The sequence below is a fragment of the Microbulbifer sp. ABF4_143 genome, from assembly GCF_056160225.1.
This window is the reverse complement of record NZ_JBSWWT010000005.1, coordinates 52,392-110,062: the sequence shown is the minus strand read 5'-3', so window position 1 is coordinate 110,062 and position 57,671 is coordinate 52,392. Positions and strand designations below refer to the sequence as shown.

The following is a 57,671-nucleotide window of genomic DNA, read 5'->3' as shown; positions in this document are numbered from 1 at the left end:
TCCAGCACCGGCACTTTGGCGTTGATGTCTTTGCTGCGGTACTCCGCGCTCAGATTTTCACCTTTGGCGATATCCACCGGAACATACTCAACGTCGATACCTTTCTCGGCCAGATACATGCGTACCCGGCGGCAGTTGGGCGCGTTGGCGTATTCGTAGATTTTCATCGGATTTCCTCTCGGCTCTTCCCTTGGGATTTGGGGGGCGCTTGGGGTAGATTGTGCGCTTGATAAAAACCAATCGACTCTACGTTGGACTTTCGGGGTGGGACAATGACAACAAATACCAATCGGGGCAACCTGCGCAACCGCGCCGTCGGCGCACTGCTGGCGCTGTGCAGCGCTCTATTCTGCGCCCAGGCGCTCGCCGAGGCCACGGCCATCTACGCCGGCAGGCTGTTCGACAGCGAGAGCGGCAGGATGCTGGAAAACCGCACCATCCATGTGGTGGACGGCCGCATAGAATCGGTGCAGAAGGGCTTTGCCAAGCGCGACCGGGAAAAGCTGGTGGACCTGCGTGACTATACGGTACTGCCGGGCCTGATGGATATGCACACCCACTTGGCCTACGAGTTCGGCCCCCGCACCTATATGGAAACCTTCACCTGGAATCCGGCGGACTACACATTGCGCGGTGTCGACACGGCGCGGCGCACGCTGCAGGCCGGGTTCACCACCGTGCGCGACCTGGGCGACAGCGGCAATGTCACCATCAGCCTGCGCAAGGCGATAGAGGCCGGCACCATCGAGGGGCCGCGTATCTTCACCGCCGGCAAGTCCATCGCGACGACCGGCGGCCACGCGGACCCCACAAACGGCTACCGCCACGACCTGATGGGCAGCCCGGGCGCGGCCGAGGGCGTGGTCAACGGCCCCGCCAGCGCGCGCGAGGCGGTGCGCCAGCGCTACAAGGACGGCGCCGACCTGATCAAGATCACCGCCACCGGCGGCGTGCTGAGCGTGGCCAAGAGCGGCCAGAACCCGCAGTTCATGGTGGATGAAATAGAGGCGATTGTCGCCACCGCCAAGGACTACGGCTTCACGGTGGCGGTGCACGCCCACGGCAAGGAGGGGATGGACCGCGCCATCCGTGCCGGCGTGGACTCCATCGAACACGGCACTTATATGGATGGGGAAACCATGGAGCTGATGAAGCGCAACAACACCTGGTATGTCCCCACCCTGATGGCCGGCGAATGGGTCACGCAGAAATCCGCCGTGGAGGGTTTCTTCCCGGAGATGGTGCGGACCAAGGCGGCGAGCATTGGCCCGCTGATCCAGCAGACCTTTGCCAAAGCCTACAAGCGCGGCGTGAATATCGCCTTTGGCACCGACAGCGGCGTCAGCCGCCACGGCGACAACGCGCGCGAGTTTGTACTGATGGTGCAGAGCGGCATGACACCCGCGGACGCCATCCGCAGTGCCACCTGGAATGCGGCCAGACTGCTCAGAATGCAGGACGAGCTGGGCAGTATCAGCGAGGGCAAGAAGGCGGATATCATCGCGGTGGCCGGTGATCCGCTGGAGGATATTACCGAACTGCAGAGGGTTCAGTTTGTGATGAAAGGCGGCAAGATATTCAAACAGCCGAAATAATGTAAAAGGGCCCGCACGCGGGCCCTCAGAATGTTGATAAACCCCGCCCTTCGCTGCGGGCGAGGGCAGTGGCGGCAAAGCACTAGGACCGACATTTCGAAAACGCATAAATACGTCCCTGTAGCTCCGTCGGGTACGTCCCTGTACCCGACGGTTTCGAAATGTCGCTCCTAGCACTTTGCCTTCAATTCCGGCTGCTTGACTTTGTCAGCAACCTGAGGGCCCGCTCGCGGGCCCTTTTCGTCGAACTTGAAAAGGAAAAGCGGTGTATCAGTCCTCGAGTTCGAATACCAGATCCAGGTTCACCGTCACTGTGGTCTCTCCCGGTGCCACCGGCGTGGCCGCTCCGTCTTTGGCCGCCGCCATCTCTGCGCGCATCATCGGGCGCGGAATGCCGACACTGCCGTTTTCGGAAACGCTGACGATGCGGCGCACCTTCATACCGAGGGATTTCGCGTAGGTCTCGGCGCGCGCCCGAGCTTTTTTCAGCGCCTTCTCGCGCGCCTCGGCCATGACCGGTTCCGGTTCACCGATTTCCAGGCTGGGGCCGTGAATCTGGTTGGCGCCCGCGGCTGCCAGGTCGTCCAGCAGTTCTCCCAGCTTTTCCATCTCGCGCACCTTGATGCGCACCGTGTTGCGGGCGACATAGCCGGTAATCTGCGGCTTGCGATTCTGTTGGTACTGGTAGCGCGGCGACAGGCTGATACCGCTGGTCTGCACATCCTTGCCGTCGATACCGGCCTTTTTGATCGCTTTGATCAACCTGTCCATCTGCTCGGCGTTGTCGCGCATCGCCTGTTCGCTGTCCTCGGCCTCGGTCACCACGCCGGCGGAGATATTGGCCACGTCCGGCACCTTGCTGGCTTCGCCGCTGGCGGAGATGGAGACCAGGGTGCCGCGCTCGGCGGCGTGGTCGCCGCCACAGGCGGTGACGAGCAGGGCGAGCAGGGCGATGGTCGATAGTTTTACCACTTTCATGACTTATTCCTTGTGTGTTGCGAAATAGAATGTGCGCGATGGTAGACGCCGCTATCTGAACGCCACCTGAGCGACAGGTTCCCTGGGAACCTCTGATTAAGTCCGTAATGTCTCTGCGGGGCCTGAAGGCTGCAGCTGTTAGGCGCAGCTCGCCGCGAATGGCCCAGCCCTTTGCAAGAGCTGCAACGCCGCAGATGCGGCCTTCAGGTCCCGCCCTTCGGGGCTTTCAGAGCGATTCACACTCTGCGTTGCGACTTCTTGAAAGGTCTAGAAGCTGTTTCGTAACGTAGCGAGCGGGTGGCTGGTGGTGGCCGCCGGAGCGGAGGCACCGCAGTGTACAAGTAGTACATGAGGATGCCGAGCACCGCCGGACGCCGCCAGGCGCCCGCGCAGTAGTTATGAAACAGCTTCTAGTAGACATTCCTGCGAAGCCGCGCCTTGATTGTGAACCGCTCTGAAAGCCAGAGACATCACGGACTTATTCAGAGATTCCCTAGCCGAATACCTGCCGGTAAGTTTCATTTTCGTCGTGATAGATCGCAAAGCCCAGGCGCAGCAGCCGCTGGCGCCGGTCGCTCAGGACGGCGCGGGCTCTCAGTTCCCGCTGCAGTTGCTCGGACTTCTCCGCGGTGCCGCAGTCGAAGGTGAAGAAGTGCCCGTGGCCGTTTTCCAGGTCGTAATGAATCAGGTTGTCCCGGTTCAGCAGCGGGTGGGCGGCGGTGTCCATGGTGGCGAGGAACCTGCGCTGGGCGGCCAGCACATAGTCGTGGATTCCATCCACGGTGACGCCGTCTCGCTCGAACAGCTCGAAAATGGCCAGGCCCTTGTACAGCGTGGAGTAGTCCATCGTAGCGCCGGCGAAGCGCAGCCAGTTGTCGGCAAAGCCCACCCGGTCGGCGCGGTTCTCGAGCTCCGTCAGTTCCGCGAACCAGCCTGTGCACAGCGGGCGCAGCTGGCAGTTGGCGGGAATGCTCATAAAGCAGAGCCCCTCGCCGGCGCCCAGGTACTTGTAGGAGCCGGCGGTGAAAAACACCTTGTCGGCCACACTGCTCAGGTCGACGGGGCGGGCGAAGAAGGCGTGGTAGCCGTCGATCACGAATTCCGTGCGCGCCGGTTTGCGCCCGGCGATCTGCAGCAGCTCGGGAAACACCACACCGGAATCGAAAAACACCAGGCTGGCGTAGGCCAGCTGGTAGTCTCCCCGGTGCAGCTCCTGCTCGAAGCGCTCCGCCAGGGTGGCGTAGGGCTCCTTGGGGATGCGGGTGACCTCGACACTGGGCAGTTCCTCCAGCCGCTGCAACTGACGGGCGAAGCTGTAGAATTCACCGTCGGTGGTCAGGATGCGCAAGGGCTTGGTCAGATCGAAGGCGCTCAGCAGCCGGTAGACCAGCTCGTGAGTATTGGGCGCTATGGCGATACGTTCCGGATCCGGCAGCTTTAGCGTGCGCGCCACGGCGCTCTGCCAGGCGGGGATCTTTTCCCCGAAGATGGGCCCCCACTTGTCGTCGGCGAGCTGCGCCGAGTCGTGCCAGTATTCCCGCACCGCATCGAGGGTCACGTCCGGCCAATAGTGGTGGGAATGGCACGCCATATGCAGCATCGCGGAAGTGCCGCCACTGGGGCTCTGCAAAAATTGTCGATAGTATTTTTGATACATTTGGCTCTGTCGTTTCCAATGCGGGTGGATTACTTTGCTGCCGGCATTGTAGATGCTGAAAAAAAGAAGGAGTAGTAGCGTGGAATATCTGCATACAATGGTGCGCGTGTCGGACCTGGAAGAATCATTGAAATTTTATTGCGAGAAGCTGGGTCTACAGGAAATCAGCCGCAAGGATTACGACAAAGGCCGCTTCACCTTGGTGTTTCTCGCCGCCCCCGGCGACGCGGACAGCGCGCGCGAGAACAAGGCCCCGTGTCTGGAACTGACCTATAACTGGGATCCCGAGACCTACAGCGGTGGGCGCAATTTTGGCCATCTGGCCTACCGTGTGGATAATATCTACGCAACCTGCCAGCGCCTGATGGACATGGGGGTCACCATCAACCGCCCGCCCCGCGACGGCTATATGGCCTTCGTGCGCTCGCCGGACGGCATCTCCATCGAGCTGCTGCAGAAGGGCGAGCCGCTGGCGCCGCAGGAACCCTGGGCCTCGATGCCGAACACCGGCGAATGGTAAAGCACAGTAGGGGCCGAAGGCGCCGTGAATCCATGGAGCGGCTGGAACGAACCTTGTGTTCGCCCGATTTGATGTAGGAACAGCAGTGAAAAGAAGCAGTTGCGTATTACTGGCCGGCGCCACCGCCGCGAAACGCCTTCGCGAGGAGGGCCTGCGCCCGGAGCAGTTCTCCACCCTGGTGGGCGCCTCCGGCGGCCCCAAGTGGCTGGTGATCAGCCAGTTGGACCGGGTGCTGATGGGCGAATTCTTTCGCGGGCGCCGGCAGCCGATCGCCACCCTCGGCTCCTCCATCGGCAGCTTTCGCAACATGTGTTACGCGATGGAAGACGCCCTGGGGGCCCTGAAGCGTCTCGAACACGGCTATATCAACCAGGTCTACGACTCGGACAGACCCAGCCCGGCGGAGATCACCGCCGCCGGTGAGAGAATCCTGCTGGATGTGCTGGGCGGCGAGGGCGCGCGCCAGGTGGCGCACAACCCGGTGTGGCACAGCCACTTCGTCACCGTGCGCGGCCGCGGCCCGCTGGCCAGCGAGCGGCGCGCGCTGCTGGCGCCGGCGCTGCTGGCCTCGGCGCTGGCCAACGCCGTGTCCCGCCGCAGCCTGAGCGCCTTCTGGGACCGGGTGGTCTTCCACTCCGGCGAAAGCGCCGGGGTGCATTTCGGAAAGCTGCGCACCGTCAACACGCGCCTGTCCGCAGGCAATGTCTGCGCCGCGGTGCTCGCCAGCGGCTCGATTCCGCTGGTGATGGCCGGCGTGTCGACACCCCTGGGGGCGCCGGCCGGCAACTACCGCGATGGCGGTATCACCGATTACCACTTCGACCTGCGCTTCGAGCACCCAGAGGGGCTGGTGCTCTATCCGCATTTCTTCCCCTATATGGTGCCCGGCTGGTTCGACAAGAGCCTGTCCTGGCGCCGGGTCCGGGGCGGCGCCATGGCGAATACGCTGCTGGTGGCGCCGTCGCCGGCGTTTGTCGCCAGCCTGCCCTACGGTAAGATTCCCGACCGCAATGACTTCTACAGGCTCAGTACCGAAGAGCGCCTGAAATACTGGAACAGGGTGGTGGATATGAGCCGGCGGGTGGCGGACGACTTTTACGAGATCTGGCAGGGCGGTGTCGTGGCCGAGCGGCTGATCGAAGTCGGCGCCGACGATATGCCCCACAAGCTGCCGCGGGTGATTGCCGCATGAGCAGCGCGCCGGAGTTCAATGCGCCGCAGGAGGAGTACCGCACCACCCAGGAGCGGGTCTACTACCAGGTGCGCGATGCGATACTGCGCGGCAAATTCCTGCCGGGGCACCCGATCACCATCCGCGGCCTGGCCGCGGACCTGGGCTGCAGCCCCATGCCGGTGCGCGAGGCCCTGCGCCGGCTGACGTCCGAGCGCGCACTGGAGCTGTCGGATACACGGCGGGTCACGGTGCCCACCATGACGCCGGAAAAGCTCGCCGAGATCTGCGCGGCGCGGGTAGCGCTGGAGTGTCAGGCCGCGGCGCAGGCGCTGCCGTTTGTCGGCCCGCAGGAGCTGGAACAACTGAGGGCGCTGGACGAGCGGGTCACCGCGGCCCTGGCGGAAAAGGACATAGAGGAATATGTCACCGCCAATCTGGAATTCCATTTCACGCTTTACCGCCTCGGCCGGCCGCATATCATCCTGTCCCTGATCGAGAGCCTGTGGCTGCAGACGGCACCGCTGCAGCACCTGGTATTTCAGCGCTTCGGCGTACAGGAACTGCCGGACCGCCATCAGGACCTGCTAGAAGCCATCGCCAGCGGCGATGCCGAGTGCGTGCGCACCGCCATCCGCCAGGATATCGAAGAGGGCCTCGGCTCCATCTCCGCAGAAGAACTTCTCTAACTATGTTCAGTTACATTCATATTGCCCTGCACTTTCTGGTGCCGGTCGCCGTCGCCTGGTTTTTCTTTCGCGCCGACTGGAAGAGGGCGGCGCTGATTATGCTCGCCGCCAACCTGGTGGACCTGGATCACCTGTTCGCAAATCCCGTCTACGATCCGGGGCGCTGCAGCATCAACTTCCACCCGCTGCACAAGATGCTGCCCATCTCCCTGTACGGCGCCATGATGTTCCTGCCGTGGAAGCCGGTGCGCTACCTGGGTATCGGCCTGATCACCCACATGCTGCTGGACGCGCTGGACTGCGGCATCTGACCCGCAGCCAGCGCGCAATTCCGCGCAACTGTGCAATTGTTGCCGCTGACTTGACGCTTTTCTCCCGCAGGCGGGCCGGCTTGCCTCGCGCCGGTGGGAATCCGGTTAGGCTTTGCCGACATAAAAATAACTGTCCGGCCGCAGCCGGGCCATGCCATCGAGGAACGCGTCATGTTGACCAGAACCCTATTGCTGTTGCTGTGCTCACTGGCGAGTCAGGCCGGTCTCGCCTGTATCTCCCAGGAGTCGGAATCCAACGATGCGGAGTCAGACGCGGACGGCCCCGTCTGTTCGGCGCAACCGGTTGATGGCAGCATCGGCGGTCGTCGCGATCAGGACTGGTACCACTTCAATATCGATGAGGCGGCCAGCCTGAATATCACTCTCGACCACGCCGGCAACGACGATTTCGACTGGCACCTCTACGACACGGATCGGCGTCTGTACAGTGCCGAGACCAGTGGTGTGCCCGAGAGTGCGCAGGTGAGTGTGGATGGAACCGGGCTCTACACGCTGAAAGTGACCCGCTACCGCGGCCAGGGCTGGTACACGCTGGACGTGGCGGGCATTCCCGATGGCGGCGGCCCCGGCGGCGACTGCGGCCTCGGCAGCCGCCCGGCCAAACCCGGCGGCCTCACCAGTTACCTGAGCGGAAATGCGGCCGACGTCTGTGTCTCCCAGGGCGACGGCGGTCTGCTGGTGATGGGGGGCGGCAGCGATGTGGACGACGCCTTCACGCGCCGCGTCAAACCGCTGATCGGCGGCGGCGACGTGGTGGTGCTGCGCACCTCCGGCAGTGACGGCTATAACGATTACCTGCGGGATCTGCTCGGCGCGGATTCGGTGGAGACGCTGCTGGTGGATCGCCGCCAGCTTGCCGACGACGAATATGTGCTCTGGGCGGTGCGCTCGGCCGAGTTCGTCTGGATCGCCGGCGGCGACCAGTCCGACTATCTGAACCAGTGGGCGGGCACGGCGCTGGAAGCGGCGCTGGACGAGGTGCTGGAACGCGGTGCTGTGCTGGGCGGCACCTCCGCCGGTGCGGCGGTGCAGTCGGAGCATATTTACGATCCCGACGGCGTGCTCGGTATCTATTCCTCCGAGGCGGTCACCGACCCGTGCCACGAGTACATCAACATCTCCAGCGGTTTCCTTTCCAGCCCGGTCATGGGGAATGTGATCGTGGATACGCATTTCGCCGAGCGCGACCGCATGGGGCGCCTGATGGTATTTATGACGGGCCTGCCCGGCGGCATTCGCGCTATCGGTGTGGATGAGGCTACCTCGATCTTCTTTGGCGCGGACGGCAGTGGAATAGTGGACGGCAGCGGCAACGTCTATGTGCTGGCGGAAGACGGGCAGACATCGCGCACCCAGACCAGTTGCGGATCGCCGGTAATCTACGAAGACGTACTGCGCTACAAGCTGTCCGAGTTCGATACCTTCAATACACTGAGCGGCGCGTCCTCCGTGCCGGCCAAGCGCATCGGCGTCGACGGCAGCGGGCAGAATTTCTATATCAACCAGCCCTATCAGTAGACGGCGCCCGGCGTTGGGCCCGAAATCAAACTTCGGGCTCAGTGCAGGGATTGGGAAAAATTTTTCCGATCATCGCGGAAACAAAGCTTCTGTTCCGGCTTCTGCGCGGGCAATAATTCCGCCGACAAAAGTCTTTACAGCGTTTTTTCTCCGTGATAAAAAACGCGTGCAGTTTGCCAAAAAACAACTTTAATCAGTCAACTGAGAGCGCTATGAACTCAAGCAAGATTGTTACAATCGCTGCTATCGAGCGCTGCTCCGCCAACTATCACCTCAGTGAATGGTTTGACGAGTAGCTTCCCCGTCTCGGCCTAGCCGGGCTCCCGATTCTGTCGGGCGCGCTGCCGAGCAAGAGGAAGCTGTAAGTCGGATCTCAAGCCGGATTTCTGGCCCCCCGCACTTATCCGCTTTTTAAATTTTCGCAGGATTGGTATGCCCAGCGTTTGCCGACCTGTGCCCTGCTGCATGGCTGCGTGCGCCCAGGCGCCGAGACCTGTCCGTGGTAACTCTTTTTTAGAAAAAAATTGAGGGCCCCGAGCCCATCGATACAAGGGAAATAAAATGAATAAGAGAACCCATCTCTACAGGGCAATTCGCGTAGCTATCGGCTGTTCCCTGGTGTGCGGCAGCGCCATGGCCCAGCAGGCGCCCGCAGATGCAGACGTGGAAGAGGTTGTTGTCACCGGAACCCATATCAAGGGCCTGGATACCGAAGGCGCGGTACAGGTGGTGCAGATAGACCGCGACGATATCGAGGCCTCGGGTGCGACCTCGCCGATCGAGATATTGCAGCAGCTGACCCAGACCGGTGGCGGCAGCGGCACCTTCTCCACCGCCACCGGCGGTCCGCTGTCCAGCAATACGCCGGTGGGCGCCGCCGGCGTATCCCTGCGCGGCCTTGGGGCTTCCTCAACCCTGGTACTGGTCAACGGCCGCCGGGTTTCCGTCAGTTCCTTTGCCAAGGGGCAGGAATCCTTCGTCGACGTGAACTCGATTCCGCTTTCGGCCATCGAGCGCGTCGAAGTGCTGACCAGCGGCGCGGCCGCCACCTACGGCGCCGACGCGGTGGCCGGCGTGGTCAACTTCGTGCTGCGCGACGACTTCGAGGGCAGCGAGATCACCCTGTCCCACGGCAACTCCACCGCTGGCACCGACGAGGGCAAGTACAACGTCAACTGGGTCTGGGGTCACAGGGGCGAGCGCAGTCACACCATGCTGGTGGCCGACTTCTTTACCCGCAATGCCTTCTACGATCGCGATCGTGACATCACCGCGAATTCCGTGCGGCCCAGCCAGCAGGGAATTTATCCGAGCTTCAACGACCTGTTCGCAATGGTTAACGACCAGACTGAGGAACCCGCGCACGGTGGATGTCGAGCGGATCAGTTTGGCACCGGCAGTTTTGGTGAATACTGTGAATTCAACACCAACGCGGTCGCCGCCACTCAGGATGAATACGAAAGCGCCAGCCTGGTCGGTACCTTTAATTACGACATCACCGACAGCCTCGAGTGGTTCAATACGCTGATGGTGCAGACGAGTGAGTCCCGTGGTACAGCTTCTCCGGCACCCTATGACAGGGTACCCGTTGATCCGGAGAGTCCCCTGTGGCCAGAGGGTCTGAAAAATGACATGGTGGTTGAGGGGGGAGTTGCTGACTTCAGCGATTACTACGGTTATCCAATCTACGCTTGGGGCAGGTTCCCCGATCCGCGCGCAGTAGAGGTTGAATCCCAGTCTGCGCGCCTGGTCAGTGGTTTGCGCGGCGAGATGTCCGGCTGGGATTGGGAAGTCGCGGCCAATGTCGGCCGCAGCGAATCCGAGCAGCGCGGTATCTCCGGCCTGTACAAGTCTGAGGCCTTCTACAACGCCACTGTGGGCAACCTCTGTACCGACGGCACCGTTGTCGACCGCTGGGAGCTGGACCTTGCGCGTCCCGGCGCCAGCTACAGCAGCGGTGAAACCTGTGAAGACCTGGGCAAGACCACCGCCTGGTACAACCCCTTCAACGGTCAGGGTGAGCAGCTGGATGCGATAGATCAGTTCGTGCGCACCGACGCCAAGCGCAGTGGTGTTTCCAATCTGTATGCCTTCGACGGCAATATTTCCGGCTCCTGGTTCGAGCTGCCGGCGGGTGCGGTACAGGTGGCCTTCGGTGCCGAGTTCCGGCGCGAAACCGTAAAAGACACACCGTCCGGCGATGCGGTTTCCACCACGCTGAACCCGGAACCCATCCTCGGCTTCAGTTCCACCTCCGCGGACGCCGAGCGCGACCAGTGGGCGGTGTATATGGAGCAGATGATCCCGCTGGCGAGCAACACCGAGCTGCAGCTGGCGCTGCGCTACGACCACTACGACAGCTTCGGTGGCGACGCCAACCCGAAGATCGCGCTGCGCCACGCCTTCAACGACGCCATCATCTTCCGCGGCAACTGGTCCACCTCCTTCCGCGCACCGTCTCTGGCGCAGGTGGGCGCAGGCACCCTGCTGTCGAGCTATACGGTGGACTGCTCGGTGACCCCGGGCGCCTGTGACGGCTTCGATGACGAGAGCGGCGAGGCGCTGCTGTCCGAGGAGGTCAGCAACGACGATCTGCAGCCGGAAACCGCGACCACCTGGGGCGCCGGCTTCCTGTTCAAGCCCGGCAAGGATACCGAGCTGACCGTCGACTACTGGAATATCGAGCACGAAAACCTGATCGGTGTGGAGGAGGATGACTTTATCCTCCGTGCGCTCGCCGGGGAATTCCCGGTGGTCGGCGAGGGCGAGCTGGTCACCGGCCAGCCGGGTCTCGAAGTCGCCGATGGCTTTGTGGTCGATGCCCACTTCCAGCTCACCAACCTCGGCTGGCAGAAGACCAGCGGCGTGGACATGGCCTTCACCCAGTTCTTCGACACCGACGACTGGGGCAGCCTGCGCTTCGTGCTTGACGCCACCTACCTGGCGGAGTTCGACAAGCTGCCGTCGGACGCGCTCGGCATCGTCAGCGAGGCGGGCCAATACACCTACCCGCGCTGGCTGGCGAACACCTCCCTGCGCTGGCGCTACGAGGACTGGTCCGCGACCCTAGGCGCCAGGTACACCCACAGCTATATGGACGACCCCAGCCCGCGCGTGCTCGATGCGGTCGGCCTGCCGAGCGATGCCGAGGTAGAGGTGGATGCCTGGACCGTGTTCGACCTGAGCGTCAGCCACGACTTCGACAACGGCAGCTGGCTCAGCCTGCGCGTGGACAACCTGCTGGACGAGGAGCCGCCGCTGGTGCTGGGCACCGGTGCCAATGTGGATCACTTCAACCACAGCTCCATGGGGCGTTTCGTAACCCTGCGCTACGGCCATGCGTTCTAGGTCGAAGTTGTGGTACCTGCCGGGCGCCGGCCGCCCGCGCAGGTATCCGCCACAGTTGTGAATATGCCAGCACTGATTTAAACGGGTGAATATCCAATGCAAACCACGGCTCCCGAGATCGAACAACAGGAATCCACGCCGGTGCCCGCAGAGCCCAGGTGGGCCATGCCGGATACCTACCTGATCCTGCTGTGCGTCGCCGTCGTCGCCTTCGCGCTCAACTTCTTTATTCCCGCGGGGACCTTCGACACTGTCGCGACCAGTGTCAACGGTGTGCAGCGCAACGTGATTGATCCGGCCAGCTACCGCCAGCTCGCAGAAGCGCCGCAGGGCATGGCGCTGTTCGCGGAGGGCGGTGCCATAGGTCTGCTCAACTTTCCGTTCGAGGGCATGGTGTCGGGGGACAAGTGGGGCGCCTCCATCGGTGTATTCGCCTTTATTCTGCTGACCGGCGGCGCCTTCGGCCTGATCTTCGCCAGCGGTTCGGTGGAGCGGGGCCTGCTGCAGGTGATCGCGCGCAACCGCAGCGCCGGGCCCGTGTATCTGGCGGTGCTGTGCGTACTTTTCTCCGTGGGTGGCGCCGTGTTCGGAATGGGGGAGGAGGTGATTCCCTTCACTCTGATTCTGGTGCCGCTGCTGGTGTCCATGGGCTACGACAGCATTACCGCGCTGCTGGTGACCTATGTGGCCACTCAGGTGGGTTTTGCCACCTCGTGGATGAATCCCTTCGGTGTCAGCATCGCCCAGGGGGTTGCCGGCGTGCCGCTGATGTCCGGCAGTGGTCCGCGCATGCTGCTGTGGTTTGTGGCCACCGCTGCGCTCGCGGGCTTCACTGTCAACTATGCGCGCCGCATCGGAAAAAAGCCGCAGAGCTCCCCGGCCTACGCGTCCGATGCGGTGTTCCGCAACAAGCCGCAGACGGGTGCGACGCTGCAGACGATGGTGCGCGGTGACGGCTGGGTGCTGTTGCTGTTTGCCGCCGGTATCGCCTGGATGATCTGGGGCGTGGTGCAGCGCAGTTATTTCCTGCCCGAAATAGCCACGCAGTTTTTCACCATGGGGATCGCCATTGCGACGGTGGCCATACTGTTCGACCTCAACGGCATGACCGCCAACAAGGCCGCTGCGGCCTTCAAGGAAGGGGCCCAGCAGCTCCTGCCGGCGGCCATGGTGGTGGCTTTTGCCAAGGGCATAGTGCTGCTGCTCGGCGGCGACGACCCCGCCGCCGCCAGCGTGCTGAACACCATTTTGCACTGGGCCGGCGAGTCCCTGTCCGGAGTTTCCGGTGCCGTCTCCGCCTGGTTCATGCTCCTGTTCCAGACGATTTTCAACTTCTTTGTCACCTCCGGCTCCGGCCAGGCGGCCCTGACCATGCCGATCATGGCGCCGCTGGCGGACGTGGTGGGCGTGACGCGACAGACGGCGGTGCTGGCCTTCCAGCTGGGCGACGGCCTGACCAATATCGTCGTGCCCACCTCCGCCGCGCTGATGGGATGCCTCGGGGCCGCGCGCCTCGACTGGGGCATTTGGGTGCGTTTTATATTGCCGTTGCAGGCAGGGCTTTTCCTGCTCGCTTCGCTGGCGGTGGTGATCGCCGCGCTGGCCGGCTTTTAAGTGGTAAACAATTTTCTATGTCAAAAATTACTCTGATCAAGAACGCGCATATCTTTGCGCCGCGGGATCTCGGCATCTGCGATCTGCTGGTGGCGGGGGACAGCATTGCCAAAATCGACCAGGGCCTGGCGCTGCCGGCGGAAATCGGCGATACCGTCGACGCGGACGGCGCCTGGCTGCTGCCGGGGCTGGTGGATTCCCTCGCGCATATCAGCGGCGGCGGCGGCGAGGGGGGCTTCGCGTCGCGCACGCCGGAACTGGATCCGCGCGAGGCCTTTATGTCCGGCGTCACCACACTGGTGGGTGTGCTCGGCACCGACGCCACCACGCGCACGCTGAACGAGCTCTACGGCAAGGCGCGCGCGCTGGAGGCCCAGGGGCTGTCCTGCTATATGCACAGCGGCTCCTATCAGTTTCCGGTCACCACCCTGACCGGCAGTCTGCGTTCAGACATAGTGCTGGTGGACAATATTATCGGCGTCGGTGAGCTGGCAATCTCCGATCACCGCTCTTCGCAGCCGACGATTCAGGAATTGCTGCGCGTCGCCTCCGACGCCCGCGTGGCGGGATTGCTGAGCGGCAAGAGCGGCGTGGTCAGTATCCATGTGGGCGGCTGCGCGGGGCGCCTGCAGCCGCTGTTCGACGCGGTCGAGGCGTCGGATATTCCGATCAGTCAGTTCTATCCCACCCATATCAACCGCAACCCGTCGCTGCTGGAGCACGGGGTCATGTACGCCCGCGCCGGGGGCTTTATCGATTTCACCACTTCGACGACAGAGGAGATTCTGGCGTCCGGCGAGTTGCGCGCGAGCCGCGCGCTGAAGGTTGCCCTGGAAGCGGGGGCACCGGCGGATCGCATCACCTTTTCCTCCGATGCCCAGGGCTCCATGACCAACTTCTGCGACAACGGGACCCTGCGGGATATCGAGGTGGGCTCGGTGGCCAGCCTGTTCGACGAATTCCGCCGCACGGTGCGCGAGGAGAAGATCGATCTTGTCACGGCGCTGCAGACGGTTACCGCCAACCCCGCGAGGGTTCTGGGCCTGGCGCGCAAGGGGCGCATCGGCGCGGGGCGGGACGCGGACCTGGTGCTGGTGGATCCGGCCAGTTTCGAAATTCGCCATGTGATGGCGCGCGGGCGCTGGCAGTTCTTTGACGGCCATTTGCGCTTTGCGGGCGCCTTTGCCGGATCATGAGCCAGGCCGCAGCGGCGCCCGTCGCCCTAGTCCTGTTGCCGGGCTTCTCCCTGGCCAGCCTCGGACTCGTGGTCGAGCGTTTCAGCGCCGCCTGCGGTTGCGCTCCGCGGCTTTTTGGCGTGGACGAGGAAATGGTGACCGCGGCTCAGGGCATGCGTGTACAGGCGCGGCTGCTGCCGAGGGGCAGGCGGGAGTTCCACACGCTGATTGCCTGCGGCGGGCGCAGCTTTGGCGGAGTGCAGGCCGGTGCCTTAGATCGCGTGGCGGTGTCCAGCGGTTGCTGGGTGGGTATCGGCAGCGGCGTGCTGTTGCTTGCGCAGGCGGGACTGTTGCGCGACCGACACTGCAGTGCGCCGCCGGATATGCGCGCCGCATTGCTGCAGCTGGACCGCCAGGTGATGGTCAGCGATCGCGCCATTACCCGCGACGGCCGTATCTGGACCTGCAGTGGCGACGAGGGCGTCGACACCATGCTGGACCTGCTGCTGCCGGCCTGGAACCGCCGTGACGGCGACACCCGGCCGCCCTGCAGCGAGGTGGAGGATAGATCCACCCTGGCGGAGGCCCGGGCGCTGATGCGCAACAATCTCGCCGAACCGCTGGCGACTGCAGAGATCGCCGCCTATCTGGGCGTGTCGAACAAAAAGCTCGAGCGGATTTTTCGGCGATTTGTCGGGCAGCCGCCCGCGCGTTTCTATATCGGCTTGCGGCTGCAACTCGCCAGGCAGTTGCTGCAGCACAGCGATTTCAGTATCGAAGACATCGGCAGGCGCTGCGGTTTTGGTTCCGCCTCCCATTTCAGCCGCGCCTTTCGCGGCCACTTCGGCCACTCGCCGCGCGCGGAGCGCCGGCAGCTGGCCGCTCTGCCCGAGCGGGCGCCGGCACCCTGGGCGAATCACAATCATTCATTGGCAGGTTGACCATGAGAAGACGATATCGAGAATTTTTTCAGGCTGCGGCCCCGGCACTGGTCGCGCGATTAACTCGGTTAACAATTAGGTTTGCCGAGTTAATGCGGCACGGGGAGGTGCCGCCGCCGGCCGAAGGCCGGCGCGAGCCCTTGAAACAGAAGCAATTCCGCGCAATTGCGCCAGTATTGCAAGGGCGACAATCAAATAGATCGAGGGTGATCTATTTGATTGCCGGGTTAATGTTGGCGGGGCAGGGGCATGCCGGCGACGGCGGCAGGCTGCTGATCGTCGGCGGTGCCCTGGGCAGTGACAACGCGGAGGTCTATCGCAGTTTTATCGACGCGGTGCCCGCAGCTCTGCCGGAAGTGGCCATAGTGCCGGCGGCATCGGGCCGGCCGGCGCACTATGCAGACGCATTTCGCCGGGATCTGCAGCAGTACGGCTTCGAGGGCAGGGTGCACATACTGCCGGTGGCGGTAAAGGACGATCCGGGCACTGCCGAGGACGAAAGCTGCTGGTCCCGCGGCGCCCATGACCGCAACTTGGCCGAGGGTTTGGAGCGGGTCGGTGGTATCTGGTTTGTCGGCGGTGATCAGACCCGCATCACCGAGACACTGCTGCACAGGGACGGCAGCGACACGCCGCTGCTGGCTGCGATCCGGCGGCAGCTGAATCGGGGGGCCATCGTCGGCGGCACCAGCGCCGGCGCGGCGATTATGAGCCGCACCATGATCGCTGCCGGGGACTCCCTGTCCGCGCTGACACGGCCGCAGGCGGACGAGTACGCCGGCATGAATTCCCAGGAATCCGGGCGGCTGCTGTTGAAAGCGGGCCTCGGCTTTCTGGAAACCGGTATCGTCGACCAGCACTTCGATCGCAAGGGTCGCCTGGGTCGGCTGGTGCGGGCGCTGGCGCCGCCACTGGCAAAAGCGCAGCGGCGCGGCTTCGGTATCGACGAGGACACCGGAGTACTGGTCGATCTGGTGAGCGGGGACATGCGGGTGCTGGGCCGCGGCACCCTGGTGCTGCTGGACGCGCGCGAGGCGAATTTCGCACAGCACAAGGCCCGCTTCTCGGTGGACAATATCCGCCTGTCGGTATTCAGCCGCGGCGACAGCTACAACTGGAAGACGGGCGTTGCGCGTATCGCCGGCAGCGCCACCGTCGGCAAGGAGGCCTTCGCCTACCGGCCGGAGCAGGGCGCCGGCATGGCGCTGCCGAACCAGCGCCTCGAGCAGCTGCTCGGTTTTTCGCTACTGGACAACAGTGAGGCCGGGGAAATGCGCCGCTATTCGTTCAACGAATCCGGCAACGGCGTGCTGTTCCGCTTCGCCCAGACCCGCGAGAGTCGCGGCTTCTGGCGCTACGGCTCCGGCACCAGGGACCAGTATTCCATCCGCGACGTGCGCCTGTCCGTGGAGCCGGTGCAGATAGATCTCCAACCCTGATTCCCCCTTCCTCTTTACCGGTGCGCGTCCGCGCACCGGCCTGACCGGTACATCGCCAGGCAGCGCTGCAGAGTGAAGCTACAGCCATCCGACTATAGTCTTGTCGCAGGGTGTCGATAGATCTTGCACTCCCGCCACTCTCACCCCTAAAATGTGATCACAAATTTGCAGGAAGCAAATTTGGGCGCCCAGGGCGTCCGCAGGGTGAGCGCCACGGAGCGGCGAGTGACAGATTTTGGAGAGGTCGGCCCCCGGCGGGGGCGGCGCGCCGTGTCGAGCGGCGAGGCGGATCTCAAGCTAAGAGCCAGGAGCGAGACATGAACAAGACAGAACTGCAACAACACGACCGCGAGCACCTGCTGCACCCCTTTACCGATTTTCACGACCTGGGCAAACAGGGTACCCGGGTCATCACCAGCGCCGAGGGCGCCTATATCACCGATATCGACGGCCACAAGATGCTCGACGGTATGTCCGGCCTCTGGTGCTGTAACCTCGGCTACAGCCGCAAGGAGATCAGCGACGCCATCTACGAGCAGCTGAACAAACTGCCCTTCTACAACAGCTTCTTCCAGTGCACGACCATCCCGTCCATCGAACTGGCAGACGCGCTGGCGGAAGTGACCCCGGCGGGTATGAACAATGTCTTCTTTACCGGCTCCGGTTCCGAGGCCAACGACACCAACCTGCGCATTATCCGCCGCTACTGGGATCTGAAAGAGCAGCCCGAGAAGCGCATCGTGATCTCGCGCAAGAATGCCTACCACGGCTCCACCATCGGCGGCGCCAGCCTCGGCGGCATGAGCGGCATGCACAAGCAGTTCCAGCCCCTGGACTATATCGAGCATATCCAGCAGCCCTACTGGTTCGGTGAGGGCGGCGACATGTCCCCGGAGGAGTTCGGCATCTACGCCGCGCGCTGCCTGGATGAGAAGATCCAGGAGCTGGGCCCGGAAAAGGTGGCCGCCTTTATCGCCGAGCCGATTCAGGGCGCCGGCGGCGTGATCATTCCGCCGGAGACCTACTGGCCGGAAATCAAGAAGGTCCTGGATCAGTACGATATCCTGCTGGTCATGGACGAAGTGATCTTCGGTTTCGGCCGCACCGGCGAGTGGTTCGGCGCCGACTACTACGGCATGCAGCCGGACCTGATGACCTTCGCCAAGGCGGTGACCAACGGCTACTTCCCGCTGGGCGGCACCATGGTCAGCGATCGCGTCGCGGAGGTGATCAAGGCCAAGGGCGGCGAGTTCACCCACGGTTACACCTACTCCGCGCACCCGGCCGCCTGTATGGCCGGCCTCGCGACCATCAATATCTTGCGCAACGAGAAGATCATCGAAAACGTGCGCGACAACACCGGTCCCTATCTGGCCAAGCGCTGGGCGGAACTGGCGGATCACCCGATCGTCGGCGAGGCGCGCAGCCTGGGTCTTGTGGGCGCGCTGGAGCTGGTCAAGGACAAGGGCAGCCGCGCGCGCTTCGATGACAAGTGCACCGCCGGCGGTATCTGCCGCGACATGAGCATCAAGAACGGCTTGGTGATGCGCGCCACCGGCGACACCATGATCATCGCGCCGCCGCTGATCCTGACCACCGAGCAGGTGGACGAGCTGGTGGAAAAAGCCCGTCGCGCGCTGGACGACACGGCCAAGGCGTTGGCGTAATATCGCAGCGTCTACATCGCCTGTGCGGGAGCGGCCCCGGTTGCTCCTGCACAAGAATCAAAACACTCAGGCAATTTATGTCCACGGAAAAAGAATTTATCCCGCAGCCGGAACTGCTGGAACAGTCGCGCAAGTTCTTGCACGAGCACCCCGATCTGAAATGGATCGAGGGCTTTATGTTCGATATCAACGGTGTGCCGCGCGGCAAATGGTTGCCGGCGGAGGCGGCGGAAAAACTGCTCAAGGGCAGTCTGCAGATGCCGCGCAGCGCTGCCAGCCTGGATATCTGGGGGCGGGATATCGAAAACAGCCCGCTGGTATTCGCCAGCGGTGACAGTGACGGTATCTGCATTCCGGTATCGCCGATCTCCCTGGCCCCCTGGCACCGGGAGCAGACGGCGCAGCTGCATATGCAGCTGCACGAGGCCGACGGCTCGCCGCTGTACGCGGATCCGCGCACGCAACTGCAGGGTGTCGTGGCGCGGCTGAAAAAGCTTGGCTACACGGCCGTGTGCGCTACCGAACTGGAGTTCTACCTGCTGCGCGAAGAGGTGGACCACCTGGCGCGGCCGCGCCCGGTCAGCGACAACGACGCCGAGCTGGTGCCCTCCACCGACGTCTATGATCTTTCGGAGCTGGATGCCCAGCGACACTTCTTCGCCGACGTGCGCGCCGCCTGTGAGGAGCAGGGCATTCCGGCGGACTCTATCCTGTCTGAATGCGCGCCGGGGCAGTTTGAAATCAACCTGCTGCACAGCCCCGATCCGGTTGCGGTCGCGGACCAGACCCTGCTGTTCAAGCGCCTGCTGAAGGGCGTGGCGCGCAGCCACGGTTTCCGCGTCAGCACCATGGCCAAGCCCTTCGGTGATCAGGCCGGCAACGGCATGCATGTGCATATGAGCCTGATCGACGACACTGGCAAGAACGTCTTCGACGACGGTAGCGAGCAGGGTTCCGATCTGTTGCGCCAGGCCGTCGCCGGCATGCTCGCCACCGCCAACGACGCCATGGCTTTCTTCGCGCCGCACGGCAACTCCTACCGCCGTTTCCTGGAGGGTTCTCACGCGCCGCTGAACCTGTGCTGGGGCTACGACAACCGCACCACCACGTTGCGCGTGCCGGCCAGCGATCCGCAGGCCAGGCGCATCGAGCACCGCATCGCCGGCGCCGACGTGAACCCCTACCTGGTGCTGGCGGGAATTCTCGCCGGAGTCTGCCACGGCCTCGAGAACAAGCTGGAGGCGCCGGCGCCGGTCGAGGGCGATGCCTACCAGGTGGAGAGCGAACAGCTGATCAATACCTGGAGCGGCGCGCTGCAGCGCTTCGAACAGAGCCCGCTGTGGCGGGAGTACCTGGACCCGCGCTTTGTCGAGCTGTTCCTGCTGTTGAAGCGCCAGGAGCTGGCGGAGATAGGTGCGCGCGTGACCGACGTCGAGTACCAGAGTTACCTGCACCGGGTGTAGCAGCTGTTCCTCAATTGCTGCGCGGGCACCTGCGGTGTCTGCTGCTGCCCCTATGTATTACAGGTGCTTAGGTGCATGCCGCGTCTTGCGCTCGGGCGGCTACCTGCCGCAGCTTGCCAGGCCCTAGCAGTCTGTCGAAAAATACTTTTTCGACAGACTGCTAGTGGATCCGCTTCAGGGGGAGATCTGTGGCGTATCCTGCCTCGGCTTTTCAATGGCTTTGGCGACAGTCGCGGCAGGGTGGGGCAATCCTTTGCTATACCTAGATTAAGCGCGTAACGCGCTTATGACTCTCCTCCTGAAAGTGTGTTCGAGAAAACTGGCCCGCCAACTGGCGGGCATTTTTTTTCATGAGAGTAAGTTGTCGGAATTTCTTTCCTCAAACCCCCGTGGTAATTGGTACGCCTTGCTGCAGCTTGAAAAAGCCAACCTATACTGGAAGTAACCGCAATTGCGGCGCAGGAGCTTTTTCGTGTTACAAGGAGTTACCCCCATGAGATTGAAGCCTCTCCTCATCCCTATGGCACTGGCGGCTTCCGCCGGCCTCGCCGCTCAGTCGGCCCTGGCGGGTCCCTCCGGTTATCCGGTGCCGGCACAGCCCCAGGGTATCTACACCGCCGGCACCGTCATGGTGCGTATCGGCGCAGCCTATGTGGAGCCGGACGACACAGCTTTTTCCGGCACCCAGTCCTTTGTTGCGGACGACCCCTCCACCGACTCGGAGGAGAGTGTGCCGGTGGATGTGTTTACCCGGGTGGATCTGGATGACGACACCACCTGGTATATCAGCGGCGTTTGGCTGCCGATAGAGCACTTCGGTATCGAGCTGTACCACGCCAACAACGCCAGCCACGAGGCTACGCTGTTTTCCTCTGCGAGGACCGGTGGAGGCAGCTTTATTGGCTCCTTTTCCCAGGGGATAGGCCACTTCGACAGCTATATCACCAGCCTGTACGCCAACTGGTATCCGCTGAATCCGACCTGTCTGATCCAGCCCTATGTCGGGCTCGGGGTCAGCTACGTCGACATCGAGGAGGAGTTCCTGCGCCCGGTATTCCGCGGCCCGGACCGCGAGGGTTTCGGCCTGTTGAGACCCGGCAGTGACTTCAACTGGACGGCGCAAATCGGTGTGGACTTCAACTTCGGCCGCGACAACGGCTGGCAGATCAATGCCTCCGTCATGTACGTACAAGCCGAACCGGACCTGGAGCTGGGATACGACGCGGCGACACTGCCGTCCGGATTCCAGGAGCCCGCGATACTGCCGGTGCGCATTCGCAACGACATGGATTTCGATCCCTGGATGTTCAACCTGGGGGTGGGGTACCGCTTCAGTTTCTAGACAGTCCGGCTCAGAGTAAGGGGCAGGTGAGCGGCGCGGGTCGCTCACCTGCCTTTTTCATTCTGGGCTTGTCCCTTATGTGAACCGTTGCGGTCTGGTAGTCATTTCCGCGCCAGTGTATTCTTCGCCTGGCCTCCGGCAACAAAACAACGCAGATGGGGAAGCTATGACCGCCTTGGGGAATTTTGCAGACGGTCCAACGGCCGCAAGCGCGCGGCCACTGAAAATTTGTTTACTGGGGTATCGCAGCCACCCCTATTGCGGCGGGCAGGGGGTCTACCTCCACTATCTGAGCAAGGCGCTGGTGGATGCCGGTCACTCGGTGGACGTCATTTCCGGCGAGCCCTATCCCGAACTGGATCCGCGCGTGAAGCTGATCAAGATGCCGGGGCTGAACCTGTTCGAGGTGGAAAATCCGGCCCGCGCCCTGAAGTGGCGCCACCTGTTGTCCTGGACGGATTTCTTCGAGTGGTGGGGCAAAGTCTCCGGCGGCTTCGCCGAGCCCTACACCTTCGGCCGGCGGGTGGCCAGGTACCTGCGCAGGCACAGCCGCCACTACGACATAGTGCACGACAATCAGTCCCTCTGTTACGGCCTGCTCGATATCGAGCGCAGCGGCCTGCCGGTGGTCGCCACCATCCACCACCCGATCACCCGCGATCGCCAGCTGGCGCTGGACGCGGCGCCCGACTGGCGCTACCGGTTGCTGGTGCGCCGCTGGTACAGCTTTCTGGGGATGCAGATCAAGGTGGCGCGGCGGCTGCGGCATATCGTTACCGTTTCACGCCAGTCAGAGCGGGATATCGTCGATCAGTTTGGCGTGGATCCCGGACAGATCCAGCTGATCTACAACGGCATAGACACCGATATCTTCTCCCCGCGGCCGGATATTCCGCGCAAGCCGCTGCGTATCATGACCACCGCTTCCGCGGATCAGCCGCTCAAGGGCCTGCGTTTTTTGTTGCGGGCGGTGGCCGAGTTGCGCGAGCGCTACGAGGGCCTGGAGCTGCTGGTCGTCGGCCGGCTGCAGGAGGGCGGCGCCACCGAGCAGCTGCTGGGCGAGCTGCGGCTGCAGGATTGCGTGCGTTTCGTGTCGGGCATATCCAATCGGGAGCTGGTGGAATACTACGCTAGTGCGTCTGTCGCAGTCTGCCCGTCCCTGTACGAGGGCTTCGGCTTGCCGGCGGGCGAGGCCATGGCCTGCGGCGTGCCGGTGATCTCCAGCGATGGCGGTGCGCTGCCGGAAGTAGTCGGCGATGCGGGGCTGGTTGTGCCGGCCGGGGACAGCGCCGCTCTGGCCCGGGCACTGGAGCAACTGCTTTCCGACGGCGCGCTGCGCGCCAGCCTGGGTGAAAAGGGCAGGGCGCGCATAGCGCAACAGTTTTCCTGGCGCCTGGCGGCGCAGCGCCTGGTGGACTACTACCAGCGGATACTCGGTGAGGCGCAGGTGCGGCCGGTTCCCCGGCACGACGCCCGGACGGCGGTCACCAGCGGTGCGGAGGCGGCCTGATGATTACTGTGGACCCGCGCCAGCTGAATCTGCAGCCGGGGCAGAGGGTGCTGGATCTGGGCTGCGGTGAAGGGCGCCACGCGATACATCTGCTGATCTCGGAGTCGGTGGATGTGGTCGGAGTGGATTTGAATATGGCCGATGTGCGCACCGCCCGGGATCGCGCGCAGCCCTTTGTCGAGGGGGCGCAAACGCCGGGTCGGTTGCTGCTCGCGGCGGCCAACGGTCTGCAGCTGCCGTTTGCCGACGGTACCTTCGATGTGGTGATCTGCTCCGAAGTGCTGGAGCATATCGACGACTACGAGGCCGTGCTGGGCGAAATCGACCGGGTGTTGAAGCCCGCGGGCATTTTTGCCGCGAGCGTGCCGGCCTTTTTCCCCGAGTGGATCTGTTGGCGGCTCAGTGACGAGTACCATCAGGTGGAGGGCGGCCATATTCGCATTTTCCGCGAGCGCGAATTGCGCCGCGCTATCGAAGGCTTGGGGCACAGGTATTTTGCCCGGCACAAGGCCCACGCGTTGCACGCGCCCTACTGGTGGCTGAAGTGCCTGCTGTGGCACAGGCCGCACTCCCGCCTGCTCGCGGCCTACCACCGCCTGCTGGTGTGGGACCTGATGCAAAAACCCGTGATCACCCGCGCCGTGGAAAAGCTGCTGAACCCGCTGTTGGGAAAAAGTATCGTGCTCTATTTTGTCAAACCGCCGCGGCTGCCGGCCGGGGCGCCGGCGAATTCGATCGCGCCCGTTGGTGACGTTGCACTGGAGGCGCAGTCTTGACCGATTTCGCAATCCAAGTAGCGCCCGCGACGGCGCTGTTTCCGGACGGTTTCGTGCGCGACAGCGCCGGCTATATCCTCGCGCGGCAGCAGACCGACGGCGCCATTCCGTGGTTCGATGGCGGCTACGCGGACCCTTGGGATCATGTCGAAGCGGCCATGGGGCTCAGTATCGCCGGTGAATTTGCCGCGGCGGAAAAGGCCTACGCCTGGCTGGCGGATATCCAGCTGCCGGATGGCAGCTGGTGGGCCGCCTACAAAGACGGCGAGGTGCACAATCGCGAGCGCAGGGAGAGCAATTTCGTCGCCTATATCGCCACCGGTATCTGGCACCACTACCTGATCACCGGCGACATCCGTTTCCTGGAGCGCTTCTGGCCCACCGTGGAGCGCGCGGTGGAATTCGTTCTGGGGTTGCAGACGGCGCACGGTGAAATTCACTGGGCGGTCGACGGCCGGGGTGTGGCCAAAGAGGACGCTCTGATCACCGGCTGTTCTTCGATCTACAAGAGCCTGGAGTGCGCCATCAATATCGCCCACAGCCTCGGCTGCTCCCGCCCCCGCTGGATTGCCGGCAGGGCGGCGCTGGGCGCGGCACTGCGGGAAAAGCCGCAGCGCTTCGATCGCACCTGGGAGAGCAAGGCCCGCTTCTCGATGGACTGGTTTTACCCGGTGCTGACCGGCGTTTTCTCCGGCGCTGCGGCGCGAGCGCGCCTGCAGGAAAAATGGGATGAGTTTGTCGTCGCCGGGCTCGGCTGTCGCTGTGTCAACGACGAGCCCTGGGTTACGGTGGCGGAGTCCTGTGAACTGACCATGGCGCTGGTGGCGGCGGGCGAACGCGACCGCGCGGCGAGACTCTACCGCGGCCTGCACCGCTGGCAGGATGGCGACGGCGGTTACTGGACCGGCTATGTCTACCGGGACAAGGCAATCTGGCCCGAGGAAAAAACCACCTGGACAGTGGGCGCCATGTTACTGGCGGCGGATGCGCTGGCCGGGCTGACGCCGGCGAGCGGGCTGTTCACCTCGGTGCGCTTGCTGCCGGAACCCGAGCGGATGGTGTTGGGTTAGCAGGCTGCTGAAAAATATTTTTCAGCAGCCTGTTAGTCGGCGACAGGGCGCCGATGGCTCGGAAGCGGCGGGTATTCAGATCCGGCGCAGGATGCCGAGCGTGTCGACCGTTTCCACCGGTTCGAACTGAGCGGAAGCCAGGGCCAGCTTGTAAATATCGTAGGGCGCCTGGCCGCCGTCGTTGGGGTCGGGAAAGATATCGTGAATGGCGAGATAGCCGCCCGGCACTATGTGGCGGGACCAGCTGCGGTAGTCGGTCATCGCCGCTTCGAGGGAGTGGCCGCCGTCGATAAAGACCAGGCCGAGCGGCGTGTTCCAGCGGCGCGCCGCCACCGCCGAGGATGCGACCACGGGCACCACCCAGTTCTCGAGCTGCGCCGCGCGTATATTGGTGCGAAAGGTGCGGAAACTGTCCATCAGCTGGGCGCCGTCGTCGAAGAGTTCCGGGTCGTGGTACTCCTCGCCCGGCTGGTGCTCCTCGGAACCGCGGTGGTGGTCCACCGCGAACAGCACATTGTCCGTCAGCTTGCAGGCGGCGGCGAGGTAAATACTCGACTTTCCGCAGTAGCTGCCGACCTCCAGGCAGGGACCCAGGGCGCTGGCCTCGGCGGCGAGGTGATACAGGGCCTCGCCTTCGCAGGCGGCGAGAAAACCTTTGACGGCGTTGATGTCGACAGGCAGCTTGATGGACATGGGTTGCGCTCGTATTTTTGTCGCGCAAACAGTAAACCGCCGCGTTTGGAAAAGCAATTGGATTGACCGGTTCAGAGCGATGCGCAAGGATCACAGACCCTACTGGTTGAAGCAGTGTTTGCTGCGCTGGCGCAGATGGCGCACGCGCTATTTTCTGTTGCCGCAGTTTGATGACGTCGGCGTTGATCCCGAGGTGATGGACCCGGGTTCGGTGCATGTGTTCGGCAAGAATATCCGTCTGGGCAATTACCCCCACCTGATCTCGACACCGGACAACTGTATCCGCTTTACCACCCTGGGGCACAAGGGCGGCGATGCGTTTATCAATATCGGCGACTATGTGCTGATTTCTCCCGGCGTGCGCATTTCCGCGGCGGAGTCCATTGCCATCGGCGATGCCTGCATGATCGCCGCCAATGTGTATATCTCCGATTCCGACTGGCACGGCCTGTACAACCGCACGCGCCCCTTCCGCTGTACGGCGCCGGTGAAGCTCGGCAACAATGTCTGGGTCGGTGACAGTGCGATCATCTGCAAGGGCGTCAGCATCGGGGACAATTCCGTCGTCGGTGCCGGCAGTGTGGTGACCAAGGATGTGCCGGCGAATACCGTCGTGGCCGGGAACCCCGCCCGCGAGATCAAGAAGATCAATCCCGGCCGGCGTATGATCACCCGCGAGGCCTTGTTTGCGGACGCCTTCCGGCAGGCACACAACATGGATGCGCTGGACAGGATGCTGTTGGATGGCAACTCCATCCGCGGTTGGTTGCGCGCGCTGCTTTTCCCCCGGCGCGGTGACTAGTGGATTGTTTCAGCGGTAACTGACGCTGCGTTCCGCCCGTAATACAATGGCGCGATGAAAGAACAAAAAAGTGTTGTCCTGATCGGAATGCCCGGCGCCGGCAAGAGTACGCTCGGTGTTTTGCTGGCCAAGGAGCTGGCACTGGATTTTGTCGATACCGATGTGCTTATCCAGTTGCGCGAGGGCAAGACGCTGCAGGAAATCATGAACGAGACCGACTACCTGAACCTGCGCCGTATCGAGGGGGAGGTGATCGCCAACGCCGAGTTGCCGATGCATGTTATCGCCACCGGTGGCAGTGCCGTGTACAGTGAAGAGGGCATGGCCAATCTGCGGCGCTTTGGCCCGGTGGTATTCCTGAACTGCTCCGCGGATGAGCTGCGCAGGCGTATCCACAACTACGAGAGCCGCGGCATCGCGAAGGCGCCGGGGCAGTCGTTCGAGGCACTGTTTGCCGAGCGCCAGGCGCTGTACCGCAAGTACGCGGATATTACTGTGGACTGCGACGGCAGGGACTTGCAGCAGGTGCTGGAGCGGGTATTGGAAGCGCTGAAGGTGCTGAACTGACGCCGACCCGACAGCAGGGCTTTCGCATCGATATCGAAGTGCTTTCGCCCAAGGTAGGAGCGGCCCATGGCCGCGATCGATATCGGGGGAAGCCCAAAAGTCCGATCGCGGCCATGGGCCGCTCCTACAAAAATGTTGCCGGGATAAGTCGCGCTGTTAAAGCGGCAGCTGCGTGGTGTACTTGACCTGCTTCAGCGCAAAGGTGGAATTGACCGAGGCCACATTCGGCAGGTGTACCAGGGAGCGCTTCAGCAGCTGCTCATAGTGCTCGACGCTGTCGACGACGACGCGCAGCACATAGTCCTTGTCGCCACTGGTGGAATAGCACTCCACGACTTCCTGCACGTCCTGTACCGCGGATTCGAAGCTGTTCAGGGACTCTTCGTCGTGGTTGTGAATGGTCACGTAGCAGTATACTGTGACCCCTAGGTCGAGTTTGCGGGGGTCTAGGAGGGTGACGCGTCCGCGGATAATGCCCTCAGCCTCCAGGCGTTTGATTCGGCGCCAGCAGGGTGTGTGGGATAGGCCCACCTTGTCTCCGAGTTCCGCCATGGAATAATCGGCGTTCTCCTGCAGCGCCCGCAGAATCTTGCGGTCAAAATCATCCAAGTCTGTCGAACGCTTCATATAAACTCCTGTCCTACAAAAAATAACCTGTTCGAAATTTTCATCATAATTTTACGCGCATATGCGTGAATAAAGCAATGCTCTATTGCGCTTTACACACTAGTATGACCTGACCGGCCCGTCGCTGGCCGGATGCTTTTTGTGATTGGCCGCCAGTTGGGGCCCGTTGACTCCAATTTGATGGCCCTGGCCCCTGGGATCAGCGGGGTGCGGGCGGTGGCGGTAAGGCCGGAAAAAATAATGACCAATAGCTCGATTTCGGTTTCGAGCTGCATAGACAACCGGAAGTAGGCGTATGAGTGAAAAAGTAAACAGCCCGCGACCCGCGGCCCAGCCCCAGGACAAGAACAAGGTAAAGCGGATCTCCCTGGACGATCGCTACACCACGCTGAAAGGTCGCGTGTTGCTCTCCGGCATTCAGGCTCTGGTGCGCCTGCCCATCGATCAGATGCGCATGGACAGGGCCCGCGGCCTCAATACGGCCACTTTTATCTCCGGTTACCGCGGCTCTCCGCTCGGCGGATACGACCAGCAGCTCTCCCGCGCGAAGAAGCTGCTCGAACAGCACAATATCCGCTTCCAGCCCGGCGTCAACGAGGAGCTGGCGGCGACCGCCGTCTGGGGCTCCCAGCAGGTGGGCCTGTTCGAGGGCGCCGAGGTGGATGGCGTCTGCGGTATCTGGTACGGCAAGACCCCCGGCGTGGACCGCTCCTGCGACGCCTTCCGCCACGCCAACGCCGCTGGCTCCTCGCCGAAGGGCGGTGCGCTGATCGTCGCCGGCGACGATCACGGCTGTAAATCCTCGTCCTATCCCGGCCAGTCCGAATTCGCCTTCGTCGATATGCATATCCCGGTACTGAACCCGGCCACGGTGCAGGAGGTGTTGGATTACGGGCACTATGGTTTCGAGCTGTCCCGCTTCAGCGGCTGCTGGGTGGCGATGATCACGTTGGCGGAGAATATGGACAGTTCCGCCACCGTCGAGGTGGACCCGGAGCGGGTGCAGTTCTCCTATCCGGACATTGAGCGCCCCGAGGGCGGCTTGAATATCCGCAAACAGGACAACCCGCTGGAACAGGAAGAGCGCCTGTGGCGCTACAAGCGCCCGGCGGCCCTGGCCTTCGCCCGCGCCAACAAGCTGAACAGGGTGGTGCTGGAAAACCCGAAAGCGACCCTGGGTATCGTCACCGCCGGCAAGGCGCACCTCGACCTGATGCAGGCGTTCGAGGATATGGGGATCGACGAGCAGCAGGCCCGGGAGCTGGGCATCCGCATTCTCAAGGTGGGCATGACCTATCCGCTGGACGTGCCCGGTATCCAGGAGTTCGCCCGCGGCCTGGATACGCTGCTGGTGCTGGAGGAAAAGCGCAGCCTGATGGAAGTGCAGCTGAAAGAAGAGCTGTACAACGTACACCAGAAGGACCCGCACTTCCCGCGTATTCTCGGCAAGGTGGATGAGCACGACCGGCCGCTGATGCCGATGTACGGCGAGTTGTCGCCGGCGATCATCGCCCAGGTGCTGGGCAGGGTGCTCGGCGAAGAGAAGCTGGGCGAGCGCGCCAAACACCGGCTGATGCGCCTCAACGCGCTGGCGGAGCGCATCTCGCAGCAGGCCGGATCCAGTGTGTCGCGCCTGCCGATGTTCTGTGCCGGCTGCCCCCACAACCGCTCCACCAAGGTGCCCGAGGGCAGTCGCGCCCTGGCCGGCATCGGCTGCCACTATATGGCCCAGTGGCTGGACCGCGAGACCTACACCTTTACCCAGATGGGCGCCGAGGGCGTCAACTGGGTCGGCCAGGCGCCCTTTACCAGCGAGAAGCATGTTTTCGTCAACCTGGGCGACGGCACCTATTTCCATTCCGGTATTCTCGCCATTCGCGCCTCGGTGGCGGCGAAGGTGAACATCACCTACAAGATACTGTTTAACGACGCCGTGGCCATGACCGGCGGCCAGCCCCACGACGGCGAGCTGGCGCCGGACATGATCTGCCGCCAGGTGCTGGCGGAGGGCGTCAGAAAGGTCGTGCTGGTGATAGACGACCCCGACAAGTACAAGGGCGCGCTGACTTTCCCGAGTGAAGTGGAGATCCGCCACCGCGACCACCTGCCGGTGGTTATGAAGGAGCTGCGCGAAGTCGAGGGGTGCACTGTCATCATCTACGACCAGACCTGCGCCACGGAACTGCGCCGCAAGCGCAAGCGCGGCCTGTTGCCGAAGGCGGAGGGGCGCCCGTTTATCAATGAGCTGGTGTGCGAGGGCTGCGGCGACTGCGTGCAGCAGTCCAGCTGTATCGCGGTGGAGAAGGTCGAAACCGCACTCGGTGACAAGCGCCGTATCAACCAGACCGGCTGCAACCAGGATATGTCCTGTGTGAACGGCTTCTGCCCGTCCTTCGTTACCGTCAAGGGCGGTATGCTGGCCAAGCGCGCCGGCGTCGGCAATGTGCTGCGCGAGCGCGCGAGCAAGCTGCCGCAGCCGCAGCTGCCCGAACTGGGCGAGCCCTACAACCTGCTGGTAACCGGTGTCGGCGGCACCGGCGTGGTGACCATAGGCGCGCTGCTGGCGATGGCCGCCCATATCGAAGGCAGGGCGAGCAGCACTCTGGACCAGACCGGCCTGGCGCAGAAGGGTGGGGCGGTTTACTCCCATGTGCGCTTCGCCGCGACCCCCGCGGCGCTACAGGCGGTGCGTATCTCCGACGGCCGCGCCGACGCGCTGATGGCCTGCGACCTGATCGCCGCCGGCAACCTGCAGGCCTGCCTGGCCAAGCTGGACGAAACCCACAGCCGCGCGGTGGTGAACACCCACCTGAGCCCGACGGCGGCTTCGGTACTGGGGCGCGAGGATGTGCACTCGCCGCAGGCGGTGCTGGATACCCTGAACGCCGCGGTGAAGGAACTGGAGTCGGTGGAGGCGCATAAGCTGACCAAGGCGGCGCTCGGCGATACCCTGGCCGCAAATATCTTTATGCTCGGCTTCGCCTGGCAGAAGGGCCTGCTGCCCCTGCGCGAGGAGTCCCTGCTGCAGGCCATCGAGCTGAACGGCGTGGCGGTGGAGGGCAACCTGCAGGGATTCGCCGCCGGCCGCCTGGCCGCCGCCGATCGCCCGGCGCTGGAGGCGCTGCTGGCGCGGGACGAAGAGGTGGCGCTGCCGCACGGCCTGGAGGAGATAGTCGCGCACCGGGTCGAACACCTGACCGGTTACCAGAACGCGGAGCTGGCGCGCCGCTACCGCGACCTGGTGGAGCGGGTAAAGGCCGCGGAGATTCTCAAGGTGCCCGGCAGCGAGGCGCTGGCGGAAGTGGTCGCGCGCTACTATGCCAAACTGCTCGCCTACAAGGACGAATACGAAGTGGCGCGCCTCTACACTGACGGCCGCTTCACCAAGGCGCTGGAAGAGAATTTTGCCGGCGATTTCACCCTGGAATTCAATATGGCACCGCCGCTGCTGGCGCCTTTCGACAAGGCACTCGGCCGCCCGCGCAAGTTGAAGTTTGGCGGCTGGATGTTCAAGGCCTTCCGCCTGTTGGCGAAACTGAAATTCCTGCGCGGTACGCCGCTGGATATTTTCGGTTATACCGCCGAACGCAGGATGGAGCGCGCGCTGATCGGCGAGTATGAACAGCTGGTGCACAGGGTGATCGGCGAGCTGAATGCCGAAAATCACGCCGCCGCGATCGAGCTGCTCAGCTATCCGGATCTGATCCGCGGCTACGGCCTGGTCAAGGACGAGAGCCTGGAGCGGGCGCGCAAGCAGCGCGACGCGGCGCTGCGGCGTTTCGAGAACCCGTCGTCGGATATCGACGGCGCGGTGCCGGTCGAGGTCTTCGATCCCGCCAAGGCGCAGCAGGTGGGCTGAAGGCAATGGGAAGGCGGAGTGATGACCAGTTTGCCATCACTCCGTTTTACCAACTGGCCTGGGCGCGGAACGCGAGCTGATTGGTTTCGTCGCCGGTGAACTCGTCGTCTCCGAGTACCACATTCAGCATAAAGCGCACGCGCGGATTGAAATAGAAATTGACACCGAGCCTGACGCTGTTCGCTTCCAGGTTTGGAATGTCCTTGTTCTCGATGGTTTCGTAGCGGGCGGTCAGCTCCCAGGCGCCCCAGCCGCCGCGCGGCTTAATGGATTTGTACACGCCCTTCTTGGCGTCGTAGGGCTTGTGTTCGCCGGTGATCACCCAGCTCCCCATCACATACCAGCTGCGCACGTCCTGGCCGCCGATATAACAGCCGGCGACCGGATCGCACGCGAATGGGGGCGGGTCGTTGAAGAAGTCCTCGAAACTTTCCTCGGACAGGAAGTAATCCCCCTCGAAGTCCCCGTAGACGTATTCCGCCTGCGCGTAGAGGGGGCCGTAGGCGCCCGCCAGCTCCAGGCCTGCGGTGTTGACACTGCCGCCGTGGTCGCCGACAAAAAAATCATCGTCGCTGGAATCGTCGAAGAAAAATTCTCTGTCTCCGGGGGTCAGCGCAATCAGTTGGCGGGGACCGCGGCGGCCGGCGTAATTGACGAGAGCCGTGATCGGGTTGGAGTTGCGATTGGCATTCTCATAACTCAGCGAAATGCCCAGGTGGACGCTGCTGAGGCTGTTATCGATCGGCGCCCAGGTGAAGCGGCTGGCGGCGCCGAGACCCTCGTTGCGCGGGCCGCCGGGATCGCGCAGATTGAAGCCCGCGACACCAAAGGTGTAGCAGTCCCAGTAGCTGTGCCAGCCGACTCCCTGTTGCCGCGCGCGGCCGGCGTAGATCCCGCCGGCGCTCGTAAAGGCGCGCTCCATCATCGTGATTTCGTTGGAGCTGGTGAGCTCGTCCATGGAGCGATAGGGCTTGAAATTGCCGATGGTCAACTTGCCGCCGAGCACCCTGGTGGCGATATAGACATCGCGCAAGCCACCGGTGCCACCGGAAGCGAAGTCCCGCTCCAGCTTGTATTCCCATTTCCACAGTTTGCCTTTCATGGCCAGGCGCGCACGGCGGAATTCGGTGGTGCTGACGGGATCTTCGATATCCCTGTCGAACAGATAGGTGTCGAAGTGGATGCGGCCGCCGAGTTCGGCGGAGAAATTTCCGTCATCGGAGGTGATTTTCAGGCCGCCCTTGGTCTGCGCCTGGTCGGCGAGTGCCGGGTCGGACAATATCGCGGCCGCCAAGGCGCAAAGAAAACCGCAACGCTTCATCGAAAACCTCCCTGTGCGACTTCAGCAGCGGAAATACACGTGAGCTTTTTCGAGTCTAGCAGTTGCGGGGATCCCGGGATTGTATTCCGTCAGAGGCGTTGCAGCCGATAGCCCTTCGCTTTCAACAGCTCTATGACGCTCTCGTCGCCGAGCAGATGACCGGCGCCGACAATCACAAACAGGGCGTCGTAGGACGGGGCGCTGTCGGCGATCTTTGCGGCCATCTGGCGGTTGCGGCGGAAAAACAGGGTTTCGTAGAGGGGCCGGTACTCCGGGTGTTCGGCCAGGCCGTCGGCGATGATCAGTTGGTGGAGGGTCGCGATATCGCCGCTTTTCCAGGCACTGGTCAGCCGCGGGACAAAGGTCTGTATATCCTCCAGCTGCTCCAGTGTCTGTTGTAGCAACAGGTTCGGGTTTTCCAGCCCGTTCAACAGGCGCAGCTGCTGCAGCACACCTTCGAGCTCGACGACCGGCTTGCCGTCTCGCTTGGCTTTCTGCAGAAAGTGGCGATCGATACCCAGGCTCGGGTCCAGGCCCTGGGCCCGCATCTCGACCATGCTCATGGAGATCATGGCGATGGCCGGGCGCTGGCGGATAAACATCGCCTCCGGCAGGCGCCGTTTCTGCAGCCAGGTCTGCAGCTGGTTGTAGACCGCGGGGGACAGGTCGTCGCGCAGATTGCGTCCGCCCTGGTACAGGGATTCCATCATGATCTGCTGTTGCAGCGCCGTGTCCGCTTCCGCCGCGAGGATGTCGGCCTCGACCACCAGTGCCTCGCTTTCCGCGTAGGCGCGCTCGATCTGCGGCCGCATCGGGTAGAAGTCGGGCGTGGCCAGGTGTACGGAGCCCAGCAGGTACAGGGTCTTGCCCGCCTTCTCCGCCTTCCAGAAAACACCGCGATCGGTTTCGGCCGCGCCGGCAATTCCGCTGACTGAGATCAGTAGAACAAGAATCAGTTGAATAAAGAGTGGGCGCTTGTCCATTGTTATTCCCCGTGTGCTTGGGAACCTCTGAATAGTTCCGCAATGCCTCTGCGGGCCCTGAAGGCCGCATCTGCGGCGTTGCGACTTTTTGAAAGCTAGACATTCCTGCGAAGCCGCGCCTGGATTGTGAACCGCTCTGTAAGCCAGAGGTATCGCGGAATTATTCAGAGGTTCCCTTGGTTTGAGGCCCTTGCCCCGGTTGCCCCGCGGAGCGGGAAGCGGGCAAAAGAAGCCGGATCAATCAATGGTAGCACCCAAACGAATCGCGAATATACCGCTATGGCCGCGAGGGCGCTCGAGTGGAGCCCGCGAGGTGACAAATATGTGCGCGGTGCACTGGGTTTCCACCCGTCGCGGCCGCACAATATTAACCCGGCGGTTAAATACTGGCGCAGATGTGTGAATCTGCTGGTATTTAGCGGGCTCGCGCCAGCCTGCGGCTGGCGGCGGCACATCCTTGTGCCGCGATTAACCCGGCAATATTTATCGCCGGGTTAATAAATTGGTTTTCACTGGGATCGCGGGGGGCGGAGTTGAAGGTTGTGCAGATATTGCCCGCATTGGATTCGGGCGTCGCCGGCAAGGCTGTAGTGGATTTTGCCCATGAACTGGCGCGTCTGGGGCACGAGTCCATCGTGATCTCCGGCGGCGGTGAACTGGTGCCGCGCCTGACCCTGCGCGGCGGCCGGCATTTCCAGATGCCGCTGCACAGGCGCTCCCTGTGGTCCCTGCGCCTTGTCGGGCGCCTGCGCAGGCTGCTCACTGAATTGCAGGCGGACGTCGTGCACGCGCACGAGCCGCTGCCGGCCTGGATCACCTGGCTGGCCTGGCGGGGAATGCCCGAGGACGGCCGCCCGCGGCTGGTGACCGGGGTGACGCAGCTCCACGGGCGGAACTTTTACGACGCCATCCTGGCTTCCGGTGAGCGGGTGGTCGCGGTTTCCCAGGCGGTGGCGGACAGGCTGCAGCGGAACTTTGCCCGCCGCTTGCGCCAGTCGCCACAGGTGATCCACCCGGGCGTCAATACCAGGGAGTTTGACCGCAAGGCGCCGGTTTCCGGCCAGTGGCAACTGCGCCTGCTCAATGACTACCCCCAGTTGGAGGGGCGGCACTGGCTGCTGATGCCGGCGGATCTGGCGCCGGACAAGGGACAGGATACCTTCCTGCGGCTGCTGGCGGCCATTGCCCGGCGGCGGGAGGATGTCTTCGGCCTGGTGGTCGGCGCCGCGCCCGGGGGCGGTGAGAAGTACGCCCGCCGGCTCGAGCGCCTGGCGATGGATCTCGGTCTGAGCGACAAGGTGCTGTTTCTCGGCGAGCGCCGCGACAGGCGCGAACTCTACGCCAGTTCACAAATCACCTATCAGCTGTGTGCCGGGCCCGGGGATCTCGGCGTAACCGCCGCCGAGGCTCTGGCGATGCACTGCCCGGTGGTCGCCTACAGCGACGGCGACGCGGCGGAAATTCTGCAGCGCTGTTTCCCGCAGGGGCTGGTCGAGCGCGGAAACCTGGATGCGCTGGTGGCGGTGAGCCTGGAGATTCTCGACAAGCCGCAGCCCGTCCGCTTTCAGGGCTTCAGCCACGAGGATAGCGCCGCCCAGACACTGGCGTTGTATCGCGAGCTGTGCGGCTCGGCATGATGCGCGGGATGCTGTAGCGCCCCCGCGGGTGGAGGCGTTATGCGAGCAGCTGCGTGTAGACCCGCCAGATGGCCCGCGCCATAGTGTCCAGCGTGAGTTCCCGCGCCGCGCGCGTGAATACCGGGGTGAAATCGTCGCGCAGGGCCCGCTCGCTTCGCAGCGCGAAGCGCAGCTTCTGAGCCAGATATGCGGCTTCCAGGTTGTCCAGCAGGTACGCGGGGGGGAGGTATTCCTCGGCGTTGCCGACACGGCAGGAGAGGACCGGGCAGCGGTTCAACAGTGCCTCCACCAGCGGGTAGGGGGTGTCTTCGCTCCCGAGCGGAATGATCAGCAGACTCGCGGCGCGCATAAAGGCGCCGACATCGTCGCTGGCACCGGCAAACCGCACGCGCGGGCCGAGTTGCAGTTGTTGGCTGAGCCGTTCCAGGCCGGCCCTTTCCACGCCGTCGCCGAGCACCATCAGGCGCAACTGTGGAATCTCCGCCACTGCCTGCAGCAGCGGCTCAATACTCTCGCGTTTGAGGCGGCGCATGTATACCAGCGCGCAGGGGACCGGCCCCAGATCCGTTTTCATCTCTGTGGAAGCGGGGGTGATACCGTTCGGGATAATCTCCCAGTGCAGGCGCGAGTTGGCGACTGCGGCGCGGCTGATTGCGATGCGCGCGGCGAAGGCGCTGGCGAGCTTGTCGCGCGGGTGGCGGACATTGTGGCGCGTGATGACCTGTCGCGTCTCGGTGTACTTCTGAACCGCCGCCAGCAGCTGCGCCGATTTGCTGCCGTGACCGTGGGCGATCTGGTATTCGCCGGCGCGGATATGGTTGGCGAGGCGCCAGACCAGCGTCGGGTGGTGGCGGCTGCGGTCCGTGTTCAGCGGGACAAAGTGCACGCGTTCGTCGAGTGCGTTCCGGTAGCGCGGGTGGGCGATGACGGAGATCTTCGCGTCGGTATTGCGCGCCTGCCAGCGCGAGAGGTCCGCGACATGCTTTTCCATACCGCCGTGTTCGCGGCTCGCGATCAGGTGGCAGATGCTGTCGATCCGGCGCTCCCGGATGCGTGTCTGTTGCCGGAGCGACGCCCGCTCATCCGTTGAATCGGCCAGTTTCTGTCGATATGCCGCCGGACCTTCAGTAGCCATGCTTCCCCCTTTTTGCGACAGGTATTGTGGCGGGCGGCCATTGCAGGCTTTTGACGGATTTGTGACGGCTGGGTGGTGTTTTTAGAAATTGAAGTGGCCGTTCAGGGAGGCAAAATCGAAGCCCGGATTGGGGGTGTTGGTATAGGCGTTGGAGAAGTGGCTGTAGCGCAGCGACAGGGTATAGCCGCCCTGCCAGCGGTAGCCGCCGGCGAAGTGCAGCGCGAAATTCGGCTTGGTGGACAGCTGGATATCGCCGAAATCCCGGTTGCTCAGGTAGGCGGCGCCGACGCCGAATTCGCCGAATACACCCTGTGCATCCCGCTGTGGATACCAGCGCAGCACCGGTTTCACCTCGAAGATATTCTGGCGTTGCCGCTCGCCGCGGTGGCTGAGGCGCATATGCGAATAGCTGCCCTGGACCCACCATTGCCAGCGCCCGGAGCCGTTCTGGAACTCGGAAAACAGATAGGCGTAATTGATCCCGGCCATATCCGCACCGGAAATGGAGTTTTGCTGGATCAGCGCATCCCCGAGTCCTTTGCCGGCGCTGACGATCAACTCCTGCTCCGCGTAGGCACTGGATATTGTAAGGGCGCTGCCGAGCGCGGTGGCGGCGAAGAGGAAAGGGGTGGTCGGTGCGGTGGCGGAATTTCTGCGCATGACGGATTGCTTACTGCTCGTTTGAAACAGTAACTAAGCCTAGCGGCATCTGGGCCGATAACAAGCCCGCCCCGGTTAGCGCCACTGGCGCTTCAGCTGTCGCAGGGCGTCCGAGTGCAGCTGGCGCGCACGCTCCTGGCTGAGGCCCAGCTGTTCACCGATAACGCGGAAGGAGCAGTCGCGATCGGAGATAAGTCCGTAGCGCAGACTCAGCACCGTGCGCTGTCGCGCGGGCAGGCGCGCCACCGCCTCGCGCAGCCGCTCCGCCAGCTCCTGGTTGGTGACCAGTTCATCGGTGTTGTAGAGCTCGTCCGCGGGGGCATAGTCCAGGCGCGTGCTGCTCTGATCGTCCGCCACCGGGTCGTCCAGGGAGCCCGTTGGCCCCGGCAGTTTCAACAGACTCTGGATACGCTCGAGATCCAGGCCGGTGTACTTGGCCAGGTTTTCATCCGAGGCCGGCAGACCATCTGCGCGCACATCGCCGATGGCGCGGTAGATGGCTCGCAGGTCGTCCTGCACATTGGCCGGTTGGCGCACCAGGTCTTCGTTGCGGCGCAGTGCCAATTGGATTTCCTGCTGTATCCACCAGTAGGCGTAGGTGGAGAAGCGGTAGCCCATCTGCGGCTTGAAGCGCTCTATGGCTTTCATCAGGCCGACATTGCCCTCCTGAATCAGGTCGATAAAGGGTACGGAGGGATTGCGAAAGCGCTTCGCGATGGCGATGACCAGGCGCAGGTTGCACTGGATCAGTTTCTTGCGCTGCGCCTGGAAGCGCCGCAGTAGGCTCTGCATGGCGCTGCGGTCGCGCCGCGGCAACTTGTCCGACGCCAGCAGTTCCTCGGCGTGGGCAATGATCAGGCCGTGATCATAGGCGCCGGTGCTGCCCCGCTGTTCCACGCCTTCGCTGCGCAGCTGCACGAGCTCCACGCCACGCTTTTGCAGCAACGCGATCAGCTTGTCTTCCAGATCCCGCAGCAGGCAGGTGGTGGTGTGCTCTTCTTCGGGCGTCAGCAGTTCCAGCCGGTATAGGTGCTTCAGATAGCTCTGCATCGGCGTGCTGGCACTGTCCGCTGCCGCGTCCTCCGCCGGCGGTACCTCGGCCGGATCGGCCTCGCTACCATTGGCGATACGCGCTGCGGCGTCTTCAGTGGCATCTCCGAGGGGCGTGTCCCCGGACTGCTGGGCGTCTGTGTCCTTCAGCCATGCTTCATCCCTTGAGTAAAAATTTTCTCGGGACAAGAGAGTAAACCTTTTGTTGGCTGTGTGACCGCCCGGCAACCGCGCCCGGGAGGAGGCAGTCGCTTGGCGTGTGATTCATTTTGAATATAGATGAATGTGGAAAAGCGCGCCGCACTATGTCTGACCGGGGGGTTTTGTTTCGGCGCCTCGGTCAGGGTCAGCGGTGCGAGTTGGCAGGCGGTTTGAATCGGCGGTGGTCTCCCGCCGTGGTTCTCGGTTACGTAGAGGGGCCCGTCTGTCGTCGGGCCCCGGGGCGATCCGTTCCTTACTGGATCCGTTTGACGCGGATTTTGCGCCCGCCATCCGCCTGCTTCATAAAGAAGGAGCCGAACAGGCCGCGCTCGATGATCACCGAATCGCCGTTGTCCCAGTTGACGCGGGCGGTGTCGTTCTGCCGCCAGATCTGGCCGTTGTCCAGCGTGATCAGCAGCTTGCCGTAGGCGGCCTCCCGGATCTCGGTGACGGTCGCCTCGATGGATTCTGGGGCTTCCTCGATCACGCGTTTTTGCTCCTGGCCGAAGATCTGTTCGGCGTGCCGCTCGACGGAGCGGCTCAGCGCGTCGTAGCAGGTCAGGCGCTCGGCGTCGGCCTCGATGGTTGCGCAGCCTTTCAGCTGTTTGCTCAGGGAGTCCGCGCCCGCACCCGCCGCCAGCAGGGACAGGAGCGGAATCATCAGCAGAGTTCGCATAATGTCAGTTCCGCAAGTTGAGTTAGGCGAATTCTGCCCGAGCGGGTGGGAATCGACAAACGAAAATGTGTTGAATGTCACATTTTTGCCCAGATCGGCGTGGAACAATAGGCTGCGCAAATAATCATAAATTCACACTATTCAGGGGTCGGAGAATGAAGAAACTCATTGTTCCCGCTGTCGCTATTGCCGCCATCGGTGGTTATTTCTACTACCAGAATATGGAGCCCGCCACTTCCGAAGAGGTCATCGCCCAGGAAGTGGAGTCCGCCGTGGAGGAGGCCGGTACGGCAGCGGAGGATGCCGCTGCGGCGGATGTTGTGGCCAGCAACGAGATGATGGAAGTCGAGGGCGATATCTTCGCCGATGCTCCCGAACATATGATGGACACCGCCGAGGGAGCCGAGGAAGTGGCCGAAGAGGCGGCGGACGAAATGCCGGAAGAGGAGATAGATCACGCGGAGGAGTAGTTCGCGATCAATCGAATCCGCCGCAACAATACCCGGGCTGGCCCCGGGTATTTTTTGCGCGAAGGGGGCGGGGAACGGCGTCGCTACCCCTGGGCGTTAAACTGCTTGCCGCTCACGCCGCGGCTGTCGTCCCCCATCAGGTACAGGTAGGTGGGCATTATGTCTTCCGGCGCCGCCACTGATTTCGGATCCTCGGCCGGATAGGCGGCGGCGCGCATGTTGGTGCGGGTGGCGCCGGGGTTGACGCTATTGGCGCGGATATTGGAGACCCCGTCCAGCTCATCGGCCAGCACCTGCATCAGCCCCTCGGTGGCGAACTTGGAAACCGAGTAGGCGCCCCAGTAGGCGCGCCCTTTGAGGCCTACGCCGGAGCCGGTAAAGACAATCGAGCCTGCCTCCGACTTCTCCAGCAGCGGCAGCAGGGCTTTGGTCAGGCCGAAGGCCGCGTTCACGTTGACCTGCATCACCTGCTGCCAGGTGCCGAAGTGGTAGTTGGCGATGGGGGTGCGCTGGCCGAGCAGGCTGGCGTTGTGCAGCAGGCCGTCGAGGCGGCCGAACTCCTGCTCCACCGCCTCGGCGAAGTGCTCGAAGGTTTCGATGCGCGCCTCGTTCAGATCCATCGGGAATATCGCCGGTTGCGGTCCGCCGGCCGCTTCGATTTCGTCGTAGACCATCTCCAGTTTGGGCGTGGTGCGGCCGAGCAGTATGACGGTGGCGCCGTGGGCGGCGAAGGTCTTGGCCGCGGTCTTGCCGATACCGTCACCGGCGCCGGTGATCAGGATGATCTTGTCCTTGAGCAGGTCTTTGGGGGCGCGATAGTCGCCGATAAATTCAGACATAACAATTCCAAAAATTTGAGGCCCGATTGTGGCTCGTGGCGTCCCCGCTGCCGGTGGCCTTTTGCGGGACGTGCCGTGAATACATCCGTGTAGGCTTGTCGGCGAGGTCCCTCTCGCCGACACTCCCACAAAAGGCCACCGGCATCAGGGCCTTCGCATATAACTCAATTGTTAATTTCGAGTCCCGAGTAACACTTTAAGTTTAAAGATAGTGTTGCTGCAGCAACGGCCAGATTTCCTCCGCCGAGTCCACCAGGTGGTCCGCCTTCCAGTTGGCCGGGTCGTCGCCGTTATCGATATAGCCATAGCTGCAGGCGATGGTGGGCATACCGGCGGCGCGGCCGGCGGCGATATCCCGCTCGTGGTCGCCTACGTAAACCGCTTGCCGCGGATCGCAGCCGATCTGGCGGCAGGCGAGCAGAACCGGCTCCGGGTCCGGCTTGCGGTTGGTGACATGGTCCGGGCAGACGACGGCGCCCGGCGCCGGCAGGTGTGAGAAGGCCTGCATCAGTGGCACCGTGTAGGCCTCGGGCTTGTTGGTCACTATGCCCCAGGCGATATCGTTTTCTGCCAGGTTGTTGAGCAGTGCCTCGATGCCGGGGAAGGGCACTGTCTTTTCGGCCAGATGCGCGAGGTACAGGTCCAGCAGGCGCTGGCGCAGCCCGTCGAAGGCGGGGTCGCCTTCGTCTTTGCCGAAGCCGAGTCTGACCAGCGCGCGGGCGCCGTTGGAGACCACCGAGCGGATGGTGTCGTCGGGCAGCGGCGGTAGCTGTTCCTGCTGGCGCAGCTGGTTCAGTACCACGATAAAGTCCGGCGCCGTATCGAAGAGGGTGCCGTCCAGATCAAATAAAACTGCTTTCATTCCCGTTCCGGTTTGGTTGCATGCACCAGATAGTTTACATCCACGTCCCGCGGGTTCAGCTTGTAGCTGCGGGTCAGGGGGTTGTAGGTCATGCCGGTGATATCGCGGATTGCCAGGCCGGCCTCGCGCAGCCAGGCGCCCATCTCGGAGGGGCGGATAAACTTTGCGTACTCGTGGGTGCCCTTGGGCAGCAGGCGCAGCACATACTCGGCGCCGACCACGGCGAAGAGCCAGCCTTTGGCGGTGCGGTTGATGGTGGAGAAAAACAGCTGGCCGCCGGGTTTGACCAGGTCCGCGCAGGCGCGGATCACCGAGGCCGGATCGGGCACATGTTCGAGCATTTCCAGGCAGGTGACGATATCGAAGCTGGCCGGCTGTTCCCTGGCCAGCTCTTCGACCGGCATGCGGCGGTAGTCCACCTGGACACCGCTCTCCAGCGCGTGCAGCTTGGCCACGTTCAGCGGTGCCTCGCCCATATCGATGCCGGTCACCTGGGCGCCGCGCTGGGCCATGGCCTCGGTCAGTATGCCGCCGCCGCAGCCGACATCGAGCAGCTTTTTACCGGCTACCGGTGCGCGCTGGTCGATATAGTTGGCGCGCAGCGGATTGATTTCATGCAGTGGTTTGAACTCGCCCTCGCGGTCCCACCAGCGGCTGGCGAGCTGTTCGAATTTGGCGATTTCCGCCGGGTCGACGTTGTTGGTTGCTTCGGCCAAGTTTGTGGTCCTAGGTTGGTTTCGTGGCGGCGCTGCTGCCGGTAGCCTTTTGCAGGAAACGCCGTGTATACATCCCTGTAGGCTTGTCGGCCGGGTTCCTCCGGCCGACAGTCCTGAAAAAGGCTACCGGCAGCGGGCCTTCGCATCTGATTTCGATATTCTTTCCGGTATCCCGGGTTCCGACTCCCGGTCAAACTTGGCCGGCGATTCTAGCACGCCACATCTGCGCCCGCTGAACCACCTCGGCTTCATTCATGGTTTGTAGCTGGCGATCTTTCAGCAGCTGCCTGCCGGCGACCCACACATCGCTGACATTGTGCCCGCTGCCGGTATAGATCAATTGCGATATCGGGTCGTGCAGCGGCTGCTGCTCGAGTCCGCCCAGATAGACGGCGGCCAGATCCGCGCTCTTGCCCGCCTCGAGACTGCCGGTGACCTCGTCGATCCCCAGTGCCCGTGCGCCGTTGATAGTCGCCATCGCCAGGGCCCGATGAGCGGGCAGGGCGGCGGCGTCGCCGCTGACGGCCTTGGCCAGCAGGGCAGCGGTGCTGGCCTCGGCCAAGAGGTCCAGACCGTTGTTGCTGGCGGCGCCGTCGGTGCCCAGGGCCACGTTGATGCCGGCATCCAGCAGCGCGGCTGCGGGGCAGAAACCCGAGGCGAGTTTCAGGTTGGACTTGGGGCAGTGGGCCACATGGGCGCCGCTCGTCTGCAGCAATTCGATATCCCGCTCGTTCACCGCGGTCATATGTACGCACAGGGTCTGGGGGCCGAGCAGGCCCAGGCGCTGCAGTCGCTCGGTGGGGCGCTCGCCGGTCTCGGCCAGGGCGCGCTCCACTTCTCCGGCGGTCTCGTGCAGGTGCATCTGCACCGGGATCTGTGCCTCGGCTGCATAGATGGCAATCTTCTCCAGGGTGGCATCGCCCACCGTATAGGGGGCGTGGGGGGCGAAGACCACGTCGATGCGCTCGTGGGCCTTGTAGTCGTCGCGCAGGGCCAGGCCTTTCTGCAGCGCGTCGTCGCCGTCGCGGCTCCAGGGGGTGGGGGCGTCGATGATCGGGAAGGCGATCTGCGCGCGCACACCCGTCTCCCGCGCCACCAGGGCGGTGGCCTCGGGGAAGAAGTACTGGTCGGAGAAGGTGGTGGTGCCACTCCTTAGCATCTCCGCCACCGCCAGGCGGCTGCCGTCGGCGGCGAACTCCGGGTCCACCCATTTCTGCTCCGCCGGCCAGATGTGCTGCTGCAGCCACTCCATAAGCGGGCGGTCGTCGGCGAAGCCGCGCAGCAGGGTCATGGCGGCGTGGTTGTGGGTGTTGATCAGGCCGGGGATCAGCGCGTGGTGGTCGAGCCGGATCTCCTCTCTGGCCCGGTAGCGCGCGGCGGCTTCCGCGGCGGGCAGCAGGGCGAGGATCTTGCCTCCGTCGATGGCCAGCGAGCAATTTTCGTACACCTTCTGTTCGGGTACGACGGGAATGATCCAGCGGGCGTGTATCAGTGTGTCGATCATTTTGGGTTGCGTGCAAATCTTGAGGTTTTAGGGATGATACCAGTCTTGTCAGGGGCTTGGGCGCGGCTCCGCAACGGGCTCTCGGGCGGCAGCGCCTTCGTATTGCGCCTCGGTGTTCATTCGATTTTTGCTTTCGGTGGGCGGGCGGGGCTCGAAGGTTCACGCATAGGCCCTGGTGCCGGGGTTCGTTTGCGGGACTGTCTGCGAGAGGGGCCTCGCAGACAAGCCTCCAGGGATGGATTTACGGCGTGTCCCGTAAACGAACCCCGGCACCAGGGCCGCCCGGAGGCCCCTTAGAAGCTCGATCAGAAGCCGGGAGGCGTCTGGAAGCCCGCTATGGAACTCCAAGGCCACAGAGTCCCGCCGCCCAAATCTGTGGTAGAATCGCCCGCTTATCCGGGCCGGGTACAGCGTGTGTATTTGGGCCTGCCGTATAAAAAGGAACGCCGTAAGCCATGGGCGAATTAGCCAAAGAAATCTCTCCGATCAATATCGAAGAAGAACTCAAGCAGTCCTATCTCGACTATGCGATGAGCGTGATTGTGGGCCGTGCGCTGCCGGATGTGCGCGATGGTCTGAAGCCGGTGCACCGGCGCGTGCTCTACGCAATGAACGAACTGAAAAACGACTGGAACAAGCCGTACAAGAAGTCGGCGCGCGTGGTCGGCGACGTAATCGGTAAATACCACCCGCACGGCGACACCGCGGTCTACGACACCATAGTGCGCATGGCCCAGCCCTTCTCCATGCGCTATACCCTCGTCGATGGTCAGGGCAACTTCGGCTCCATCGACGGTGACAGCCCGGCGGCCATGCGTTACACCGAGATTCGCATGGACAAGCTGGCTCACGAGCTGCTGTCCGACCTGGACAAGGAAACCGTCAACTTTATCGACAACTACGATGGCTCCGAGCAGATGCCGGAAGTGCTGCCGTCGCGGGTGCCCAACCTGCTGGTGAACGGCTCCTCGGGGATCGCCGTGGGCATGGCAACCAATATTCCGCCGCACAATATGAGCGAGGTGGTCAGGGCCTGCCTGGCGCTGATCGACAACCCGGAGCTGTCCATCGACGAGCTGATGGAGTATATCCCGGGCCCGGACTTCCCCACCGGTGCCACCATCAACGGCCGCGCCGGCATACTGATGGCCTACCGCACCGGCCGCGGGCGCATCTACGTGCGTGCCAAGGCCGAGGTGGTGCGCGATGACAAGACCAACCGCGAGACGATCATCATCACCGAGATTCCCTACCAGCTGAACAAGGCGCGCCTGATCGAGCGCATCGCCGAGCTGGTAAAGGAGAAGAAGATAGAGGGTATCTCCGAGCTGCGCGACGAGTCCGACAAGGACGGCCTGCGCGTGGTGATCGAGCTGAAGCGCGGCGAGCTGGGCGATGTGGTGTTGAACAACCTCTACTCCCAGACCCAGCTGGAGAGCGTTTTCGGTATCAATATGGTGGCGCTGGTGGACGGCCAGCCCAAGGTGCTGAACCTGAAGGAGCTGCTGGAGCACTTTATCCGTCACCGCCAGGAGGTGGTCACCCGCCGCACCGTCTACCTGCTGCGCAAGGCGCGCGAGCGCGGCCATATCCTCGAAGGCCTGGCGATCGCCATCTCCAATATCGATCCGGTGATCGAGCTGATCAAATCCTCGCCGACCCCGGCGGATGCCCGCGAGGCGCTGCTGGCCAAAGGCTGGGCCGTGGGCGAGGTGCAGCAGTTCCTGGAGCGCGCCGGCGCTGACGCCTGCCGCCCGGACGATCTGCCGAAGGAGTACGGCCTGCGCGATGACGGCGCCTACTATCTGTCCCCGGCCCAGGCCCAGGCTATCCTGGAGCTGCGCCTGCACCGGCTGACCGGCATGGAACACGACAAGCTGCTGGCCGAGTACAAGGAGCGCCTGGAGCAGATCGCCGAGTACCTGCATATTCTCGGTAGTTTCGAGCGTCTGATGGCCGTGATCCGCGAGGAGCTGGAGGCCCTGGACAAGGAGTTCGGCGACGAGCGCCGCACCGATATCGTCGCCTCGCGCCAGGACCTGACCGTCGAGGACCTGATCACCCCGGAAGACAAGGTTGTGACCATCTCCCACAGCGGCTACGCCAAGAGCCAGCCGCTGGCGGACTACCAGGCCCAGCGTCGCGGCGGCATGGGCAAGTCCGCGACCCAGGTGAAGGACGAGGACTTCGTCGAGCACCTGCTGATCGCCAATTCCCACGACACCATCCTGTGCTTCTCCAACAAGGGCAAGGTGTACTGGCTGAAGGTCTACGAGGTGCCCACCGCCGGGCGCGCCTCCCGCGGCCGGCCGATGGTCAATATGCTGCCGCTGGAGGCCGACGAGCGCATCACCAGCATGCTGCCGGTGTCCGAGTACGATGAGGACCACTTTATTTTCTTCGCCACCGCCAACGGCACCGTCAAGAAGACGCCGCTGTCCGCCTTCGCGCGGCCGCGCAGTGTCGGCCTGAAAGCCATAGAGCTGGAGGAGGGCGACCGCCTAGTGGCCACCGCCATCACCGACGGCAGCCGCGATGTGCTGCTGCTCACCAGCGCCGGCAAGGCGGCGCGCTTTGCCGAGGAGAATGTGCGCTCCATGGGGCGGGTGTCCCGCGGCGTGCGCGGCATCCGCATGGCCGAGGGCGTGTCTGTCATTGCGATGGTGATCCCGGAGGAGGGCGGCTCGGTGATGATGGTCACCGAAAACGGCTACGGCAAGCGCACCGCCACTGCCGACTTCCCGACCAAGGGCCGCGGCACCCAGGGCGTGATCGCCATCGCCGAGAGCGAGCGCAACGGCGCGCTGGTGGGCGCCTGCCAGGTACACCCGGGGGAGGAGATAATGCTGATCTCCGATCAGGGCACCCTGGTGCGCACCCGCGTCGACGAGGTCTCGGTACTGGGTCGCAACACCCAGGGGGTGCGGGTCATCCGCCTCAAGGCCGGCGAGAAGCTGGTCGGCCTGGCGCGCATCCAGGAGACGGAAGACGAAGACGAGGGCGGGGAGGTGTGAACCCCGTACAGGCTTACAGAAAAGGCTGCGATTCTCGCGGCCTTTTTTGACTCCGGCGCCCTAATAATCGCGCTATTGGGTGATGCGCTTTTCCCTTTTGGGGATTTTTGCGTCGGTTTATCTAGTTAACTTTGTAACCAATTTTTGCTGCCCTTCTGGAAGTTGATTTATGAGGAAGTTTAATTTCTGCGCCGGCCCCGCCGCGCTGCCGGAACCGGTCCTGCTTCAGGCGCAACAGGAGCTGCTCGACTGGGGTGGCCGCGGCTGTTCGGTGATGGAGGTCAGCCACCGCTCGCCGGAATTCGTCGAGGTGGCCGAGCGCGCCGAGCAGGATTTGCGTGACCTGCTGTCGATCCCGGACAACTACAGGGTGCTCTTCCTGCAGGGGGGCGCCACCGGGCAGTTCAGCGCCGTGCCCTGGAACCTGTTTGGTAGCGGCGAGCGGGTGGCCGACTATATTCATACAGGCCAGTGGGCGGACAAGGCGATCAGGGAGGCCGGGCGCTACGGTCGGGTCAATATCGTCGCCTCCAGCGAGGACCGCAATTTCACCTATGCGCCGGGACCGGACAGCTGGCGGCAGAGCGAGAATGCGGCCTATTTCCACTATACGCCCAACGAGACCATCGGCGGCGTGGAGTTCGATTATGTGCCGGAGGTGCGCTGTCCGCTGGTGGCGGATATGTCGTCGAACATACTGTCGCAGCCAATTCCGGTGGAAAAATTCGGTGTGATCTACGCCGGCGCGCAGAAGAATATAGGCCCTTCCGGTATCGCAGTCGTGATTGTGCGCGACGACCTGTTGGACCGCACGGTCGACGGTATTCCCCGCAGCCTGAGCTGGAAAATCGCGGCGGATGCGGGCTCCATGGACAATACCCCGCCCACCTTTGCCTGGTATCTGTCCGGCCTGGTATTCCGGTGGCTGAAGGCGCAGGGCGGGGTCGAGGCGATGGCGAGGTTGGCGGAACAGAAATCGACGCTGCTGTACGACTTTATCGACGGCAGCGATTTCTATTCCAGCCCGGTGGAAAAGACCAGCCGCTCGCGCATGAATGTGCCCTTCGTGCTGGCGGACGAGCGCCTCGACAAGGAATTCCTGCGGCAGGCCGAGGAGGCCGGGCTGCTGAACCTGAAGGGCCACCGCTCCGTCGGCGGTATGCGCGCCTCGCTGTACAACGCGGTGCCGCTGCAGGCGGTGGAGGCGCTGGTGGCCTTTATGGCCGACTTCGAAAAGCGCTGCGGATAATTGGTTTCAGCAGGACTCAGTGGCGGGCCCGCTGCCGGCGGCTTTTTGCGGTGGCTTATCAATTCGATGGAGAAATGTAGGCAGAAAGGATGACAGAGGAAATCGTGAGCAGCGACCAGCGCCTGCTGGAACTGCGCGACCGTATCGACGAGATAGACAGCGAAATCGCGCGTCTGATCAGCGAGCGCGCCGAGTGCGCGCTCGAGGTGGCGGAAGTGAAAAAGGCCACCGGTGAGGACGCCCTCTACTACCGGCCCGAGCGCGAGGCGCAGGTGCTGCGCCGCGCGATGGAGCGCAACAAGGGGCCGCTGACCGACGAGGAGATGGCGCGGCTGTTCCGCGAGATCATGTCCGCCTGCCTGGCGTTGGAGGAACCGGTCAAGGTGGCCTACCTGGGCCCCGAGGGCACCTTTACCCAGCAGGCGGCACTGAAGCATTTCGGCCACTCGGCCCAGAGCCGCCCGCTCGCCGCCATCGACGAGGTGTTCCGCGAGGTGGAGGCCGGTGCGGCCAACTACGGCGTGGTGCCGGTGGAGAATTCCACCGAGGGGGTGATCAACCACACTCTCGACAACTTTATGAACTCGAATCTGAAGATCTGCGGCGAGGTGGAGCTGCGTATCCACCACCACCTGATGATCTCGGATATCACCCGCCCGGATTCGATTACGCGTATCTACTCCCACGCCCAGAGCCTGGCCCAGTGCCGCAAGTGGCTGGACGCCCACTACCCGAACGTGGAGCGGGTGGCCGTGGCCAGCAACGCCGAGGCGGCGAAAAGGGTGAAGGGGGAGTGGAATGCGGCCGCCATCGCCGGCGATATGGCCGCCGAGCTCTACGGCCTCTCGGTGCTGGCGGAGAAGATCGAGGACCGTCCGGACAATTCCACCCGTTTCCTGATTATCGGCACCCAGGCGGTGCCCGCCAGCGGTGATGACAAGACCTCACTGATGGTGTCCATGCGCAACGAGCCGGGTGCGCTGCACGATCTGCTGGAGCCCTTCCGCCGCCACAATGTCGATCTGACCCGGGTGGAGACGCGCCCGTCCCAGTCCGGTAACTGGACCTATGTGTTCTTTATCGATTTCAAGGGGCACCGCGACACGCCGGAGATCGCCGCGGCGCTGCAGGAGGTGGGCGCCTGCGCTTCGGATATGAAGGTGCTCGGCTCCTATCCGCGCGGGGTCCTGTGATGGGACGGCCCCTGATCGGGCGCCTGGTGGTGGTCGGTATAGGTCTGATCGGCGGCAGCCTGGCCCTGGCTCTGAAAGCCGCCGGCGCCTGCCGCGAGGTGATCGGCGTAGCGCGCCGGGCGCGCACCTGCGAGCAGGCGCTGGCGCTGGGCATCGTCGATCGCGCGGTGACCGACCTCGGCGAGGTGCTGGAGCAGCTGGCGCCCGGCGACGTGGTGTTTATCGCGGTGCCGACCCTCGCGGTGGAACCGGTATTTGCCGAGTTGCGCGACAAACTGCCCGCCGGCGTGACAGTTACCGACGGCGCCAGCGTCAAGGGCAGTGTGATCGCCGCAGCGGAAAGGGTCTGGGGGCGGGTGCCGGAATTTCTGGTGCCGGGTCACCCTATTGCCGGTTCGGAGAAGAGCGGCGTGAGCGCCGCTCGGGACGACCTGTATGTCGATCACCGCATTATCCTGACGCCGCTGGAAGAGACAGATCCGGACCAGCTGCGGCTGGTCGAGCAGATGTGGCGCGCGGCCGGTGCCGAGGTGCTGGAAATGCCGGTGGACGAGCACGACGAGGTGCTGGCGGCCACCAGCCATCTGCCCCATGTGATTGCCTACGGCCTGGTGGACACCCTGGCCCACGATGCCGAGAACGAAAATATCTTCCGCTACGCCGCCGGCGGTTTCCGCGATTTCACCCGCATTGCGTCCAGCGATCCGGTCATGTGGCGGGACATCATGTTGGCGAACCGCGATGCGATCCTGAAGGCAATCGACCTCTACAGCGCCAATCTGGACGCGCTGCGCAGCGCCATAGCCGCCGGCGACAGCGAACAGCTGATGGGCGTCTTCACCCGCGCCAAGGCGGCGCGGGACCACTTTACAAAAATGTTGGCCAAAAAAGCGTATACAGAGCCTATGCAAGCACAGGAAGTTACATTTATCGCGCAGCCGGGCGGCTCCGTCAGTGGCAAACTGCGGGTCCCCGGCGACAAGTCCATGTCCCACCGCTCCATTATGTTGGGCTCACTGGCCGAGGGGGTCACCGAAGTGGAGGGCTTCCTCGAGGGGGAGGATGCCCTGGCGACGCTGCAGGCGTTCCGCGACATGGGGGTGGTGATCGAGGGGCCGACGGATGGCCGGGTACTGATTCACGGCGTCGGACTGCGCGGCCTGCAGGCGCCGCCGGGGCCCCTGTACCTGGGCAACTCCGGCACCTCCATGCGCCTGCTGGCGGGGCTGCTGGCCGGCCAGGATTTCGACGTGACCCTGACCGGGGATGAATCCCTGTCCAAGCGGCCGATGAACCGGGTGGCCGATCCGCTGCGCGAGATGGGCGCGGAAATCGAAACGGGCCCGGAGGGGCGCCCGCCGCTCGTGATCAAGGGTGGGCGCAAGCTTCAGGGTATCGACTACCGGCTGCCGATGGCCAGTGCCCAGGTGAAATCCTGTGTGCTGCTCGCCGGCCTCTACGCCGATGGCGAGACCAGCACCACCGAGCCGGCGCCGACCCGCGACCACACCGAGCGCATGCTGCAGGGATTCGGCTACGAAGTGCAGCGCGACGGCGCCCGCGCCACCCTGCGCGGCGGCGGCAGGCTGACCGCGGCCAGGATAGACGTGCCGGCGGATATCTCCTCGGCCACCTTCTTTATGGTGGCCGCCGCCATAGCGCCCGGCTCCGATGTGCTGCTGGAGCATGTGGGCATCAATCCGACCCGCGACGGCGTGATCAACATACTGCGGCTGATGGGCGCGGATATCGAATTGCTGAACCGCCGCGAGGTCGGCGGCGAGCCGGTGGCGGATATCCGCGTGCGCCACGCGCCGCTCAAGGGGATTCGCATCCCGGAGGAGCAGGTGCCTCTGGCCATCGATGAGTTCCCGGCGCTGTTTGTCGCCGCCGCCTGCGCCGACGGCGAGACGGTGCTGACCGGCGCCGAGGAGCTGCGGGTCAAGGAGAGCGACCGCATCCAGGCCATGGCCGACGGCCTGCGCATTCTCGGCGTCAACGCCGAACCGACGCCGGACGGCATAGTGATCCAGGGGGTGGGCGAGGGGACCGTTTTTGGCGGCGGCACCGTCGACAGCCTCGGCGACCACCGCATCGCCATGTCTTTCGCCGTGGCATCCCTGCGTGCCCGCGATACAATCCGCATCCTGCACTGCGCCAACGTGGCGACTTCGTTCCCGAATTTTGCCGAATTGGCGACGCGCGCAGGCCTGAAATTGCAGTTGGCCTGATTCGGGGCTCGAGGCTCGAAAAGAATACTGAAACGTGACGTGAAGGCCCTGCTACCGGTGGCCGCTTACAGGCAGTTGAAGCCTGCAAGTCCGATCGCGGCCACGGGCCGCTCCTACAAAAAGAGAATTGCGCAAATCATTCTATGAGCGAAACTGAAAACCTCCCGCCGGTCATTACCATCGACGGACCCAGCGGTTCCGGTAAAGGCACCATCGCCAAGCTGCTGGCGGAAAAGCTGAACTTCTCCCTGCTGGATTCCGGTGCCCTCTACCGCCTGACCGCGCTGGCGGCACTGGAGCGCGAAGCGGATCTGACCGACGAGGCGACACTGACCGACATCGCCGCCAACCTGGATATCCGCTTCGAGCTGCGCGACGGCGAAGTCGCGGCGCTGCTGGAGGGGCGGGACGTGAGCCGCGATATCCGCATGGAGCGGGTCAGCATGGCCGCGTCCAAGGTGGCCGCCATGCCCGGCGTGCGCGCGGCGCTGCTGCAGCGCCAGCGGGACTTCCGCCGGGCGCCCGGACTGGTGGCCGACGGGCGCGATATGGGCACCACGGTGTTTCCCGACGCGCCGGTCAAAATCTTCCTGACCGCCAGCGCGGAAGAGCGCGCCCGGCGCCGCTGCGAGCAGTTGCGGCAGAAGGGGGTTTCTGTTAGCCTCCGCGACCTGCTGGAGGACATCCGCGCCCGCGACGCGCGCGATATGAACCGCGCCGCCTCCCCGCTGGCCCCCGCCGAAGATGCGGTGGAGCTGGACAGTACCGGGGTGGATATCGACGGAGTCCTGCAGACGGTGCTGCAACTGGTGCGCGATCGGATCCGTATCCGCGGCGCAGGATAACAGCAGCTATATAGACAGTTTTTAACGACAGCGGCCGGGATCAGCCAGAATTGCCCGGCCGTTGTTGTAATCCGACCCGCGTGCTGGCAGCGCGGTGGGGTCGCGGCTGGCGGTTGACTAAACTGAACAGTTACCAACGGCTGGGCCCATATCTATAGGTAATGTAATGAGCGAGAGCTTTGCTGAACTATTTGAAGAGAGCCTGAAAAGCGTAGAGATGGCCCCCGGTTCCATCGTGACCGGTGTGGTGATCGACGTGGACAAAGACTGGGTGACCGTGCACGCGGGCCTGAAGTCCGAAGGCGTTATCCCCGCAGCCCAATTCATGAACGAAAAGGGCGAGGTGGACCTGCAGGTGGGCGACGAAGTACAGGTGGCCCTGGAAGCAGTTGAAGACGGCTTCGGTGAGACCCGTCTGTCCCGCGAAAAAGCCAAGCGCGCTGAAGCCTGGAAGATCCTCGATGCGGCTCACGCTGCCGACGAAGTGGTCAAGGGCGTTATCAGCGGTAAGGTTAAAGGTGGCTTTACTGTCGACGTGGCCAATATCCGCGCATTCCTGCCCGGTTCTCTGGTGGACGTTCGCCCGGTACGCGACACCGCGCACCTGGAAGGCAAAGAGCTCGAGTTCAAGGTCATCAAGCTGGACGCCAAGCGCAACAACGTTGTGGTATCCCGCCGCGCCGTGATGGAGGCCGCGACTTCCGAAGAGCGCGAGGCCCTGCTGGCCAGCCTGCAGGAAGGTATGACCGTGAAGGGTGTGGTGAAGAACCTGACCGACTACGGTGCCTTCGTGGACCTGGGCGGTATCGACGGCCTGCTGCACATCACCGATATGGCCTGGAAGCGCATCAAGCATCCGAGCGAGATCGTCAATGTCGGCGACGAGATCGAGGTCAAGGTGCTGAAGTTCGACCGCGAGCGTTCGCGCGTCTCCCTGGGCCTGAAGCAGCTGGGCGAGGATCCGTGGGTATCCATCAAGCAGCGCTACCCGGAGAACAGCCGCGTCAAGGCGGTAGTGACCAACCTGACCGACTACGGCTGCTTCGCCGAGCTGGAGGAGGGTGTCGAGGGCCTGGTACACGTTTCCGAAATGGACTGGACCAACAAGAACATCCACCCGTCCAAAGTTGTCAATGTCGGCGACGAGATCGAGGTGATGATCCTGGATATCGACGAAGAGCGCCGCCGTATCTCCCTGGGCATCAAGCAGTGCCAGGAGAACCCGTGGGATGCCTTCGCGCGCAAATTCGCCAAGGGCGACAAGATCTCCGGCAAGATCAAGTCCATCACCGATTTCGGTATCTTTATCGGCCTGGACGGCAGCATCGACGGCCTGGTGCACCTGTCCGATATCTCCTGGAACGAGTCCGGCGAAGAAGCCGTGCGCAAGTTCAAGAAGGGCGACGAAATCGAGACCGTTATCCTGGGTATCGACTCCGAGCGCGAGCGTATCTCCCTGGGTATCAAGCAGCTGGAATCCGATCCCTTCTCTGACTATGTGGCGGCCAATGATCGCGGCAGCATCGTCAAGGGCACCGTGAAGGAAGTTGACGCCAAGCAGGCGGTCATCACCCTGGCGGACGAAGTCGAAGGCGTGCTGCGCGCTTCCGAAATCAGCCGCGACAAGGTCGAAGATGCCCGCAACGTGCTGAAAGAGGGCGAAGAGGTCGAGGCCAAGATCACCAGCGTGGACCGCAAGAACCGCGTGATCAGCCTGTCCATCAAAGCCAAGGATCAGGACGACGAGAAGCAGGCCATCAAGGATCACAGCAAGAAGCAGGCTGAGCAGGTTCAGCCGGCGACTATCGGTGACCTGATCAAGGCGCAGATGAACAACAAAGAGTAATAGGGAAACCCTGAAAAACTACTGCGCGTGCGCTGGCGGTGGCCGGCCACCCGCTCGCTACGTTTTTCGGGGCTCCCATAGCTCTTGGTTGTCAAAGGCCCTAAGTTGATTGTTTTGGGCTATTCGAGAGCCGGACTGGGTTGCCCAGTCCGGCTTTCTATTAGATGATTGCCGCTCTAATCTAGAATAATCAATGACTTACAAAAGGTTGCGGGGCGCATGACCAAATCCGAACTGATCGAAAGGATTGCGTTGAGGTTGGATCAGCTGCCGGTTAAAGATGTGGAACTGGCGGTCAAGGTGATGCTGGATACCATGTCCGATGTGCTGGCCCAGGGGGAGCGTATCGAGATTCGTGGGTTTGGCAGCTTTTCGCTACACTACCGCGCGCCGCGCACCGGTCGCAACCCTAAAACCGGGGATGCGGTAGCACTGGCGGGCAAATATGTACCCCATTTCAAGCCCGGAAAGGAATTGCGCGACAGAGTCAACCGGCGCATGCGCGATGAGCGTGTCACCGAAGTATGATTCACTTCCCCGGGCCAGTTGGCGGCGCCGTGAGGTGATGGGGCGGCGGCCGGAGGCATTGGTCCATTGAGGTTGTTGATTTGATCGCTCCTTGCGGAACGTGGAGGTTCCCTTGTCATTCTTGCGCTGGTTAATGCGTCTCGTCTACGGCTTGCTGGCTCTTTTGTGTATCGCCCTCGGTGTCTACTTCGCGGTCGACAACCCCGAGTCCATCACCCCGAATTTTGTCGGCTACGCCCTGCCCGCGGGCAGTGTGGGCTTCTGGCTGATCGGCTTCTTGCTGCTCGGCCTGTTGCTGGGCTTTATCGTCAGTCTGCTGCCGTTTTACGCCGAGCGCCGGCGCGCCCGCGGCCTCGAACGGCAGCTGCAGCGGCTGGAGCGGGAGCTCCAGACAGTACGCCGGCAAGTGTCCGCAGACTGAGGGCCTAGATGGTCGATCTAACCTTTTTCTTTTTTCTGCTCGCGGCCATCGCCATCGGCTGGTGGCTGGGGCGCCGCAGCACCAGAAAGAAAACGGACTGCAGCGATCAGCAGCAGGCCCTGGCGCGCTCCTACGCGCAGGGGCTCAACTATCTGTTGAGCGAGCGCCACGACGACGCCATCGATAAGTTTATCGATTCCCTCGAAGTCAGCAGCGCCACCTTCGACACCCACCTGGCGCTCGGCAATCTGCTGCGCAAGCGCGGCGAGCACGATCAGGCCATACGGGTGCACCAGAATCTGCTGGCGCGCCCCAGTCTGGCGCGTGCCAGCCAACAGAAGGCGCAACTGGAGCTGGCCCGGGACTATATCGCCGCCGGCTGGCTGGATCGCGCGGAGCGGCTGTTGCAGGAACTGGTGGAAACTTCCTCCGAGCTGCGCAATACCAGTCTCGAACACCTGGTGGAGGTCTACCGGGATGAGCGCGAATGGGCCAAGGCGATTCACGCGGTAAACCTGCTGCACGGCCGCCGCTTCAAGCGCCTTTCACCGGAGTGGGCGCCGGTGCAGGCGCACTTCTGCTGCGAACTCGCCGAGGAGGCGATCAACGGCAAGGACTACCTGAGTGCGCGCAAGCATATTGATGCGGCGCTCGGCTACGATCGCAACTCGGTGCGCGCAAACCTGCTCTGGGGCCGACTGGAATACCTGCTCGGCCGCCCGCGCGAAGCGATCAAGGTCCTGCAGCGGATTCCGAAACAGAATCCGGACTATATTCCCGAGATTCTCGAGCTGCTGATCACCTGTTACGAGGCGGTGGGGGACGAAAAGGGGCTGGACCGCTATCTGGAGTCCCTGCTGCGCGAGCACCCGTCGAACAGCGTGCTGATCGCTCTGACCGAGCGGATTCACCACCAGCAGAGCGAGGCCGCGGCGGCGGCCTTTATGGGCAAGCAGCTGGCTCTGCGTCCTTCGCTGCGCGGGTTGGGACATTTTCTCGACCTGCATATCGACAGCACCCAGGGCAGGGCGCGGGAAAATCTGTCGCTGCTCAAGACCCTGATCGACCAGTTGATCGCGAGCCGCCCCCACTACCGCTGCAACAATTGCGGCTTCTCCGGCAATCAGCTCCACTGGCTCTGTCCGAGCTGCAAGCACTGGGATTCGGTGCGCTCGGTGAAGGGTGTCGAGGGGGAGTAGGCCGCGCAATCCCATTTTCCGCGTCGCCAGAGCGGCGGCAGATTAAAGAGGTATAGTTTTGCAATCCCAGGTTTCTTCCCCGATCGTCGTGGCGCTGGATTACGACAGCGCCGAGGCCGCGCTGGCCATGGCGGATAAGCTGGATCCCTCCCTGTGCCGCGTCAAAGTCGGCAAGGAGCTGTTTACCGTTGCCGGTCCGCAGCTCGTCAGGGATCTCGTCTCCCGCAATTTCCAGGTGTTCCTCGACCTCAAGTTCCACGACATCCCCAACACGGTGGCCAAGGCGGTGGCTGCGGCCGCCGAACTGGGGGTGTGGATGGTGAATGTCCACGCGAGCGGCGGCACCCGCATGATGGAGGCGGCCGCCGAGGCGCTGCGGCCGTTCGGCGACAACAGGCCGCTGCTGATCGGGGTGACCGTTCTGACCAGCACGGCGCCGGAAGAACTTGCGGCCATCGGGGTAACCCGGGCGCTGGACGAACAGGTGCTGGCCCTGGCCGCGCTGGCGCAAGACTGCGGCCTGGACGGTGTTGTCTGCTCTGCGCGCGAGGCGCGGGCCCTGCGCGGGCAGTGTGGTGCGGGCTTTGCACTGGTCACTCCGGGGATTCGCCCGGCCGGGGCCGCCGCCGACGACCAGCGGCGCATAGTGACTCCGGCCCAGGCGCTGGACTGGGGCGCGGACTACCTGGTGATCGGCCGGCCGATCACCGCCGCGGCCGACCCCATGGCGGCTCTGCAACAGATACTGGCGGAGACCGGCGCGCGAGGGTAGGGAACCATTTTCCGTGTAATAGCGTGTAATCAATTAGTGGCCAAAGGGGCGCGGTGAACTGGTAAAGTGGCGCGGCTTGGGGAAGTAACAGCAGTCCCAGTGTGAAAACAATGGATCTTCACATGGAGTCAGCTATGAACTTTATCCGCACACCTCTCACCTTTGTATTCGCCGCCCTGTTGCTGGTTTTCTCCTCCGCCCAGGCGCTCGCCGAGGATACACAGGCAGATGCCACACAGATGGTCGCGGTTACGGTCAACCTGAACGAAGCCTCCGCCGAGGAACTGGCGGAGAAGCTCGAGGGAGTCGGCGCCGCGCGCGCGGAGATGATCGTAAAATACCGCGAGGAAAAGGGCCCCTTTACTTCGGTTGAGCAACTGCTGGAAATTAAGGGTATAGGAACGGTCACTCTGGAGAAGAATCGCGACAGGATTCAGCTCTGAGGTAAAAATCCGGACACAGTCGGCAGTACTGTAAGTGCCTGTCGGCTAGTGTCCGGGCAAAGAACAAAACTGGGTAGCACGGCAGATGGCGCGTTGGGTTGTATTGGGCGGCACTGGTTATATCGGCGAGGCGCTGTGTCTTCGCCTGAGATCCGCGGGACAGCGGGTGCTATCCGTGTCCCGTGCGCCCAGCGGCCCGGACGATTGCGACCATCTGTCGCTATCCCTGTCGGCCGGCACCGATTTCTCCTCCATTTTCCAGGCCGGGGACAGAGTCATCTACGCGGCCGGACTGGCCAGTCGTTCCGAGTGCGCGCGCCGGCCGGCGTTGGCGCGCTGGCTGAACAGCGATTGCCCGCTGCAGCTGCTGCGCTGTGCCGATGGCGCCGGCGCGGAGTCCTTCACCTATCTCTCCAGTGTAAAAGCGGTGCGCCCGCCGGTCGGCCGGGTCGCGGATGAGGATGCCGGCACCCCGGCATCGGACGCCTACGGTTACAGCAAGTGGCTCGGCGAGCGGCAGCTG

Annotated in this window: 49 protein-coding genes and 1 other RNA gene (2 of these 50 cut by a window edge); 34 read left to right on the top strand and 16 right to left on the bottom strand. The window is 63.3% G+C overall.

The window, feature by feature from the left end:
- Positions 1-167, bottom strand: partial view of a glutathione S-transferase family protein gene (locus tag ACXAF3_RS05650; RefSeq protein WP_475111315.1) — the beginning only. It extends 445 nt beyond the left edge of the window; only the first 167 of its 612 coding nucleotides appear in the window; the start codon lies at positions 165-167; the stop codon falls past the left edge of the window.
- 105 nt (positions 168-272) lie between these two features.
- On the opposite strand from ACXAF3_RS05650, the gene ACXAF3_RS05645 reads away from it, so the two are divergent.
- Entirely contained in the window at positions 273-1,595 is a 1,323-nt protein-coding gene (locus tag ACXAF3_RS05645; protein WP_475111314.1) for a metal-dependent hydrolase family protein, read from the top strand.
- A 270-nt stretch (positions 1,596-1,865) separates the two neighbouring features.
- On the opposite strand, the gene ACXAF3_RS05640 is transcribed toward ACXAF3_RS05645, so the two are convergent.
- The 3 genes from ACXAF3_RS05640 to ACXAF3_RS05630 all read right to left on the bottom strand — a co-directional run bounded on the left by ACXAF3_RS05640 (position 1,866) and on the right by ACXAF3_RS05630 (position 4,230).
- Complete coding sequence (locus ACXAF3_RS05640; RefSeq protein ID WP_475111313.1) at positions 1,866-2,573, bottom strand: SIMPL domain-containing protein; 708 nt, start codon at positions 2,571-2,573, stop codon at positions 1,866-1,868.
- 272 nt (positions 2,574-2,845) lie between these two features.
- Positions 2,846-2,923: non-coding RNA, sX9 sRNA (locus tag ACXAF3_RS05635), on the bottom strand.
- A gap of 143 nt (positions 2,924-3,066) precedes the next feature.
- Entirely contained in the window at positions 3,067-4,230 is a 1,164-nt protein-coding gene (locus ACXAF3_RS05630; protein WP_475111312.1) for a hypothetical protein, read from the bottom strand.
- Between the two features lie 79 nt (positions 4,231-4,309).
- Here ACXAF3_RS05630 and ACXAF3_RS05625 point away from each other — a divergent pair, with 79 nt between their 5' ends.
- The 16 genes from ACXAF3_RS05625 to ACXAF3_RS05550 all read left to right on the top strand — a co-directional run bounded on the left by ACXAF3_RS05625 (position 4,310) and on the right by ACXAF3_RS05550 (position 24,805).
- A complete protein-coding gene (locus ACXAF3_RS05625) occupies positions 4,310-4,750 on the top strand; it encodes a VOC family protein (RefSeq protein ID WP_475111311.1) in 441 nt (146 codons plus the stop codon).
- 85 nt (positions 4,751-4,835) lie between these two features.
- On the top strand, positions 4,836-5,942 hold the full coding sequence (locus ACXAF3_RS05620) for a hypothetical protein (RefSeq protein ID WP_475111310.1): 1,107 nt from the start codon (positions 4,836-4,838) through the stop codon (positions 5,940-5,942).
- Positions 5,939-6,610, top strand: coding sequence for a GntR family transcriptional regulator (locus ACXAF3_RS05615; RefSeq protein ID WP_475111309.1), 672 nt, complete (start codon positions 5,939-5,941; stop codon positions 6,608-6,610). Before ACXAF3_RS05620 ends, ACXAF3_RS05615 begins: the two co-directional genes overlap by 4 nt.
- Before the next feature lie 2 nt (positions 6,611-6,612).
- The gene (locus ACXAF3_RS05610) at positions 6,613-6,921 is read left to right on the top strand and encodes a DUF6122 family protein (RefSeq protein ID WP_475111308.1); all 309 of its coding nucleotides are present in this window, start codon (positions 6,613-6,615) and stop codon (positions 6,919-6,921) included.
- Positions 6,922-7,092: 171 nt separating this feature from the next.
- A complete protein-coding gene (locus tag ACXAF3_RS05605) occupies positions 7,093-8,460 on the top strand; it encodes a cyanophycinase (protein WP_475111307.1) in 1,368 nt (455 codons plus the stop codon).
- 561 nt (positions 8,461-9,021) lie between these two features.
- Complete coding sequence (locus tag ACXAF3_RS05600; protein WP_475111306.1) at positions 9,022-11,808, top strand: TonB-dependent receptor plug domain-containing protein; 2,787 nt, start codon at positions 9,022-9,024, stop codon at positions 11,806-11,808.
- Between the two features lie 96 nt (positions 11,809-11,904).
- A complete protein-coding gene (gene yfcC / locus ACXAF3_RS05595) occupies positions 11,905-13,422 on the top strand; it encodes a putative basic amino acid antiporter YfcC (RefSeq protein WP_475111305.1) in 1,518 nt (505 codons plus the stop codon).
- Positions 13,423-13,439: 17 nt separating this feature from the next.
- Complete coding sequence (gene iadA, locus ACXAF3_RS05590) at positions 13,440-14,618, top strand: beta-aspartyl-peptidase (RefSeq protein WP_475111304.1); 1,179 nt, start codon at positions 13,440-13,442, stop codon at positions 14,616-14,618.
- Positions 14,615-15,538, top strand: a complete 924-nt coding sequence (locus ACXAF3_RS05585) for a GlxA family transcriptional regulator (protein WP_475111303.1) — start codon at positions 14,615-14,617, stop codon at positions 15,536-15,538. The genes iadA and ACXAF3_RS05585 overlap by 4 nt, the downstream gene beginning before the upstream one ends.
- Before the next feature lie 215 nt (positions 15,539-15,753).
- Positions 15,754-16,977: a cyanophycinase gene (locus ACXAF3_RS05580; protein ID WP_475111302.1), complete on the top strand. Its 1,224-nt coding sequence runs from the start codon at positions 15,754-15,756 to the stop codon at positions 16,975-16,977.
- 317 nt (positions 16,978-17,294) lie between these two features.
- Entirely contained in the window at positions 17,295-18,644 is a 1,350-nt protein-coding gene (locus ACXAF3_RS05575) for an aspartate aminotransferase family protein (RefSeq protein WP_475111301.1), read from the top strand.
- Between the two features lie 77 nt (positions 18,645-18,721).
- On the top strand, positions 18,722-20,107 hold the full coding sequence (locus tag ACXAF3_RS05570; protein WP_475111300.1) for a glutamine synthetase family protein: 1,386 nt from the start codon (positions 18,722-18,724) through the stop codon (positions 20,105-20,107).
- 493 nt (positions 20,108-20,600) lie between these two features.
- Positions 20,601-21,449, top strand: a complete 849-nt coding sequence (locus ACXAF3_RS05565) for an OmpW/AlkL family protein (protein WP_475111299.1) — start codon at positions 20,601-20,603, stop codon at positions 21,447-21,449.
- Between the two features lie 166 nt (positions 21,450-21,615).
- Positions 21,616-22,959 (top strand): glycosyltransferase family 4 protein, encoded by a 1,344-nt coding sequence (locus ACXAF3_RS05560; protein WP_475111298.1) that lies wholly within the window; start codon positions 21,616-21,618, stop codon positions 22,957-22,959.
- Positions 22,959-23,735: a class I SAM-dependent methyltransferase gene (locus ACXAF3_RS05555; protein ID WP_475111297.1), complete on the top strand. Its 777-nt coding sequence runs from the start codon at positions 22,959-22,961 to the stop codon at positions 23,733-23,735. Before ACXAF3_RS05560 ends, ACXAF3_RS05555 begins: the two co-directional genes overlap by 1 nt.
- Positions 23,732-24,805: a prenyltransferase/squalene oxidase repeat-containing protein gene (locus tag ACXAF3_RS05550; RefSeq protein WP_475111296.1), complete on the top strand. Its 1,074-nt coding sequence runs from the start codon at positions 23,732-23,734 to the stop codon at positions 24,803-24,805. The genes ACXAF3_RS05555 and ACXAF3_RS05550 overlap by 4 nt, the downstream gene beginning before the upstream one ends.
- 75 nt (positions 24,806-24,880) lie before the next feature.
- Here the strand turns inward: ACXAF3_RS05550 and ACXAF3_RS05545 are convergent, their stop codons facing one another.
- Positions 24,881-25,498, bottom strand: coding sequence for a class I SAM-dependent methyltransferase (locus ACXAF3_RS05545; RefSeq protein ID WP_475111295.1), 618 nt, complete (start codon positions 25,496-25,498; stop codon positions 24,881-24,883).
- 79 nt (positions 25,499-25,577) lie between these two features.
- Here ACXAF3_RS05545 and ACXAF3_RS05540 point away from each other — a divergent pair, with 79 nt between their 5' ends.
- Positions 25,578-26,300: an acyltransferase gene (locus tag ACXAF3_RS05540; RefSeq protein WP_475111294.1), complete on the top strand. Its 723-nt coding sequence runs from the start codon at positions 25,578-25,580 to the stop codon at positions 26,298-26,300.
- 54 nt (positions 26,301-26,354) lie between these two features.
- Positions 26,355-26,867, top strand: coding sequence for a shikimate kinase (locus ACXAF3_RS05535; RefSeq protein WP_475111293.1), 513 nt, complete (start codon positions 26,355-26,357; stop codon positions 26,865-26,867).
- Positions 26,868-27,023: 156 nt separating this feature from the next.
- Here the strand turns inward: ACXAF3_RS05535 and ACXAF3_RS05530 are convergent, their stop codons facing one another.
- Entirely contained in the window at positions 27,024-27,494 is a 471-nt protein-coding gene (locus ACXAF3_RS05530) for an Lrp/AsnC family transcriptional regulator (RefSeq protein ID WP_078085981.1), read from the bottom strand.
- Positions 27,495-27,789: 295 nt separating this feature from the next.
- On the opposite strand from ACXAF3_RS05530, the gene ACXAF3_RS05525 reads away from it, so the two are divergent.
- Entirely contained in the window at positions 27,790-31,353 is a 3,564-nt protein-coding gene (locus ACXAF3_RS05525) for an indolepyruvate ferredoxin oxidoreductase family protein (protein WP_475111292.1), read from the top strand.
- Positions 31,354-31,399: 46 nt separating this feature from the next.
- On the opposite strand, the gene ACXAF3_RS05520 is transcribed toward ACXAF3_RS05525, so the two are convergent.
- The gene (locus ACXAF3_RS05520) at positions 31,400-32,674 is read right to left on the bottom strand and encodes an OprO/OprP family phosphate-selective porin (RefSeq protein WP_475111291.1); all 1,275 of its coding nucleotides are present in this window, start codon (positions 32,672-32,674) and stop codon (positions 31,400-31,402) included.
- An 89-nt stretch (positions 32,675-32,763) separates the two neighbouring features.
- Positions 32,764-33,657 carry a TraB/GumN family protein gene (locus tag ACXAF3_RS05515; RefSeq protein ID WP_475111290.1) on the bottom strand — a complete coding sequence of 298 codons (894 nt, stop codon included), beginning with the start codon at positions 33,655-33,657 and terminating at the stop codon, positions 32,764-32,766.
- A gap of 542 nt (positions 33,658-34,199) precedes the next feature.
- On the opposite strand from ACXAF3_RS05515, the gene ACXAF3_RS05510 reads away from it, so the two are divergent.
- Complete coding sequence (locus tag ACXAF3_RS05510) at positions 34,200-35,294, top strand: glycosyltransferase (RefSeq protein WP_475111289.1); 1,095 nt, start codon at positions 34,200-34,202, stop codon at positions 35,292-35,294.
- Between the two features lie 37 nt (positions 35,295-35,331).
- Here ACXAF3_RS05510 and ACXAF3_RS05505 read toward each other — a convergent pair whose 3' ends face one another.
- The 4 genes from ACXAF3_RS05505 to ACXAF3_RS05490 all read right to left on the bottom strand — a co-directional run bounded on the left by ACXAF3_RS05505 (position 35,332) and on the right by ACXAF3_RS05490 (position 39,016).
- Positions 35,332-36,429, bottom strand: a complete 1,098-nt coding sequence (locus ACXAF3_RS05505) for a glycosyltransferase (protein ID WP_475111288.1) — start codon at positions 36,427-36,429, stop codon at positions 35,332-35,334.
- 81 nt (positions 36,430-36,510) lie between these two features.
- Entirely contained in the window at positions 36,511-37,089 is a 579-nt protein-coding gene (locus tag ACXAF3_RS05500; protein WP_475111287.1) for an acyloxyacyl hydrolase, read from the bottom strand.
- A gap of 75 nt (positions 37,090-37,164) precedes the next feature.
- A complete protein-coding gene (locus ACXAF3_RS05495; RefSeq protein ID WP_475111286.1) occupies positions 37,165-38,328 on the bottom strand; it encodes a sigma-70 family RNA polymerase sigma factor in 1,164 nt (387 codons plus the stop codon).
- 265 nt (positions 38,329-38,593) lie between these two features.
- The gene (locus tag ACXAF3_RS05490) at positions 38,594-39,016 is read right to left on the bottom strand and encodes a hypothetical protein (protein ID WP_475111285.1); all 423 of its coding nucleotides are present in this window, start codon (positions 39,014-39,016) and stop codon (positions 38,594-38,596) included.
- Between the two features lie 155 nt (positions 39,017-39,171).
- Here ACXAF3_RS05490 and ACXAF3_RS05485 point away from each other — a divergent pair, with 155 nt between their 5' ends.
- Positions 39,172-39,486, top strand: coding sequence for a hypothetical protein (locus tag ACXAF3_RS05485; protein ID WP_475111284.1), 315 nt, complete (start codon positions 39,172-39,174; stop codon positions 39,484-39,486).
- 83 nt (positions 39,487-39,569) lie between these two features.
- Here the strand turns inward: ACXAF3_RS05485 and ACXAF3_RS05480 are convergent, their stop codons facing one another.
- From ACXAF3_RS05480 to ACXAF3_RS05465, 4 genes are all read right to left on the bottom strand, one after another.
- Complete coding sequence (locus ACXAF3_RS05480; protein ID WP_475111283.1) at positions 39,570-40,325, bottom strand: YciK family oxidoreductase; 756 nt, start codon at positions 40,323-40,325, stop codon at positions 39,570-39,572.
- Between the two features lie 202 nt (positions 40,326-40,527).
- The gene (locus ACXAF3_RS05475; protein WP_475111282.1) at positions 40,528-41,187 is read right to left on the bottom strand and encodes an HAD family hydrolase; all 660 of its coding nucleotides are present in this window, start codon (positions 41,185-41,187) and stop codon (positions 40,528-40,530) included.
- Positions 41,184-41,903 carry a bifunctional 2-polyprenyl-6-hydroxyphenol methylase/3-demethylubiquinol 3-O-methyltransferase UbiG gene (gene ubiG / locus ACXAF3_RS05470; RefSeq protein WP_475111281.1) on the bottom strand — a complete coding sequence of 240 codons (720 nt, stop codon included), beginning with the start codon at positions 41,901-41,903 and terminating at the stop codon, positions 41,184-41,186. The genes ACXAF3_RS05475 and ubiG overlap by 4 nt, the downstream gene beginning before the upstream one ends.
- 190 nt (positions 41,904-42,093) lie before the next feature.
- Positions 42,094-43,407, bottom strand: a complete 1,314-nt coding sequence (locus tag ACXAF3_RS05465; RefSeq protein WP_475111280.1) for a TRZ/ATZ family hydrolase — start codon at positions 43,405-43,407, stop codon at positions 42,094-42,096.
- 455 nt (positions 43,408-43,862) lie between these two features.
- On the opposite strand from ACXAF3_RS05465, the gene gyrA reads away from it, so the two are divergent.
- From gyrA to ACXAF3_RS05405, 12 genes are all read left to right on the top strand, one after another.
- Positions 43,863-46,421, top strand: a complete 2,559-nt coding sequence (gene gyrA, locus ACXAF3_RS05460) for a DNA gyrase subunit A (RefSeq protein ID WP_475111279.1) — start codon at positions 43,863-43,865, stop codon at positions 46,419-46,421.
- A gap of 169 nt (positions 46,422-46,590) precedes the next feature.
- Entirely contained in the window at positions 46,591-47,670 is a 1,080-nt protein-coding gene (gene serC / locus ACXAF3_RS05455) for a 3-phosphoserine/phosphohydroxythreonine transaminase (protein ID WP_475111278.1), read from the top strand.
- Positions 47,671-47,759: 89 nt separating this feature from the next.
- Complete coding sequence (pheA, locus tag ACXAF3_RS05450) at positions 47,760-48,863, top strand: prephenate dehydratase (protein WP_475111277.1); 1,104 nt, start codon at positions 47,760-47,762, stop codon at positions 48,861-48,863.
- Positions 48,863-51,094 carry a bifunctional prephenate dehydrogenase/3-phosphoshikimate 1-carboxyvinyltransferase gene (locus ACXAF3_RS05445; protein ID WP_475111276.1) on the top strand — a complete coding sequence of 744 codons (2,232 nt, stop codon included), beginning with the start codon at positions 48,863-48,865 and terminating at the stop codon, positions 51,092-51,094. Before pheA ends, ACXAF3_RS05445 begins: the two co-directional genes overlap by 1 nt.
- Positions 51,095-51,237: 143 nt before the next feature.
- The gene (cmk, locus tag ACXAF3_RS05440; RefSeq protein ID WP_475111275.1) at positions 51,238-51,939 is read left to right on the top strand and encodes a (d)CMP kinase; all 702 of its coding nucleotides are present in this window, start codon (positions 51,238-51,240) and stop codon (positions 51,937-51,939) included.
- A gap of 166 nt (positions 51,940-52,105) precedes the next feature.
- Positions 52,106-53,785, top strand: coding sequence for a 30S ribosomal protein S1 (rpsA, locus tag ACXAF3_RS05435; protein WP_475111274.1), 1,680 nt, complete (start codon positions 52,106-52,108; stop codon positions 53,783-53,785).
- 219 nt (positions 53,786-54,004) lie between these two features.
- Positions 54,005-54,313, top strand: a complete 309-nt coding sequence (gene ihfB, locus ACXAF3_RS05430; RefSeq protein WP_475111273.1) for an integration host factor subunit beta — start codon at positions 54,005-54,007, stop codon at positions 54,311-54,313.
- Positions 54,314-54,425: 112 nt separating this feature from the next.
- Positions 54,426-54,734 (top strand): lipopolysaccharide assembly protein LapA domain-containing protein, encoded by a 309-nt coding sequence (locus ACXAF3_RS05425; protein WP_475111272.1) that lies wholly within the window; start codon positions 54,426-54,428, stop codon positions 54,732-54,734.
- An 8-nt stretch (positions 54,735-54,742) separates the two neighbouring features.
- A complete protein-coding gene (gene lapB / locus ACXAF3_RS05420; protein ID WP_475111271.1) occupies positions 54,743-55,933 on the top strand; it encodes a lipopolysaccharide assembly protein LapB in 1,191 nt (396 codons plus the stop codon).
- A 58-nt stretch (positions 55,934-55,991) separates the two neighbouring features.
- Entirely contained in the window at positions 55,992-56,705 is a 714-nt protein-coding gene (gene pyrF / locus ACXAF3_RS05415; RefSeq protein ID WP_475111270.1) for an orotidine-5'-phosphate decarboxylase, read from the top strand.
- 122 nt (positions 56,706-56,827) lie between these two features.
- Entirely contained in the window at positions 56,828-57,148 is a 321-nt protein-coding gene (locus ACXAF3_RS05410) for a ComEA family DNA-binding protein (RefSeq protein WP_475111269.1), read from the top strand.
- Positions 57,149-57,233: 85 nt separating this feature from the next.
- Positions 57,234-57,671, top strand: partial view of an NAD-dependent epimerase/dehydratase family protein gene (locus ACXAF3_RS05405; RefSeq protein WP_475111268.1) — the beginning only. It continues 483 nt past the right edge of the window; the window shows 438 of its 921 coding nt (coding positions 1-438); the start codon lies at positions 57,234-57,236; the stop codon falls past the right edge of the window.

What these genes read in the sequence shown, in the direction of transcription:
- ACXAF3_RS05555 (WP_475111297.1), top strand. Translation starts at nt 22,959, where the DNA reads ATGATTACTGTGGACCCGCGCCAGCTGAATCTGCAGCCGGGGCAGAGG.
- ACXAF3_RS05480 (WP_475111283.1), bottom strand. Translation starts at nt 40,325, where the DNA reads ATGTCTGAATTTATCGGCGACTATCGCGCCCCCAAAGACCTGCTCAAG.
- ACXAF3_RS05505 (WP_475111288.1), bottom strand. Translation starts at nt 36,429, where the DNA reads ATGGCTACTGAAGGTCCGGCGGCATATCGACAGAAACTGGCCGATTCA.
- iadA (WP_475111304.1), top strand. Translation starts at nt 13,440, where the DNA reads ATGTCAAAAATTACTCTGATCAAGAACGCGCATATCTTTGCGCCGCGG.
- ACXAF3_RS05570 (WP_475111300.1), top strand. Translation starts at nt 18,722, where the DNA reads ATGTCCACGGAAAAAGAATTTATCCCGCAGCCGGAACTGCTGGAACAG.
- ihfB (WP_475111273.1), top strand. Translation starts at nt 54,005, where the DNA reads ATGACCAAATCCGAACTGATCGAAAGGATTGCGTTGAGGTTGGATCAG.
- ACXAF3_RS05515 (WP_475111290.1), bottom strand. Translation starts at nt 33,657, where the DNA reads ATGGACAAGCGCCCACTCTTTATTCAACTGATTCTTGTTCTACTGATC.
- ACXAF3_RS05500 (WP_475111287.1), bottom strand. Translation starts at nt 37,089, where the DNA reads ATGCGCAGAAATTCCGCCACCGCACCGACCACCCCTTTCCTCTTCGCC.
- ACXAF3_RS05520 (WP_475111291.1), bottom strand. Translation starts at nt 32,674, where the DNA reads ATGAAGCGTTGCGGTTTTCTTTGCGCCTTGGCGGCCGCGATATTGTCC.
- ACXAF3_RS05445 (WP_475111276.1), top strand. Translation starts at nt 48,863, where the DNA reads ATGGGACGGCCCCTGATCGGGCGCCTGGTGGTGGTCGGTATAGGTCTG.
- ACXAF3_RS05600 (WP_475111306.1), top strand. Translation starts at nt 9,022, where the DNA reads ATGAATAAGAGAACCCATCTCTACAGGGCAATTCGCGTAGCTATCGGC.
- ACXAF3_RS05465 (WP_475111280.1), bottom strand. Translation starts at nt 43,407, where the DNA reads ATGATCGACACACTGATACACGCCCGCTGGATCATTCCCGTCGTACCC.
- ACXAF3_RS05410 (WP_475111269.1), top strand. Translation starts at nt 56,828, where the DNA reads ATGGAGTCAGCTATGAACTTTATCCGCACACCTCTCACCTTTGTATTC.
- ACXAF3_RS05540 (WP_475111294.1), top strand. Translation starts at nt 25,578, where the DNA reads ATGCGCAAGGATCACAGACCCTACTGGTTGAAGCAGTGTTTGCTGCGC.
- ACXAF3_RS05490 (WP_475111285.1), bottom strand. Translation starts at nt 39,016, where the DNA reads ATGCGAACTCTGCTGATGATTCCGCTCCTGTCCCTGCTGGCGGCGGGT.
- lapB (WP_475111271.1), top strand. Translation starts at nt 54,743, where the DNA reads ATGGTCGATCTAACCTTTTTCTTTTTTCTGCTCGCGGCCATCGCCATC.
- ACXAF3_RS05475 (WP_475111282.1), bottom strand. Translation starts at nt 41,187, where the DNA reads ATGAAAGCAGTTTTATTTGATCTGGACGGCACCCTCTTCGATACGGCG.
- ACXAF3_RS05535 (WP_475111293.1), top strand. Translation starts at nt 26,355, where the DNA reads ATGAAAGAACAAAAAAGTGTTGTCCTGATCGGAATGCCCGGCGCCGGC.
- ACXAF3_RS05615 (WP_475111309.1), top strand. Translation starts at nt 5,939, where the DNA reads ATGAGCAGCGCGCCGGAGTTCAATGCGCCGCAGGAGGAGTACCGCACC.
- ACXAF3_RS05565 (WP_475111299.1), top strand. Translation starts at nt 20,601, where the DNA reads ATGAGATTGAAGCCTCTCCTCATCCCTATGGCACTGGCGGCTTCCGCC.
- ACXAF3_RS05485 (WP_475111284.1), top strand. Translation starts at nt 39,172, where the DNA reads ATGAAGAAACTCATTGTTCCCGCTGTCGCTATTGCCGCCATCGGTGGT.
- yfcC (WP_475111305.1), top strand. Translation starts at nt 11,905, where the DNA reads ATGCAAACCACGGCTCCCGAGATCGAACAACAGGAATCCACGCCGGTG.
- ACXAF3_RS05605 (WP_475111307.1), top strand. Translation starts at nt 7,093, where the DNA reads ATGTTGACCAGAACCCTATTGCTGTTGCTGTGCTCACTGGCGAGTCAG.
- ACXAF3_RS05640 (WP_475111313.1), bottom strand. Translation starts at nt 2,573, where the DNA reads ATGAAAGTGGTAAAACTATCGACCATCGCCCTGCTCGCCCTGCTCGTC.
- cmk (WP_475111275.1), top strand. Translation starts at nt 51,238, where the DNA reads ATGAGCGAAACTGAAAACCTCCCGCCGGTCATTACCATCGACGGACCC.
- rpsA (WP_475111274.1), top strand. Translation starts at nt 52,106, where the DNA reads ATGAGCGAGAGCTTTGCTGAACTATTTGAAGAGAGCCTGAAAAGCGTA.
- ACXAF3_RS05610 (WP_475111308.1), top strand. Translation starts at nt 6,613, where the DNA reads ATGTTCAGTTACATTCATATTGCCCTGCACTTTCTGGTGCCGGTCGCC.
- ACXAF3_RS05530 (WP_078085981.1), bottom strand. Translation starts at nt 27,494, where the DNA reads ATGAAGCGTTCGACAGACTTGGATGATTTTGACCGCAAGATTCTGCGG.
- pheA (WP_475111277.1), top strand. Translation starts at nt 47,760, where the DNA reads ATGACAGAGGAAATCGTGAGCAGCGACCAGCGCCTGCTGGAACTGCGC.
- ACXAF3_RS05575 (WP_475111301.1), top strand. Translation starts at nt 17,295, where the DNA reads ATGAACAAGACAGAACTGCAACAACACGACCGCGAGCACCTGCTGCAC.
- gyrA (WP_475111279.1), top strand. Translation starts at nt 43,863, where the DNA reads ATGGGCGAATTAGCCAAAGAAATCTCTCCGATCAATATCGAAGAAGAA.
- ACXAF3_RS05545 (WP_475111295.1), bottom strand. Translation starts at nt 25,498, where the DNA reads ATGTCCATCAAGCTGCCTGTCGACATCAACGCCGTCAAAGGTTTTCTC.
- ACXAF3_RS05585 (WP_475111303.1), top strand. Translation starts at nt 14,615, where the DNA reads ATGAGCCAGGCCGCAGCGGCGCCCGTCGCCCTAGTCCTGTTGCCGGGC.
- ACXAF3_RS05645 (WP_475111314.1), top strand. Translation starts at nt 273, where the DNA reads ATGACAACAAATACCAATCGGGGCAACCTGCGCAACCGCGCCGTCGGC.
- ACXAF3_RS05525 (WP_475111292.1), top strand. Translation starts at nt 27,790, where the DNA reads ATGAGTGAAAAAGTAAACAGCCCGCGACCCGCGGCCCAGCCCCAGGAC.
- ACXAF3_RS05560 (WP_475111298.1), top strand. Translation starts at nt 21,616, where the DNA reads ATGACCGCCTTGGGGAATTTTGCAGACGGTCCAACGGCCGCAAGCGCG.
- serC (WP_475111278.1), top strand. Translation starts at nt 46,591, where the DNA reads ATGAGGAAGTTTAATTTCTGCGCCGGCCCCGCCGCGCTGCCGGAACCG.
- ACXAF3_RS05630 (WP_475111312.1), bottom strand. Translation starts at nt 4,230, where the DNA reads ATGTATCAAAAATACTATCGACAATTTTTGCAGAGCCCCAGTGGCGGC.